The 57,671-nt window shown below is 37.3% G+C and carries 57 protein-coding genes (1 of these 57 running past the window's edge); 29 read left to right on the top strand and 28 right to left on the bottom strand.

The window, feature by feature from the left end:
- The 5 genes from ACR2MV_RS07680 to ACR2MV_RS07660 form a co-directional block, all read right to left on the bottom strand.
- On the bottom strand, positions 1-627 hold the 5' portion of the coding sequence (locus ACR2MV_RS07680) for an adenylate/guanylate cyclase domain-containing protein (RefSeq protein ID WP_434021324.1). The gene continues 1,254 nt to the left of window position 1, outside the view; only the first 627 of its 1,881 coding nucleotides appear in the window; it begins with the start codon at positions 625-627; its stop codon lies off the left edge, out of view.
- 19 nt (positions 628-646) lie between these two features.
- Complete coding sequence (locus ACR2MV_RS07675) at positions 647-1,096, bottom strand: hypothetical protein (protein WP_434021323.1); 450 nt, start codon at positions 1,094-1,096, stop codon at positions 647-649.
- Between the two features lie 123 nt (positions 1,097-1,219).
- A complete protein-coding gene (locus tag ACR2MV_RS07670; RefSeq protein ID WP_434021322.1) occupies positions 1,220-2,017 on the bottom strand; it encodes a hypothetical protein in 798 nt (265 codons plus the stop codon).
- 3 nt (positions 2,018-2,020) lie between these two features.
- Entirely contained in the window at positions 2,021-3,049 is a 1,029-nt protein-coding gene (locus ACR2MV_RS07665; RefSeq protein ID WP_434021321.1) for a Rieske 2Fe-2S domain-containing protein, read from the bottom strand.
- Entirely contained in the window at positions 3,046-3,663 is a 618-nt protein-coding gene (locus ACR2MV_RS07660) for a hypothetical protein (RefSeq protein ID WP_434021320.1), read from the bottom strand. Before ACR2MV_RS07660 ends, ACR2MV_RS07665 begins: the two co-directional genes overlap by 4 nt.
- 137 nt (positions 3,664-3,800) lie before the next feature.
- Here ACR2MV_RS07660 and ACR2MV_RS07655 point away from each other — a divergent pair, with 137 nt between their 5' ends.
- The 5 genes from ACR2MV_RS07655 (at position 3,801) to ACR2MV_RS07635 (ending at position 8,862) form a co-directional block, all read left to right on the top strand.
- Positions 3,801-4,088, top strand: coding sequence for a hypothetical protein (locus tag ACR2MV_RS07655; protein WP_434021319.1), 288 nt, complete (start codon positions 3,801-3,803; stop codon positions 4,086-4,088).
- A 24-nt stretch (positions 4,089-4,112) separates the two neighbouring features.
- Entirely contained in the window at positions 4,113-4,484 is a 372-nt protein-coding gene (locus tag ACR2MV_RS07650) for a transmembrane 220 family protein (RefSeq protein ID WP_434021318.1), read from the top strand.
- A gap of 115 nt (positions 4,485-4,599) precedes the next feature.
- Positions 4,600-5,241 carry a DUF4468 domain-containing protein gene (locus tag ACR2MV_RS07645; RefSeq protein ID WP_434021317.1) on the top strand — a complete coding sequence of 214 codons (642 nt, stop codon included), beginning with the start codon at positions 4,600-4,602 and terminating at the stop codon, positions 5,239-5,241.
- 92 nt (positions 5,242-5,333) lie between these two features.
- Positions 5,334-7,823 (top strand): mechanosensitive ion channel domain-containing protein, encoded by a 2,490-nt coding sequence (locus ACR2MV_RS07640; protein WP_434021316.1) that lies wholly within the window; start codon positions 5,334-5,336, stop codon positions 7,821-7,823.
- Between the two features lie 172 nt (positions 7,824-7,995).
- Positions 7,996-8,862: a sugar phosphate isomerase/epimerase family protein gene (locus tag ACR2MV_RS07635; RefSeq protein ID WP_434021315.1), complete on the top strand. Its 867-nt coding sequence runs from the start codon at positions 7,996-7,998 to the stop codon at positions 8,860-8,862.
- 44 nt (positions 8,863-8,906) lie between these two features.
- Here ACR2MV_RS07635 and ACR2MV_RS07630 read toward each other — a convergent pair whose 3' ends face one another.
- Positions 8,907-10,082, bottom strand: a complete 1,176-nt coding sequence (locus ACR2MV_RS07630) for a helix-turn-helix domain-containing protein (RefSeq protein WP_434021314.1) — start codon at positions 10,080-10,082, stop codon at positions 8,907-8,909.
- Positions 10,083-10,279: 197 nt separating this feature from the next.
- Here ACR2MV_RS07630 and ACR2MV_RS07625 point away from each other — a divergent pair, with 197 nt between their 5' ends.
- From ACR2MV_RS07625 to ACR2MV_RS07610, 4 genes are all read left to right on the top strand, one after another.
- On the top strand, positions 10,280-10,771 hold the full coding sequence (locus ACR2MV_RS07625; protein ID WP_434021313.1) for a hypothetical protein: 492 nt from the start codon (positions 10,280-10,282) through the stop codon (positions 10,769-10,771).
- A 9-nt stretch (positions 10,772-10,780) separates the two neighbouring features.
- Positions 10,781-11,728 carry a DUF6268 family outer membrane beta-barrel protein gene (locus tag ACR2MV_RS07620; RefSeq protein ID WP_434021312.1) on the top strand — a complete coding sequence of 316 codons (948 nt, stop codon included), beginning with the start codon at positions 10,781-10,783 and terminating at the stop codon, positions 11,726-11,728.
- Positions 11,729-11,793: 65 nt separating this feature from the next.
- A complete protein-coding gene (locus ACR2MV_RS07615; RefSeq protein ID WP_434021311.1) occupies positions 11,794-12,315 on the top strand; it encodes a collagen-like protein in 522 nt (173 codons plus the stop codon).
- Positions 12,316-12,521: 206 nt separating this feature from the next.
- Complete coding sequence (locus ACR2MV_RS07610) at positions 12,522-14,105, top strand: M81 family metallopeptidase (protein ID WP_434021310.1); 1,584 nt, start codon at positions 12,522-12,524, stop codon at positions 14,103-14,105.
- Positions 14,106-14,500: 395 nt separating this feature from the next.
- On the opposite strand, the gene ACR2MV_RS07605 is transcribed toward ACR2MV_RS07610, so the two are convergent.
- Positions 14,501-14,626 carry a hypothetical protein gene (locus ACR2MV_RS07605; protein ID WP_434021309.1) on the bottom strand — a complete coding sequence of 42 codons (126 nt, stop codon included), beginning with the start codon at positions 14,624-14,626 and terminating at the stop codon, positions 14,501-14,503.
- A gap of 259 nt (positions 14,627-14,885) precedes the next feature.
- Here ACR2MV_RS07605 and ACR2MV_RS07600 point away from each other — a divergent pair, with 259 nt between their 5' ends.
- Entirely contained in the window at positions 14,886-15,980 is a 1,095-nt protein-coding gene (locus tag ACR2MV_RS07600; protein ID WP_434021308.1) for a T9SS type A sorting domain-containing protein, read from the top strand.
- A gap of 3 nt (positions 15,981-15,983) precedes the next feature.
- Here ACR2MV_RS07600 and ACR2MV_RS07595 read toward each other — a convergent pair whose 3' ends face one another.
- The 4 genes from ACR2MV_RS07595 to ACR2MV_RS07580 all read right to left on the bottom strand — a co-directional run bounded on the left by ACR2MV_RS07595 (position 15,984) and on the right by ACR2MV_RS07580 (position 18,578).
- Positions 15,984-16,433: a universal stress protein gene (locus tag ACR2MV_RS07595; protein ID WP_434021307.1), complete on the bottom strand. Its 450-nt coding sequence runs from the start codon at positions 16,431-16,433 to the stop codon at positions 15,984-15,986.
- 118 nt (positions 16,434-16,551) lie between these two features.
- Positions 16,552-17,304 carry an SDR family NAD(P)-dependent oxidoreductase gene (locus tag ACR2MV_RS07590; protein ID WP_434021306.1) on the bottom strand — a complete coding sequence of 251 codons (753 nt, stop codon included), beginning with the start codon at positions 17,302-17,304 and terminating at the stop codon, positions 16,552-16,554.
- 262 nt (positions 17,305-17,566) lie between these two features.
- Positions 17,567-17,917 (bottom strand): hypothetical protein, encoded by a 351-nt coding sequence (locus ACR2MV_RS07585; RefSeq protein WP_434021305.1) that lies wholly within the window; start codon positions 17,915-17,917, stop codon positions 17,567-17,569.
- A 439-nt stretch (positions 17,918-18,356) separates the two neighbouring features.
- Positions 18,357-18,578, bottom strand: coding sequence for a hypothetical protein (locus ACR2MV_RS07580; RefSeq protein ID WP_434021304.1), 222 nt, complete (start codon positions 18,576-18,578; stop codon positions 18,357-18,359).
- 961 nt (positions 18,579-19,539) lie between these two features.
- Here ACR2MV_RS07580 and ACR2MV_RS07575 point away from each other — a divergent pair.
- Positions 19,540-20,076: a hypothetical protein gene (locus ACR2MV_RS07575; protein ID WP_434021303.1), complete on the top strand. Its 537-nt coding sequence runs from the start codon at positions 19,540-19,542 to the stop codon at positions 20,074-20,076.
- Between the two features lie 203 nt (positions 20,077-20,279).
- Positions 20,280-20,852, top strand: a complete 573-nt coding sequence (locus tag ACR2MV_RS07570; RefSeq protein WP_434021302.1) for a fasciclin domain-containing protein — start codon at positions 20,280-20,282, stop codon at positions 20,850-20,852.
- Positions 20,853-21,281: 429 nt separating this feature from the next.
- Here the strand turns inward: ACR2MV_RS07570 and ACR2MV_RS07565 are convergent, their stop codons facing one another.
- Complete coding sequence (locus ACR2MV_RS07565; RefSeq protein ID WP_434021301.1) at positions 21,282-23,018, bottom strand: ABC transporter ATP-binding protein; 1,737 nt, start codon at positions 23,016-23,018, stop codon at positions 21,282-21,284.
- Positions 23,019-23,156: 138 nt separating this feature from the next.
- On the opposite strand from ACR2MV_RS07565, the gene ACR2MV_RS07560 reads away from it, so the two are divergent.
- From ACR2MV_RS07560 to ACR2MV_RS07540, 5 genes are all read left to right on the top strand, one after another.
- Entirely contained in the window at positions 23,157-23,630 is a 474-nt protein-coding gene (locus ACR2MV_RS07560; protein WP_434021300.1) for a hypothetical protein, read from the top strand.
- A 187-nt stretch (positions 23,631-23,817) separates the two neighbouring features.
- The gene (locus ACR2MV_RS07555) at positions 23,818-24,294 is read left to right on the top strand and encodes a hypothetical protein (protein WP_434021299.1); all 477 of its coding nucleotides are present in this window, start codon (positions 23,818-23,820) and stop codon (positions 24,292-24,294) included.
- A 275-nt stretch (positions 24,295-24,569) separates the two neighbouring features.
- The gene (locus ACR2MV_RS07550) at positions 24,570-24,920 is read left to right on the top strand and encodes a T9SS type A sorting domain-containing protein (RefSeq protein ID WP_434021298.1); all 351 of its coding nucleotides are present in this window, start codon (positions 24,570-24,572) and stop codon (positions 24,918-24,920) included.
- A gap of 168 nt (positions 24,921-25,088) precedes the next feature.
- Entirely contained in the window at positions 25,089-26,228 is a 1,140-nt protein-coding gene (locus tag ACR2MV_RS07545; protein WP_434021297.1) for a sulfotransferase family protein, read from the top strand.
- Complete coding sequence (locus ACR2MV_RS07540; protein ID WP_434021296.1) at positions 26,221-26,865, top strand: START domain-containing protein; 645 nt, start codon at positions 26,221-26,223, stop codon at positions 26,863-26,865. Before ACR2MV_RS07545 ends, ACR2MV_RS07540 begins: the two co-directional genes overlap by 8 nt.
- Positions 26,866-26,869: 4 nt before the next feature.
- On the opposite strand, the gene ACR2MV_RS07535 is transcribed toward ACR2MV_RS07540, so the two are convergent.
- The 8 genes from ACR2MV_RS07535 to ACR2MV_RS07500 all read right to left on the bottom strand — a co-directional run bounded on the left by ACR2MV_RS07535 (position 26,870) and on the right by ACR2MV_RS07500 (position 36,341).
- On the bottom strand, positions 26,870-27,619 hold the full coding sequence (locus ACR2MV_RS07535) for an outer membrane lipoprotein-sorting protein (RefSeq protein WP_434021295.1): 750 nt from the start codon (positions 27,617-27,619) through the stop codon (positions 26,870-26,872).
- Positions 27,620-29,863, bottom strand: a complete 2,244-nt coding sequence (locus ACR2MV_RS07530; RefSeq protein WP_434021294.1) for an efflux RND transporter permease subunit — start codon at positions 29,861-29,863, stop codon at positions 27,620-27,622.
- A 58-nt stretch (positions 29,864-29,921) separates the two neighbouring features.
- A complete protein-coding gene (locus ACR2MV_RS07525; RefSeq protein WP_434021293.1) occupies positions 29,922-30,482 on the bottom strand; it encodes a sugar O-acetyltransferase in 561 nt (186 codons plus the stop codon).
- A 79-nt stretch (positions 30,483-30,561) separates the two neighbouring features.
- The gene (locus ACR2MV_RS07520; RefSeq protein ID WP_434021292.1) at positions 30,562-30,966 is read right to left on the bottom strand and encodes a hypothetical protein; all 405 of its coding nucleotides are present in this window, start codon (positions 30,964-30,966) and stop codon (positions 30,562-30,564) included.
- 9 nt (positions 30,967-30,975) lie between these two features.
- A complete protein-coding gene (gene egtD / locus ACR2MV_RS07515; RefSeq protein ID WP_434021291.1) occupies positions 30,976-31,923 on the bottom strand; it encodes an L-histidine N(alpha)-methyltransferase in 948 nt (315 codons plus the stop codon).
- A complete protein-coding gene (gene egtB / locus ACR2MV_RS07510; RefSeq protein WP_434021290.1) occupies positions 31,923-33,095 on the bottom strand; it encodes an ergothioneine biosynthesis protein EgtB in 1,173 nt (390 codons plus the stop codon). Before egtB ends, egtD begins: the two co-directional genes overlap by 1 nt.
- A gap of 140 nt (positions 33,096-33,235) precedes the next feature.
- Positions 33,236-34,510, bottom strand: coding sequence for an NAD(P)/FAD-dependent oxidoreductase (locus tag ACR2MV_RS07505; RefSeq protein WP_434021289.1), 1,275 nt, complete (start codon positions 34,508-34,510; stop codon positions 33,236-33,238).
- 16 nt (positions 34,511-34,526) lie between these two features.
- A complete protein-coding gene (locus ACR2MV_RS07500) occupies positions 34,527-36,341 on the bottom strand; it encodes a M61 family metallopeptidase (protein ID WP_434021288.1) in 1,815 nt (604 codons plus the stop codon).
- A 107-nt stretch (positions 36,342-36,448) separates the two neighbouring features.
- Between ACR2MV_RS07500 and ACR2MV_RS07495 the strand changes: the two genes are divergently transcribed.
- Positions 36,449-37,279, top strand: coding sequence for a CvfB family protein (locus ACR2MV_RS07495; RefSeq protein WP_434021287.1), 831 nt, complete (start codon positions 36,449-36,451; stop codon positions 37,277-37,279).
- A gap of 9 nt (positions 37,280-37,288) precedes the next feature.
- Here the strand turns inward: ACR2MV_RS07495 and ACR2MV_RS07490 are convergent, their stop codons facing one another.
- The gene (locus ACR2MV_RS07490) at positions 37,289-38,281 is read right to left on the bottom strand and encodes an acyl-ACP desaturase (protein ID WP_434021286.1); all 993 of its coding nucleotides are present in this window, start codon (positions 38,279-38,281) and stop codon (positions 37,289-37,291) included.
- Between the two features lie 191 nt (positions 38,282-38,472).
- On the opposite strand from ACR2MV_RS07490, the gene ACR2MV_RS07485 reads away from it, so the two are divergent.
- The 5 genes from ACR2MV_RS07485 to ACR2MV_RS07465 are packed head-to-tail and all read left to right on the top strand — an operon-like array spanning position 38,473 to position 43,542.
- Positions 38,473-38,922, top strand: a complete 450-nt coding sequence (locus tag ACR2MV_RS07485; RefSeq protein WP_434021285.1) for an ion channel — start codon at positions 38,473-38,475, stop codon at positions 38,920-38,922.
- Positions 38,923-38,944: 22 nt separating this feature from the next.
- Positions 38,945-40,018, top strand: a complete 1,074-nt coding sequence (locus ACR2MV_RS07480) for an HlyD family secretion protein (RefSeq protein WP_434021284.1) — start codon at positions 38,945-38,947, stop codon at positions 40,016-40,018.
- Entirely contained in the window at positions 40,008-41,051 is a 1,044-nt protein-coding gene (locus tag ACR2MV_RS07475) for a hypothetical protein (RefSeq protein ID WP_434021283.1), read from the top strand. The genes ACR2MV_RS07480 and ACR2MV_RS07475 overlap by 11 nt, the downstream gene beginning before the upstream one ends.
- The gene (locus ACR2MV_RS07470) at positions 41,048-42,442 is read left to right on the top strand and encodes an efflux transporter outer membrane subunit (protein WP_434021282.1); all 1,395 of its coding nucleotides are present in this window, start codon (positions 41,048-41,050) and stop codon (positions 42,440-42,442) included. Before ACR2MV_RS07475 ends, ACR2MV_RS07470 begins: the two co-directional genes overlap by 4 nt.
- Before the next feature lie 17 nt (positions 42,443-42,459).
- Positions 42,460-43,542: an AI-2E family transporter gene (locus ACR2MV_RS07465; RefSeq protein ID WP_434021281.1), complete on the top strand. Its 1,083-nt coding sequence runs from the start codon at positions 42,460-42,462 to the stop codon at positions 43,540-43,542.
- A gap of 47 nt (positions 43,543-43,589) precedes the next feature.
- On the opposite strand, the gene ACR2MV_RS07460 is transcribed toward ACR2MV_RS07465, so the two are convergent.
- The 7 genes from ACR2MV_RS07460 to ACR2MV_RS07430 form a co-directional block, all read right to left on the bottom strand.
- On the bottom strand, positions 43,590-43,853 hold the full coding sequence (locus ACR2MV_RS07460) for a HypC/HybG/HupF family hydrogenase formation chaperone (protein WP_434021280.1): 264 nt from the start codon (positions 43,851-43,853) through the stop codon (positions 43,590-43,592).
- A 10-nt stretch (positions 43,854-43,863) separates the two neighbouring features.
- On the bottom strand, positions 43,864-44,712 hold the full coding sequence (gene hypB, locus ACR2MV_RS07455) for a hydrogenase nickel incorporation protein HypB (protein WP_434021279.1): 849 nt from the start codon (positions 44,710-44,712) through the stop codon (positions 43,864-43,866).
- Positions 44,713-44,781: 69 nt separating this feature from the next.
- Positions 44,782-45,267, bottom strand: coding sequence for a hypothetical protein (locus ACR2MV_RS07450; protein WP_434021278.1), 486 nt, complete (start codon positions 45,265-45,267; stop codon positions 44,782-44,784).
- The gene (locus tag ACR2MV_RS07445; RefSeq protein ID WP_434021277.1) at positions 45,248-46,702 is read right to left on the bottom strand and encodes a Ni/Fe hydrogenase subunit alpha; all 1,455 of its coding nucleotides are present in this window, start codon (positions 46,700-46,702) and stop codon (positions 45,248-45,250) included. The genes ACR2MV_RS07450 and ACR2MV_RS07445 overlap by 20 nt, the downstream gene beginning before the upstream one ends.
- Positions 46,703-46,712: 10 nt before the next feature.
- The gene (locus ACR2MV_RS07440) at positions 46,713-47,981 is read right to left on the bottom strand and encodes a 2Fe-2S iron-sulfur cluster-binding protein (protein WP_434021276.1); all 1,269 of its coding nucleotides are present in this window, start codon (positions 47,979-47,981) and stop codon (positions 46,713-46,715) included.
- Positions 47,974-49,797, bottom strand: a complete 1,824-nt coding sequence (locus ACR2MV_RS07435) for an NAD(P)H-dependent oxidoreductase subunit E (RefSeq protein WP_434021275.1) — start codon at positions 49,795-49,797, stop codon at positions 47,974-47,976. The genes ACR2MV_RS07440 and ACR2MV_RS07435 overlap by 8 nt, the downstream gene beginning before the upstream one ends.
- A 132-nt stretch (positions 49,798-49,929) precedes the next feature.
- Positions 49,930-50,271 (bottom strand): hydrogenase maturation nickel metallochaperone HypA, encoded by a 342-nt coding sequence (locus tag ACR2MV_RS07430; protein WP_434021274.1) that lies wholly within the window; start codon positions 50,269-50,271, stop codon positions 49,930-49,932.
- A gap of 148 nt (positions 50,272-50,419) precedes the next feature.
- Between ACR2MV_RS07430 and ACR2MV_RS07425 the strand changes: the two genes are divergently transcribed.
- From ACR2MV_RS07425 to hypD, 6 genes are all read left to right on the top strand, one after another.
- Positions 50,420-51,556 carry a hydrogenase small subunit gene (locus tag ACR2MV_RS07425; RefSeq protein ID WP_434021273.1) on the top strand — a complete coding sequence of 379 codons (1,137 nt, stop codon included), beginning with the start codon at positions 50,420-50,422 and terminating at the stop codon, positions 51,554-51,556.
- A gap of 6 nt (positions 51,557-51,562) precedes the next feature.
- Positions 51,563-53,296, top strand: coding sequence for a nickel-dependent hydrogenase large subunit (locus ACR2MV_RS07420; RefSeq protein WP_434021272.1), 1,734 nt, complete (start codon positions 51,563-51,565; stop codon positions 53,294-53,296).
- A gap of 16 nt (positions 53,297-53,312) precedes the next feature.
- Positions 53,313-54,032 carry a Ni/Fe-hydrogenase, b-type cytochrome subunit gene (gene cybH / locus ACR2MV_RS07415; protein WP_434021271.1) on the top strand — a complete coding sequence of 240 codons (720 nt, stop codon included), beginning with the start codon at positions 53,313-53,315 and terminating at the stop codon, positions 54,030-54,032.
- 112 nt (positions 54,033-54,144) lie between these two features.
- Positions 54,145-54,675 carry a hydrogenase maturation protease gene (locus ACR2MV_RS07410; protein WP_434021270.1) on the top strand — a complete coding sequence of 177 codons (531 nt, stop codon included), beginning with the start codon at positions 54,145-54,147 and terminating at the stop codon, positions 54,673-54,675.
- A 27-nt stretch (positions 54,676-54,702) separates the two neighbouring features.
- Positions 54,703-57,036 (top strand): carbamoyltransferase HypF, encoded by a 2,334-nt coding sequence (hypF, locus tag ACR2MV_RS07405; RefSeq protein ID WP_434021269.1) that lies wholly within the window; start codon positions 54,703-54,705, stop codon positions 57,034-57,036.
- On the top strand, positions 57,020-57,671 hold a 652-nt coding region (gene hypD / locus ACR2MV_RS07400), incomplete at its 3' end, for a hydrogenase formation protein HypD (RefSeq protein WP_434021268.1). The genes hypF and hypD, both read left to right, overlap by 17 nt.

Raw genomic sequence — 57,671 nt, 5'->3', positions numbered from 1 at the left:
AATTCCTTCTGTAAAGCCAAGTTTCTTGAAAACAGGTCCTGACTTTTGAAACATGATCAAAGCGGAGTCGGGTTTTGACACGTTCAGGTATTCATCACCCAGATTCTCATAGGCAATTGCTACATCTTCGTCATTACCAGCTTCTGAATGGATGGCAATGGCCTTTTTATAATAATAGACGGCATTTTGATGATCATTACTGATGGAATAGACATCAGCTATGGCGATATTGACATTACCTAAAGATACTTTGATGTTTTGAAGATTAGCAATTTCGGCAGCTTTAAAGTAATAACTCAAGGCTTCTTTCAGATCTCCTTTTTTCTTCAAGGCATTTCCTTTATGAAAATAGCCATGAAATAAATAGGTGCGAAGTTCCGAACTTTGGGAGTTTTTAATAAGCTCCTGACTGTAAAAAATGGCTTGGTCAACATCCGGATGTTCAAACGAGAGTATTTTTAAAATTTCCAAATCAGGAGTTCTCTCTTTTTGATAATAAAGATCCTCAAGGCTGTCAATTTTCTGGATACTTTGAGAGTATAGCTGCCCGAATAAAATAAGAAAAAAACCCAGGGATCGAAGAGCCTTATTTCTAATAATTAAATTCTTTTCACTATTTTTTCTCATCTTGGATTCCGATAATTATTTAATCTCCTCCTACCCTGATCTTGGGATCAATTGAATGCATTTTTCCTGTATTATTGATTTTAAAGGAAATCGTGTACGTGTAGTCTTTTCCGTTGGTTTTTTTTACGATAGAGCCTACTACTGTAGTTGTGCCATCTAAATCGGTTTTATTAAAAACATTGGTCCCTCTTTCATATTTAATTTTTTTTATATCTATAGCTGCACTTCCATCGGTTGATTCTCCCTTCCAAATAATTGTGTCTCCCACTTCGGCATATGTGGTGTATTCTTTTGTCGTCATACTTGGATCTTGATCAACAAATCTACAGGCTGTAGCAGGGTCTTCACCTTCATTCAGAGCTGCTACATCACAACGTAAGGTGACACCAATTTGATCTTGGGCATAAATAATTCCGGTGAAAAGAAAGGCGCAAAGTATACTTAAATAATAACGTTTCTGGTTTTTCATTTCTTAAAGGTTTAAAGATTAGTTCCTTGAAAATTAAGGCATACGGCTCTTAATTTTAAGGATTTTTGGACGAACGGACCTTATAATTGTCCTAAAGACATGTTTTATTTACCGAAAGACTTCCTACTTCGAGGTGTATATTTTTGAGCGATTATTTAGGATTTCAATCTGCGTGATATCTGTTTTTAAAAGATTCCAGTCTTCTGACTTCTCAATTGCTCCTTTTAACAAGGCAGGTTTTCCAATAAATGGCAACACCGACTGGTTTAATGGTTCACCTTCTAAATTGGTCAATAAATAATACGAAGTCTGCCCTTGTTGGTCAGTTGTGGCCAAAACGGGAGGGATTCCTCCTGAAATGCAACGTATAGCGCAGCTTCTGTGGATTTTTCCCAAGCCGGGTTTCATAACCCCGAAATAGCATTTCGGATCAATAATCTCTCCAGTAAGTATTGTATTTCCCTGACTTTTATTTTCTGGAAGGGTGGTGATTGAGCTATTTACCAAGCTTACTTTTTCATCATTCGTTATTTGAATTAATGTTTTTCCGTTGTAATAAATCAGGTTGCCTTCCAAGGAAAGAGTTTTTCCATGAAGGTTTCCTTCATCCTGCATCAGTTTTCGGATAAAAGGGTTCACACTTGATTTACCAAAACCTAAAAGTAAGATGTTTTTATAAGAATTTTCAGCTACCTGGACTCTGAGCATCGGGTAGGGATTTTCATGGTAAACCCCCCGAAGGGTGGAGACTTTGTTTAATTCAAAAGTGCTGTTAACAAAGGGTTTTTGAAAATAAGAAAATGCAAAAACACCGATAAGAACCACCAAAGAAACGACAATCATGAAAACAGTTATTGTTCTCTTTGTCTTTCTACCCATTTTGTTAGTATAACCAACATAAAATTCATCTTCAGGTTTCATATGTCAGCATTTACAAGGGGTTATTTCTGTACCTTCTTGGAAGGGAAGGGGATTCAAATAAACATTTTCTCCTTCCAGCTTCAATTGATAAGTAGCTAATTTTTCTTTAAAGGGAGGGGGTGATTGCCCGTTATGCGGCAGGTATTGATAGCCATGCCAGGGGCAGGTAATGCAGCCGTCAATAATCCTTCCTTCCCCAAGGGGCCCTCCTTGGTGTTTGCAGACATTATGAACAGCAGATAAAGTGTTATCATGCTTAAAAATGGCGATATGTTCTTTGTCAACACGACAGATTTTGGCTCTGTTTTCTGCTATATCATTTAGTTTACAAACATAGATCCAGTCTTCCATGCCAGCATTCAGGTCTTTATCTTTTCTTATTTCATTGAGACCAGAATAGATATGTAATCCTGAAATCGTCAGGAAGCCACCAATCATAAAACCCATAGTGAAGAGGGAAGTTTCTTGCTGAAAAGATCCAAGAAATACATGAAGTACAATGAGGCCATAGGCGAGATACACCATCATATGAAGTGTTTTCCAAACTGTTGAAGACAGGTTTTTGAGGAAAAAATCATGACTTGTTGATGCCATCAAAAACAATATGATTAAAGCAAGAAATCCAAGTACCTGAAATGGAAAATTAGTAACTGAATTATAATCCATGTTAGAAGTGAAAACAGAATATATTGGGTGCGTATCTCCAAGCGCATGAAACTGAAAGATGGAGAAACTTCCATGAATAAGTGCTAAAAGGAACATAATCACGCCTAAGTGTCTTCGGTTATAAAGCAATGGCATAAATCTTGAATTAATCCTGCATAAAGGTCCAATGCTCAGAATAATGTGCAGCAAAATCACAGATAATGAACCGAATGATCTTATGACCAGAGTTTCAATGCTGGTCTCCGAATTAAACATCAGGGTGATGAGTGCAAAAAGTATCAAGTACAGTATTACAACGATTAAAATGAACTTGTCATAATTCTTTTTATGCTGATTCCATTGAACCATTTGATAGGATGTGCTCATGGAAAAAGAACTTTGGTTACTGTTTTGTTTTTAATACCATCATAAATGATGATGCCTTTGATATCCGGTTCCGTTCGAAAACGATATGTCTTGTAACTGTTTAGTTGCCCTACTAATTTTAATTTGTTTCCTTCAGTATCACAAGAGTATACCAAAGAAGAAGCACTTTTTAGAGAATTCTTTAAACTTAAAGACAGTTGATCACCTTCTAATCGAATGCTTATGATGTCATTTTCAGCAACTACAGCACCTTCATGTACAGCACTTGATTCGGCAACTTTAGTTATCTGGATGTCTTTAAATTCAAGTAAATTAATGGAACCGTAAATGAACGGAGGAATAACCAGAATGATCAGAATCCAAATAATTATATGTATTTTTTTATGTGAAAAAGAGCCGTTTTGATATGTTCTAACATGAAAGATTCGATATATAAAAACGGGCCAGGTGGCAGCAAGTCCTGGCAATAAAAGAAGCCGAACCCTTTTTTTACTATCCTTTAATAGGATGTCGAATTTGGTGGCAGCAAAAAAAATAAAATAGAGTCCGAAAATCAGACCACATATAAAATAGATACTGAGTAGATATAGAAATATGTCGATAAAATAGATCATATGGAAAATATTCTCGATGAAGGATTTTATATCAAAAAAAAACAGCTTGACTTTTACATAAATATAGCGATAATATTTAGTTCGAGGTATTTATGTGGTCAATCTTGCTTAATTTTAAGGGATAAAATCCTAGTATTATGAAAAGATATTTCAATAAATTTCGATTTCTTTTAATCGCAGCTGTTTTGATTTTTGTGCTAACCGGATGTGCTCAATCTATTCCTGTGGAAAATTGCGTTGACACGGTGTCCTATGGCTTTTTTGGAGGCTTGTGGCATGGTTTTATAGCTCCATTTTCTTTTGTTGTAAGTTTGTTCATGGACAATGTTGCCTTATATGCTGTTAATAATAATGGCGGCTGGTATGATTTTGGTTTTGTGCTTGGGGCCGGTATCTTGTTTGGAGGTGGAGGTAAAGCCAGCTAAACCTGTTATTTTGATTTAAAATTTATGATGAAGAAAAAATATATCAATTGGGGCCTGTTTCTGGTTTTTGTACTATTCGCCTATTTGCAATTAAATGATCCCGATCCTGTTATATGGGTCTTGGTTTATGGAACTGTAGCCTTGTTTTTTGCGCTCTCTAATTTTATTAAAATTCCCAAAATTGTATTCTACCTGGTCATCTTGGCAATGATATTGTTCAGTTTGATGCATTTTGGTTTTTTTACTGATTGGTTAAAAAGCGATGACAAATCGGAATTGGTTGGAGAAATGGTGTATAAAAAACCTTATATCGAGGGAACCCGAGAATTTATGGGTTTGCTGATTGGGATAGTAGCCCTGGTTTATTTATCGAGGCAAAACTCAAAAGAATCATAATACCCAGCGAGGTGATTTTTCATAACTTGTTTAAAACTTTCTTAGGACGAACTTCCTATACGTCATTTAAAATCAGAAATTTAGAATTGATAATCAATTTTAAACACATTTAAAAATGATCAAATTAAAAAAGGTGCTCAGAATTTGCCTGCTGATGATCTTATTCTTTTCAGGTGCTCTTATGGCTCAGGAAAGCCAAATAGCAAAAAAATCGGTTTCAAAGACCTATGATTTGAATGGTTTGAAACCGTCGCTTATTTTTTCAAGAGCAGAAACATGGTTTACCAATGAAGTTAATGGTGAAAATAACGTGATAGAATCGGTTGATCCTGAAAGCAAGGAACTTCTTGTAAAAGGAGAAACAAAGGTCTTGTACAAGAATATTGGTAAAGAATTATATCCGAAGAGAAGTGGAATGGCTGAGGTCTTGGACGCTTATTTTGGGCATTTAATTGAAATTAAAGTTGGTGAAGACTCCTATACAATTACCTATGCAGTTACAGATATGAGAAAAGAAATGTATGGTAAAGAAGATGTGTTTTTTGATTGTATTAATTTTATAGAAGTCGATAAAGATGCCTTAAAAAACTATAATGACGATATGAATAAATTGCTAAAAGCGAATTTGGTATTCAAAAAACGTCGAGATATTTTTTTAGAAAACAGCCCTGCACAATTTGAGGAAGTGAATACTTTTCTGCTAAGTGAAGGAGAAACAAATATTTTTTCTCTTAATGAGACAGTGGTTGGTAATTAATTGAAATAAGTTTTGTTTAAATGAAATAAGCCTTAAAAAATGTTGCCTGTACTCATCTAAGTTGTTATTTTTAGCACTTTATCTATAATCTTATGCGATCTACATTTAGTTTTTCTTCACGTACCATATTGCTTTTTGTTTGTTGCTTCTTTCCACTGTTTATTCAGGCGCAAATCGTTGATGAGAATAAGAAAGATTCAACCGGAGCTTCCGTTCCAGAAGCCATTAAAGTTACCAATATAATTCAGGGGATAGAAGAGGCGAATGAGGAAATTAAAGCAACCGAAAGAAAGATCAGGTTGAGTAATTCCATCAAAAAAATTGATTCATTATATCCTCCTTTTGCAAAATTCATAGAAGACCAGGAAAGACGAAAAAGAAATTTCGTAAAGGCCAATCCCAACAGACAAAAAATAAATAATTTGATAAGAAAATGGGAAGGGTACTATGACCATTTAGGAAATTGGGAGTCGACTATTAATGAGTATGAAGAGCGAAACATAATCGTTCAGGAAATAGTCACTTTTAAGGAAAAGACCTGGGAATTAACCTATAAGAAAGCTGTTGCAGAAAAGCTTCCCTTGGAAGTCTTAACAAGTATTCGACTTGTAAGAAACGATTATAGAAAGATCAATCGACAAATCACCAATGAGAACAATGCTTTTTTGGTGTTGGAATCAAAAATAAATAACCATAAATTATTGGTTAACAAGGTTATAAGAGAATTGAATACATTGAAAAATTCTGAAGTTTATGATCTTTTTTATTTGAGACATGAGCCTTTATGGCAATCTTCTTTTAAAGATTCCGACAGAGATGATGGAGAAAAAGACGAAGTAGAATCCATAACTGAGAATATATTAGGCATCTCAAAATTTGTTAAAACCAGTGAACATAGTTTTTATTTGTACATTTTATTCGTAGGGCTTGTGGTGTTGTTAATGATCTTGTTGCGAAAAACTTTTCAAAAGTATCCATTCAATGAACAAGATGGTGACCTTCAAAATTCAAAGGACATCATATTGAACAATTCGGTTGTCAGCATGATTTTTATAGCACTGATCTTTGCCAAATTGTTTTTTACGAATACACCTATGTTATTTGGAAATATTGTCGTCTTATTGATTCTGATTCTTTCAATTCCTTTGGTGCAGCCATACATGTACAAGAGATTTAAAAAGATCGTTTATTTCATCGTCCTGTTCTTTATATTGGATACAGCGAAAACCTATATGTGGTTTTCTTCTGGTCAGTACAGAATCTATTTGTTATTGGAAGCTTTTCTGGTAGTTGGTGTTCTTGTAGCTTTTACAAGACCCTATCTTAAAACCAGAAAAATGAAAATTGGGAATTTTGGATTGTTTTTAATTCGTTTGACTCCTCTGGTCTATGCTTTGTTGTTCGTGTCAATTATTTCGAATATTCTTGGTTATACGAATTTGACGGATCTTACTTTAAAGGTAAGTACCCAAAGTGGCGTTATGACACTTGTATTTTATGGTATTCTTATGATAGCGGGAGGTATTTCAACCGGTCTGATACATTGGCATTTTAACACAAAGGGGATAGATGATGAAGAAAAAAAGTTTGCGCTTGAATTAAAATTACTTCGAATCATCAGAGTAATAGCGTTTATTGCCTGGTTTTTGTTCTTCCTGGGAATGATCGACTTGCTTACCCCACTAAATCAGTTTTTTACGGATATTCTTTCTGAACCCTATAAGTTTGGGAGTATCACCTTTACCATGGGAGATATTCTGAGGTTCATTGTTATTCTGACAGTGGCTTTTCTGTCTACAAGTATTATTTCTTTCCTGTTCGATAGCGGAGAAGTTTCTTTTAAGGTGATTAAGCTGCCTAAAGGAGTTCCTGCAGCGATTTCCTTGGTGTTAAGATATTTTATTATTGGCTTTGGAATTGTATTGGCATTATCGTCCTTGGGTATAGATTTGAGTAAATTTAACCTGATGGCTGGAGCTCTTGGTTTAGGTATTGGTTTTGGTTTGCAAACGGTTATTTCGAATTTTGTTTCAGGTTTGATTCTTGTGTTTGAGCGTCCCATACATGTTGGAGATACAGTAGAGGTAAACAATCTATTGGGAACGGTCAACAGAATTGGTGTTCGTTCATCAAGCATTATTACTTTCGATGGTGCAGAGGTTGTTGTGCCTAATAACAATCTGATTGCCAATGATCTGATTAACTGGACTCTTTCAGATAGTATAAAGCGTGTTGAAATATTAATTGGAACTACCTATGGCTCTGACCCCAATCAAATTTTAGAGATTCTCATGAAAGCGGCCATGAGTAGTAAATATACTTTAAAGAATCCTGCTCCTCAGGCATTGTTTAGTCAGTTTGGAGAGAGTTCCTTAGATTTTAAACTGCGTTTTTGGGTACATTATGAGGTGGGTTTGCAAGCAAAAAGTGATGTTTCAATCGAGGTGTATAATCAATTTGCAAAACAGGGGATTGAAATCCCATTTCCACAGCGCGATTTACATATCAAAGATTTGCCCGCCACGAATGGAGATCAGAAAATATTGCCAAAGTCAGCACCCGACTCGGAATCGCTAAAATAGTTTTTTTTCGATTGATTTTTATTTTATTTATTCTTTTAAGTTGTTGATTGTCTTGAGGATAATTGGTAAATTTGATGCTGCCCGGTAAAGAGGGTGCACATTGAAAATATACAATTGATATCCTCTTTTTTTTTGGCAAATTATAGAGTATTAAATATTTAAAGATTAAATTATGGGATTAAAAAAGAAAGCCTGGAAAGGCCTGTTGTTATTAGGGGTTTTGGCCTTGATTATTCAAGGATTTTCAAAGATTGAATTTGAACCTAAAGATGATTTTATAGGATTGCAATTGTGGTCGGTGAAAGATGATATGAAAAATGATCCCAAGGCAACGGTGGCCAAAGTAGGTGCTATGGGATATAAATTCGTCGAAGCGGCAGGCTATGCTGATGGAAAGTTTTATGGAATGTCCCCTGTTGAATTCAAAAAGTTGTGTGAAGATAGCGGTTTGCAATTTTTAGGATCGCATACAGGACAAAATCTACCATCGAAGGAGCGATGGGATGAAACCATGGCATGGTGGGATAAAGCCATAGATGCACATGCAGCAGCAGGTGTTACATGGATTGTTCAGCCTTGGATGGGCGGCGAAGGGTATGCCAGTCTGGATGGCTTAAAAAAGTATATGGAATATTTTAACGCAGTGGGTGCAAAATGTAAGGCCAAAGGAATTTATTTTGGCTATCATAACCATGATAAAGAGTTTACAACAGAATTTGATGGCAAACCAGTATTTGATCATATGATTGAATTAAGTGATCCTGATAAAATGATGTTTCAACTGGACCTGTATTGGATTAATCATGGAGGCAAGGATCCTTTGAAATATTTTGAAAAGTATCCAGGTCGTTTCATGTTATGGCATATTAAGGATGAAACAGAACTTGGAGAAAGCGGTACAATGGATTTTAATACGATTTTTAAACATAAGAAAGAGTCTGGGCTTAAATATGGTATCGTGGAGGTTGAAAAATACAACTTTACACCTCTAGAAAGTGTTCAAAAAAGTTTGGAATATATGAGGACGACCAATTATTAAGTATTTCTCAAATAAGATAAAGCCCGGTCTAAACCGGGCTTTTTTTATGATTGGCTTTTAATGAATTCTGCAGGGGTTAAATTGGTAAACTTTTTAAACGACTTATAAAAGGTAGATTTGGAATTAAAACCCGATTCCAATCCAATGGAAACGATGGTGTAATTTGAGTATTCTGGTTCTACAATTAATTGTTTGGCCTGATGAACGCGAAATTGGTTGATATAATCAGAAAAATTGGAGGAACCATAATTATTGATTAGAAAAGAAAGGTATCCTGCACTGATTCCTAAAGAGCTTGCTAAACTTTCAAGACTCAGACTCGGATCAAGAAACAATTTTTTTTCTTGAACCAACGAGTCAATTTTAGTAAATAATTCGAGTTGCTTTCTGGACTGTATTTTATCTATTTCCCTTTCTTTCTCATTCAGCAGGGACTCAAAATTTGTAGTCTCAAGGCCTTTCTTAATATTGGCCCTCAGTTCAATTCTATCCTCCATAATTCGGAATCTGAATAAGCCTTTAAAGCCAATCCAGTAGATCAAAATCGTTGTGCTCAATCGCAAAGGGTAGTAAACTACAGGGGAGTTGTTCAAAGGGTCATTCAGGTTGATAATGATGGCAATGACCCAAATAAAAATAATCATCCCAGCCAAGTTAAAGAAGTGTTTGATCCATGTCAGATCATCATATAGAAGGACAAACTTAAATGCTTCTTTACCTCTGTTGAAAATAAGGAGGGACTGAATAAAAACAATGAGAGTGTATAAAAATCCGATTACTTCCTCCACATTCCCATATTTCATGATCAGTATTCTCAGTTGATCTTCACTATATTCATTTAGCTGTCCGTAGCCTATAAGTACTAATCTGGCTACGATAAATCCACTGAAAAAAACGAGGGTACTGGTCAGGAATGGTTTTAATTTTTTTGACAGCTTCAAATAATATATCAAGAAGATATAAAACATAGGCATACACATAAAATACCATGGAATTCTTAAGAATTTTATATAGACAATATCACTGATAAACCCCATGTCAATGAGCCAGGCCTGAAGATTGTTAAGCGTAATAAACAATACCTGTAAATTCAGATATAGAATGGGTTTTTCGGTTTTTCTTTTTAAAAAGAATAATACGGTACAAAAGATTAATCCATAAATAACGCCGGTCAGAAATAAAATATTAAAAAGATCAATAAGGGATAATTGACTTTGCATTGATTGGATAATTCGTCGTTCTAAGATATTAAAAAAAAATAAGACCTTCATTTTGAGGTGAATAATCTCTAAGGTATGCTCGATACGGATGACCTAAAAGATTTTTTATAGTCCTAATTTTAAAGATTTTGATGATTTGGGATGCTTAGGTTGGTTTTAGAAAATAGATTTGAATGTAGAATGTAAAACCTATCAGCATGAAAGCAATTCTTTTTATTTCAATGGTTATTTTTGGCACATACCAATTGTTCTCTCAAGAGGAACAGAAAGACAAAAAAGTTTTTATTATGTGGGTAAAACTGAACAATGGAGAAACTATTAAAGGTTATCTTTCGCAGCGTAAAGATTCATCAATAACGGTTCTTTACTTAGAAGGTACAAAAAGGGAGGATTTTAAGATTGCAGAAATAGAACGCTTGAAATTTAGAAGAAAAGGAAGAGTGGGACGTGGAATTGGATACGGTGCAGCCGGAGGACTTCTTGTGGGAGCTGTTGCAGGATTAACCACCGGTGAAGACTCATTTTTTGGTGGTAGAGAAGGAGCTGCTGCAGCTTATGGCTTGGGATTGATTCCAATTGGGGCGATAACAGGGGGACTAATAGGTTCTATTAAAAAAACATATACTATTTCTGGCAACCAGAAGAATTATGAAATTGTAAAGAATGAATTGTTTGAATATGAAAAATAAACTGAATACATGCGAAAAATTATCATGAAATACCTTGGTTTGACATTGATACTGATGTTTACCTCTTTTATATCGAAAGGACAGGAAACATTGGATCTGATCACTGTATCGGGACGCTATGGCTTCCCGCAGGCCTATGATTCCATTTATCAAAGTAAAGCAACGGAGTATGGCGCTATGGCATCCTTAGTGGCTCCTATAGAAATGAACGAACGCTCTATCTGGTATAACAGTGTTAATTATTTTTATTGGCATGTAGGTAACGACGAAGAAACGCCTCCGGAAATTATGAATCCCATAGATATTCATGGTTTTATTTTGAGAACGGGTTTGTATCAGAAGTTTTCGGAAGGAAGAGGACTTCAGGTATTCTTAGCACCCAGATTCATGTCTGACTTTAAAAATGTAGATATAGATCATTTTCAAATGGGAGCATTGGTATTGTACGAAAAGAAATATAAGGAAGGTCTTAAGTTAGGATATGGAGCCATGTACAACCAAGAACTTTTCGGCCCTTATTTGGTGCCTTTGATCAATGTGGATTGGAAAATTTCTGAAAAATGGTCAATGAATGGTCTTTACCCGGTGTATGGGAAGGTAAAGTATCAGGCAAATGAGCGATTGTCTGCAGGCTGGAGTCATTTTGGTTTAATTACAACTTACAGGCTCGGTGATGAAGCGTATCAAGGAGATTATATTGAAAGAAAGAGTATCGATGAATCTATTTTTGTCAGGTACAAACTTGTTGGCGATATTTATGTAGAGGGTAGAATCGGGTATGCTCTGGGACGGAGTTATGCGCAATATGAGGAGGATCAAAAAGTTGATTTTAGTATTCCGCTGGTCGGATTTGGTGATAATCGAGTACAGAAGAATATTTCTTTTCGGGATGGTGCCATTGCCAGTTTAAGATTTGTTTATAGCATCTCGCTTAAAGACAGGGAACAGTCAAATTAAGAAGCATATTTAAATCTAAAAAAAAATGGTCCGATAATTGTTTAGTTAATGTAAAACCTACTATTATGAAAAAAATTTACGCATTACTGTTATTTTCTATTGTTTTAATGTCCTGTGAAGGGACAGTTGGACCTCCCGGTCCAGTAGGCCCTCCCGGAGCTCCAGGTGAAGATGGTGCGGATGGATTTATCGGTCAGGTGATAGAAGTTGAGGCTGATTTGAACGCAGACATGAACTTTGAATATTTTGTGGAAATCCCAAGCGATATTGAGGTTTTTGAAAGTGATATCATAGTAGTATACCGATTGATGGAAGTGTTTGAAGATTTGGATGTTTGGGAGCCGCTTCCTCAGACAATATTTAGAGATAATGGCATTTTATTGTACACATTTGACTATACTTTATTTGATGTGCGATTATTTCTGGATGGAACGGTGGATTTTGGAAAACTGGATCCGAATGATACTGACGGGTTAATTTTTAGAATAGCCATCTTGCCTGCTGATTTTGCCAAAGGCATCAATTTAAAGAATATGGATGATGTTTTAAAAGCTGTCAACGTTGATAGTGTAAGGCGTATCAACTGATAAGAAGTAGCTTCTTTTGGATAAAATGTATAGACAAACCTATCTGGTAATTAGATAGGTTTTTTTTATGTAGAAAGAATCTTTCGAATTGTTTGGAGTCATGAATAAAATAGTACTTTTATGATGGAAGTGTTGAAAGGATTTTATTCATTTCAAATCTTTCTTTTTTCAAAAGTTAATTCATATTTATTCAATAAGCACTCGCAATGAAAACCCTAAAAAGCCTTAGTATATTTATTTTGTTGATTTCTTTGATTTCCTGCAAGCCTTCTTCAAACAAAGATGCGTCAAACGCAAAAGGCGAAACTGATCTGCCTCGTGTTGCAATTGCTGGAATTGCCATAGAATCCAGCACATTTTCGCCTGCCCTAACTCAGGAAGAAGCCTTTCATGCAAAAACTGGTACTGCAGTATTTGATTATTACCCATTTCTGTCAACTGATTCAGTTAACAGAGGCAGAGCAGTTTGGTTTCCTACGATTAAAGGACATGCCTTGCCGGGAGGAACCGTTACCAAGGAGGCTTATGAGTCCTTATTAGGTAAAACACTGGAAATGTTGAAAAAGAATTTACCTTACGATGGGTTGTTTCTTGATATTCACGGGGCCATGAGTGTCGTGGGGATGGATGATGCAGAAGGAGATTTTATTTCGAGAATACGTGAGGTTGTGGGTTACCAAACTCTTATTTCAACATCGATGGATCTGCATGGGAATGTCTCTGAAACACTAGCTAAAAACAGTGATCTGATTACCTGTTATCGAATGGCACCACATGAAGATGCTATTCAATCTAAAAAGAGAGCCCTGGAGAATCTCTTAGATCGTCTTGAAAGCGGCTTGGGCAAACCAAAATTTAAGGCCTGGATTCCAGTCCCAATATTGTTGCCCGGTGAAAAAACAAGCACAAGAATTGAACCAGGAAAAAGTCTGTATGCTCAGGTAGATCCTATTACGAAACGAGATGGAGTTATTGACGCGGCAATCTGGATTGGCTATGCCTGGGCTGATGAGCCCAGAAATCATGCTGTAGTGATGGTTACCGGAGATAATCAAGAGGCAGTATCAAAGGGAGCAGAAGAATTGGCTGAAAGATTTTGGGAAGTCAGAAATGATTTTGTTTTTGTGGCACCGACCGCAACTTTAGAGGAAAGCTTAAAACTGGCGTTTTCCAGTAAAAAGAAGCCTTACATAATCAGCGATATGGGAGATAACCCAACGGCTGGAGGAGCAGGAGATGTTACCTGGACCTTGGAAAAATTATTAAACAGGTCTGAATTCAAATCTGACAATGGCAAGTCTTTGATATATGCTTCGATTCCAGGGCCGGAATTCGTTGAGAAAGCCATGGAGGTTGGGCTAGGAGGAGAGGTGGATGCTTTTGCAGGAGCCGCGGTTGATAATAGATTTGCACCACCTATCAGATTGAAAGGAACGATTACCGCCATAGAAAAAGGAGATAAAAATGCTGAGGTTGAGGTGGTCGTAAAAGTAGGTTCGGCATCCGTTATTGTAACGAAAAAGAGAAAGCCTTATCATAGAGAAAGTGATTTTACAGATTTAGGTCTGGATCCTAGAAATTCAGATATTCTTGTTGTAAAAATAGGGTATCTGGTACCTGAATTGTACAATATGAGGGGTGATTGGAACATGGCCCTGACTCCGGGAGGTGTCGATCAGGATTTGGAAAGATTAGGTTATCAAAGAATTAAAAGACCCATGTTTCCGCTGGATGAGAATATGGAGCATCCTGATCTGAGCGCACGATTTATGGCTGAGTCAGGTAAATAAAAAAAGAACCAGTTGCCTGTTGACAACTGGTACTCGGGGGAAATAACTAGCTTCTCGTTTTCTAACGTAGTTATGTGTTGAATTTACCCAAAGAAAGGCAAGTTATTTTTAACATGCCTCGACTGAGAAAATTCTTTGGATCTTTACAACCTGGATTCAAATTTTTGAACTGGTTTGGTGCTGGATGAATTTCTTCGAATCCGGCTTTCAATTTTCTGTAAGAAACGTTTAATTTCTTCTCTGTTGGGTGAATGTATTTGTATCATAGCAATCGTATTTATGCCTTAGTGTAAATAATTGTAAAAAGTAAACATGTTTACTTTCAACTTTTCACTATTTTTTTAAATACAATTCAATTATTTTATAATCAGCGATTTAGATTACAAAATAAACACTTAGAATTCTTCTGTGTTGTCAATGCCTTCAATTTTTAATTTTGAAAGATTGGTTTCTAACTCAAGGAGAAATATTTTTAGCTCTAAAGAGTGGATGAGCAAATCCTTGTACTGTACCTTTTTCATAAATAGCAAAATTCTTTTTATATCCAATGGATAAGTTTCTATAGCAATTAGAAATTATATAACGATTCATTTAAGGGATTAGTATTATAAAAAGTCTGGAATTGCATAAGTTTATTATTGTGTTGAGATGCATATTATTTTTTGAATTTGTTCAGGCTTAGGAGTCTGCGCCTGTCATTTAAGAATGAAAAGAAAATAAAATACCCTAGAAATGAGTATCTTAGGGATTCATATAATGGAGTGATTTATTCTTTAGATAATGAAATCTTATTTTATTCGAGTCGTTTGCTGTCTTTTTCCCTGCATCTTGATGGGTCAGAATTTTGTGGAAATAAGTGAGTTGGATCAAGAGGTGTCTGAAACCTCAGGATTGATCTATTTTGATGAGCATTTGATCACACATAATGATTCGGGTGGTTTAAACAGTCTCTACGTGTTAGACGAGAAAACAGGAGAGGTAGTGAGAACAGTTGTTGTAGAGAATGCAAACAATAGGGATTGGGAGGATCTGGCCCAGGATTCAGATTATATTTATATCGGGGATTTTGGCAATCAAAATGGAGACAGATCAGATTTAAAAGTCTATAAAATTTCGAAAAAATCCTTTTTGGCGTCGGATCAGGTCGAAGCCGAAATTATTGAATTTAACTATAGTGACCAGGAGGGTTTGGTTCGGGATCCTCAAAATACAAATTATGATGCGGAGGCGCTTATAGCGCTCAATGATGCGCTTTATATTTTTACTAAAAACTGGATTGATACAAAAACCAATGTTTATAAATTATCCAAGGAACCAGGAAAGTATTCTTTGGAAAGAATTGATCAGATTGATGTTGAAGGTCTGATTACGGGAGCTACCATAAATAAAAGTCAGCATAAAGTGGTTTTATCAGGTTACGAAACTATTAATGCTTTTGCAGTTGAACTTAGAGGCTTTTCCCAAGGAAAGTTTTCCAATGGAGTTGTTGACAAGTATACATTAAATCTTCCTTTTAACCAGTCGTATCAGATAGAGTCGATTGCTTTTATGGAGGATTTTAATTATTATCTGAGCTCGGAAAAAAACAGACTCGGTGAAGCAACCTTGTATTTGCTGACTTCTACAACGCTTGGACTAAGCACTATCGAAGCCTCAACATACAGGGTATTTCCCAACCCTGCATCGACCATGATTCAAATACAGCACGATGAGCCTTTAATAGCAATTCAGATATATAATCTTTTGGGACAGGTTATGTATGAAGATTATAGCCGAAGCAATCAAATTGAATTAGATCAATTTGAAAGAGGTGTGTATGTTATGAAGGTTGTTTCCGAAAGAGGATCTCAGTCCATCAAATTTCTAAAAGAATAATTTCTAATTGAGTTTGTACTCTTTGATCGGTACGATCAATACAGGAATATTAGTCTTTTTTAAAACTCCCTTGGAGATGCTTCCAAAGAAGAGCTGGTAAAAGATGCTATGGTCATGATGGCCGGTAATTATGAGATCTATTTCCAGCTTATCTGCCTTCTCAAGTATCATTTCTATGGTCGCACCGCTTATTAACAGACCTTCGCACTGTTGGCCCTTTAATCTTATTTTCGCTGCATAGTCATTGAGCAAACGATGTTCTTTTCTCAGTTCTTCGGCCCTGGATTCTCGTATGTATTGCGGACCCACGCCAAACCCTACAAATTCGGGCTCAGGAGAAGCTACATGTAAAAGCCATATTTTAGCTTTAAAAGCCATTGAAAATTCAAGCGCTTTATTCATTAAAACCTTTTCACTGTCGTTAAAATCGATGGGAACCAGAATATTTTTCATGAGCTTGGTATTTAAATTTGTTCCTGACTATGTTTTCATAGTGAGTCTTTTAATATAAATAAGACCAAGTTATTTTTAAATGATTTGAATCAACAATCCCAATGACCTGCATCACAATCTAGTTTCTATGAATTGTGGTGGCATCGCTCTGAGCAGCTGGAAAAATTGTCATATCTGCAATTTGAACATGGGCAGGTACATTCACACAATAATAAATGCTATCGGCAATATCATCTGCCAGTAAAGGTGAGTAATTTTCATATACTTTATCCGCCTTCACCTTATCTCCTTTAAAGCGAACTGTTGAAAATTCGGTATCCACAGCCCCTGGTGCAATGTTACAAACTCGGATTCCATGAGGGACCAGTTCCAGTCGCATACCTTTGCTAATGGCCTCAACGCCAGATTTACTGGCACAATAGACCATGCCTTTAGCATAGGTCTGTTTCCCTGCAATGGAGCTAATATTAATAATCTGTCCTTTATTTCTTTTTATCATGCCCGGGATAACAAATTTGGATACATAGAGCAGTCCTTTTACATTGAAGTCAATCATTCGTTCCCAATCATCAATTTTGCCATGCTCAAAAAGGTCCAGGCCATGAGCACCTCCGGCATTGTTAACAAGAATATCAATATTTTCCCAGGGACTTCCCAGACCTTGGATGTTTCTTTTAACCGCATCCTGGTCCCCGACATCAAAACAGAGAGTAGTAACAGCAACAAATTCACTTAATTCTTTTTTGAGTTGTTCCAAACGATCCTTTCTCCTGCCACATAGTATTAAACGTATCTTGTTTTGGGCAAACCTAATTGCCGTTGCTTTACCTATGCCTGAAGTGGCGCCTGTTATCAATGCTATTTTAGTCATGTTTTTTGTTTGAAACGTTATTGAATCAGTCCGTCTTGAATACGTGAAATTAAGATTATTATTTTAAGTGAGAAAGGGTCGTATGGCTTTCTTGGAAATTGAAACTTCCTTTATAAAAAGAAGCCAGTATCAGATGATACTGGCTTTATGACTTTGGTTAAGTCACTTCTCAAAATATTGGGGGAATATCAAATATACTTTAGTAATGTTATCTTATTATCAACTAATTATTAAGTCTTTTTTAAATCGTATTTGATGCGCTTCAGATGGTAAATTCCTTGATACGTCTTGTCTCACTTGTTGATTCAATGATGGATTCTTGGCCTGTTCTTAAATAACCGATTTTGGAATGTTCATTGTAATAAAAGAACACCGGGCTTTCATTTCTTAACAAATCAAGGAAATTGTTATAATCTAAAATAGAGTACCTCAGATTCACTTTGTCAATATGTTTTGAGTTAGGAGGGATAAAGTATCCCTCATGATAAAAATAAGCGGTCATAACAGGTGTGGGTTGTGTGTCGTTATAACAGTTAATCATTGCTTTGCACTGAAGATTACTTTCTGATCCTCCTGTATATAAGGTTGCTGAATAGGTGTTGATGCGTCCCATGAATACTGATTTTGTAATTTATTCTAAAGTAAGAAGAACTACTTTGTAGTAAATTGATATGAATCAATTTTATGGTTGATCCAGATCATTAAAAGTATGTAGCTATTGATTGAAACCCTTGATGATTTGCAGAATAGCGAGTGAACTCTTGAATCCTTTATTTGGATAACATACCAATTCGCATTCGTTATTCTTTTTTAATAATCATCATTTTCCTTTTCTTAAACTAATAATTAGTCTTATTTTTGCTGTAGAAACCGTGTATTCGTGATGTTTATACATAGGTTTAGCAGAGCCAGCATACCCGGAAGCTGGTTTTTTTATTGCTGTTAATTAGCGTTTATTTTAGGCAAAAAAAAACCGGCAAATTAATGCCGGTCACTAACCTAATCTGAAACCTAATTATAATTATGAAAAAATTATATTGTTATCTGATGTTCTAGGCGAATTCTACCAGTACATCATCAAGTTTTTGTTGATTCCTAAAAATGATCTTTTGGAATTCTAGTTTGTTAATTACTCCTTTTTTAAAGTTAGAAATTGCATTTTCTACTTCGTTTTTTATTTTTTTGGCCTCTACTTTACAAAGGAAGCCTTCGTTGATATCTGTAAATTTTAATATCCCTATAGCAAGTACTGCTTGTAAAACTGAATTTTTCATTTTGTTCTTGGTTTATAATTATAGTACGAATGTACAAGTAGTTTAAGTAGTTGATTACGACATTGAATGTCTGAAAACCAAGAATATAGTTAAATTAATGTTAACATTGTTTTAATCTTACATGGATTTCCTTTAAGTATTGATAATTGTGTATTTGAAAATTCTTTGAAATATATGAACTGTGTATGGTATATATATATATGGTGTAGGAGAAAAAGGAGTTTTGGTAATTAGACCGTACTAAATCAGAAATACCTTATGGTGGTTTAAGAATCAATGAGTCGGTTGATGCAAAACTCTTAGGAAGAATTGTGAGTCAATTGGATGTGCGATCTATGGAAAGTTTCGATGGAAGTAATGAATTATTCCAAACCCGGTTCAAATCAAATAAAGGTTCCTTAAAGATGAATTAGGATAATATAGGGACTATTGTCAGAACAAAAGAGGTGTACAGAGATGTTGCTATTCCAATTCAATTAAAAAAGGTGACGTATCGCAGATACAAAAATTGAAATATTGTTCAGAGTAAATATTATGGAACCTATAATAAGGAATAGTACATTAAAAAAACAGTTTAAGATTACAATGGATGATGGTGAATAGAAAAAAAAGGATAAAAATAAATGGAGAATCACGATAACCTCTATTTGAACGATCATAAAAAATGTCATAAGTATCATAAAGACTTCAGAAAGTATCAAATTAAGATGGGTGGATGTTAATAATGGAGCTTCTGGTGAAAGAATAATTAGTGTTTAGATTAGAAAATGATCCTTTTTAGGATGGCGAACCTTGATGAAAATCGAGGTTCGCTATTTTTGTTTATGTAATTTTCTGTTAATTACCCTTAAACTTAAACAAAAAAGTTTTGTTCAAGAATTTTAACAAAAAATTAGACAAAAAGTTTGGAAAGAACCTCAAAGTCGCCGTATATTTGATGTATAATTAAAATATATATCTCATGAAAACAAATAAAAACTTTTTAAAAATAACTCTAGGAGTATTTTTAATGACAACAGTAATTGCGTTTGCAAACAACAATGATCCAATTAAAAAAAGTAAAAAAAGTGCCACCGTTGAAATGGCAATTTTAGAAAGTCCAATCGAATTGAACAAGGAATACATCACTTTGGTGCATGAAAATTCATCTCAAAAAGAAGCCGAATTCTTATCAGGAATTATTTCAGAATGGGACGTAAGAACTTCTCCAAAATTTGATGCCAGAAAGAATGAATTTACAACTGTATTCAAATCAAATAAAGGAATGGCTGAAGTAACTTATGACAGTGAAGGCCGCGTGGTTAATGTAGAGAAGAGATTAAAGAATGTAATTTTACCTACTCAAATTTCACAATTAATGGCAAAAAGATATGAGGATTGGGTAATCGTAGGAAACCAATATAACGTATCATATAACTATGGTTCAGATGTAGAAAAAACATATGTATTAACAATCCAGTACGGAACGGAAAAGAAAAGAATAAGAGTTAAAGGTTAATCGGAAATAATATGACTATCACCCTATTTTGAAAACTCTCAAATCAATATTTGAGAGTTTTTTTTTGCTTAAATATTGGCAATTTTAGCGGAAATAAGATTCATTAAATTTCGTTTAACTATTTTAACAAAAGTTTAGACAAAAAATACCTGATTTTAGACATTATGTTCGTATTTTTGAGTAAACAATAAAACATAACCCCCATGAAAACATCAAAAGTAATTATCAGTTTAAGTTTAGCCTTAATATTAATGACGGCTCCATTTCTGTTTGCGAACAATAATGATCCAATCAAGAAGAATAAAAATGAAGTAGAAACAACCCCAGGGGACACACCAACCATTGTTGGTGTCGCTGCATCAAATGAGAACTTTTCAACCTTAGTCGCTGCTGTGAAGGCTGCAGATTTAGTTGAAACGTTAAATTCGGAGGGACCCTTTACTGTCTTTGCCCCTACAAACGATGCCTTTGCAAAACTTCCAGAGGGAACTGTAGAAACATTATTAATGTCAGAGAACAAAGGTACTCTTAGTGCCGTCTTGACCTATCATGTAGTTGCCGGTAAATTAATGGCGGCAGATGTTGTAAAAGCGATCAATGATAACGATGGGAAATTCGAGGTAACTACGGTGAACGGGGAGACCTTAACAGCACACATAATGGATGGAAAAGTAATGTTAAAGGATTCGAAAGATAATTCGGCTACAATCATTTTGACTGATGTAGCTGCAAGTAATGGCGTCATACATGCGATCGATCAGGTAGTGATGCCTTAAAAGAAACGAATAAGCTATGAGATGTTTGATATTTTAATGAAAAGGAAAAAGTGCAAACGTAAATTTTGAGTTAATTTATTCGTTAAAAAAAAGCTTCGGGAGACCGAGGCTTTTTTATTTTCTATAGATTTGAATTTATGCTTTGAACCTATCAAAGCGTAGTTTCTAAATTTCTTTTTCTACCGAATTTTTTGTTTTTAGTTTTCTCCACTCGGTTTTCAATTTCATTGAGAAATTTTTTTACCATTGCATGGGTTGTAATGTGTTTGCGCATCATGTTGTTTCAGATTTGTGGGGTACAGTTTTAAATTGGTTGAAAAGTACGAACAGATTCTGAAGAAAAATTAAAGAAATCATTGATATTCAAAGTTTAACAATTAATTAATAGAAGAATCTCTTATCATCGTTTTTCCAATGATTGATTTGCTACTATATTCTACTTTGATAAGTGTATAAATCATAGTACCTACCTTTTTTATCCAGCAATTCCTGATGTTTGCCACTTTCAATAATTTGTCCCTCTTCAATTACGAGTATTCTGTCAGCCTGTTGAATGGTACTCAATCTATGGGCAATCACAAATGTGGTTCTTTCATTCATTAAGGTTTGTAAACTTTTTTGAATAAATGTTTCACTTTCTGTATCCAGATTTGACGTTGCTTCATCCAGGATAATAACTTTTGGATTAGCGAGCAAAGCTCTTGCAATGGAAATTCGCTGCCTTTGCCCTCCGGAAAGCTTCACTCCTCGCTCTCCAATGACTGTCTCCAGTCCATCTTCAAACCTGTCGGTAAATTCATTGACATACGCTCCTTTAACGGCTTCGATTAATTCAGCTTCTGTAGCATCTGGTCTGGGAAATAAAATGTTCTCTCTAATAGTTCCTTCATAAAGAAAGTCATCTTGTAATACAACACCTAAATGCGATCTGAAGCTACTGAGATTTACATCGGCTAAATTGATTCCATCCAGTGAAACCACTCCTTTATCCGGATTTAAAAAGGTTGCAGCCAGTCCGGCGATGGTAGATTTTCCTGAGCCGGAAGAACCAACCAACGCAGTTACACTGCCGGCAGGGGCTTCAAAAGAAATATTATGAAGTACTTCCTTACCCTTATCATAGCTAAATGATACCTGGTCAAATAAGATATCTCCTTTCACATCCTCAATTTTTAGAGTTCTGAGTTTCGGATCGTCTTCTTCATCCATATTCATCAGTTCCTGTGTCCTGTCTAAACCAGCCATGGCCTCAGTCAATTGACTACCGATATTACTCATTTGTACGATAGGTGCAATCATAAATCCTAAGAAAAGAGTGAAGGATACAAATTCACCATAGGTCATTTCACCATTCATGATAAAATAACCGCCAATGCCCATAATTCCTGCCGAAGCTAAACCAAGAAGAAGTGCTGATGCACTGGTCATCATCGCAGTAGCTGTTAGACTTTTCTTCACATTTAGGAATAATTTTTCTACTCCGTCTTCGAATGTTTTTAATTCTTGACTTTCGGCGTTAAACCCTTTAATAACTCTAATTCCATTAAGTGTTTCTGTCAATCTTCCGGTCACTTCGGCATTGATTTTACCCCTGGCTCTAAAAATCGGTCTGATGTATCCAAAAGCTTTTAAAGCAATAATAGCGAAAATAGCTACAGGCAGAAGAACAAAAAGAGTCATGGTAGCATTGATCTTAAGTAAGATCACTAATGAAATGACAGAAGTCAATGAGCCCCCAATAAGTTGGACCAGTCCAGTTCCTACCAGATTTCTAACACCTTCCACATCCGTCATAACTCTGGAAACCAAAGCGCCGGATTTATTGTTGTCGAAGAAGCGTATGGGTAGGGTAAGTATTTTTTTCTGAACCTTTGCTCTTAGTAAAGATATTAAATGTTGTGCCTCTACAGACAGCAGCCTCGTCAGTGAAAATGAGCTTATGGCCTGGATAATAATCGAAATAACTACAACTACAAGAAGGAGTTTTAAAGCTCCCATATCCTGAGAGGGAATAATCTCATCGATTAAATTTTTGGTGGCATAAGGAAGGACCAGTCCTGCTAAACTTTTTAGAATGATAAGCACAAGACCAATAAATACAATTTTTTTACGAGGCCAGATAAATTCTTTAAAGGCCCAGGCGAAGGAAACGTTTTTTTTACTCATAGTTAACTGAACTGTCTAATATCAAGCCAAAATCATATTTTGTGACAAGAAGTCAGTCTGTTCAATTTAGATCCCTAAGCATACAATTAATAAGCTTTATTTACGTTTAAAGATGTAGAATTAAATCAAAATATTGCTATGAAATCACAAGTTTTAAAAATCAAAGCCTTTGCTTTAGTCCTTATTTTAGGACTTTCTTTGAGTGCATTTGGCTTAATGGAAAAGGAAAAAAGAACTTTTCTAGAAACCCACAAAGGGAGTATTTGGAAGTATGGAGAGCCTTCTGAAGGCTTAACGATCTATGCCCAAATTAACAAAACAGAAGCAGACCCTTTTAAAATTTGGGTCTACAATGTCATTGACGATTGCTATATGTATGAGAAAATGTCTGAATCTGGGACTGCCGAGGTTTTAGAGAACAAAAAAAATAAAGTACAGGTAAAAATCAAAGAGAATGCTGATGAACATGGAATTTTTACAATGACAATTAATGGCAATGCAATGAATGTTCAGTTGGATTCTTATGAAGAAGGAAAACTGGTGAAGGAGGAGAATTTTGTTTTGAACAGAAGTACTGACAAAGTAGAGGATCTTGTAGTTTGCAGAAACTAGAAAAAAGACCAAGGATATAACAACAAAAAAGAGAGCTGAAAGGTTCTCTTTTTTTGATTAACAAATCCGGAATCGCCTAAAAAGATTCTGTCTGTCTTTGTTATTGTCGAATTTCCGTTTGTAAGATGTGCAATTTTCACACCTTATTTTCGTTATATGGAATCCTAAATAAATCAAATTAAAAATCATGAAATCATATTTAACAAAATTTAAAATCGTTGCATTGGTCGCTTTTATTTCATTCTCTTTTATAGGATGTAGTGACGATGGAGATGATGACGAGAAATCATTTTTAGAAACCCATGGAGGTACCGTTTGGAAATTGGGGGAGCCTGAAGATATATTAAATATTTATGCTCAGATTAATAGTTCTGCCTCAAATCCATTTGAGTTTTGGCTTTACAATGGCTTGCTGGAGTGCTATTTGTATGAAAGTATAACGGATGATGGATCGCCGGAGGTAATTGAAGATAGAGAGAATAAGGTTGAAATCAGAATCGGTGGTGATAGTGGAGAATATGGTATTTTAACTTTAACGGTTTCCGGAAATATTTTGAGGGTAGAACTTGATAGCTATGAAGATGGGGAGCTGGTAGAAAGCGAAGCATTTGTTCTTGAAAGAACGGATGAGAGTACTGATGACTTTGAAATTTGTGCCTCATAAAGGGTGCTGTTAATTCATAAAAAAAAGAGCCTCAGGCTCTTTTTTTTATGACAAATTTTAAAACAGGTTATAAAAGGACTTATAAAAGCTTAACAAAATTTAAAGAAAAAAGAAAAATTTTCTTTTTAAATTCATGGATTGAAACGAGTTCAGGTAGCTTATGAACATTATTGTTTTGTGTTAATACTTCATTGGTTGATAAATTCTCTTGTTGTATTTTGAATAGCATAAACAATATTAGTAATTTTGTACCTGACAATAGAAACGGTTTATTTATGATGAAAAAATACGCTTTCCTTTTATTTTTTCTTTTTTGTGCAGGATTGGGCTCTTTAGCAGCTCAGGTGAGTCCTGTGGAAAATGTTGAAAGCGAATCAGCTGTCATCGATAATTTTGTGCTTAATAATGCCGTGAAAATGTATCCGAATCCGGTTCGGAATTTTTTGACCATACATTCAGAGTTTCCCGTCACCAGGGTTCAGATTTATAGTTTGTTAGGGGATCTTGTAAAGGATGAACGCGGAGACGTTGACAGGATTAATATGAGTTCGCTCAATTCCGGAATCTATATGATCAAGATTTATTCCAATCAACATTTTGTGACTAAGAAGCTGATTAAAAAATAACAGATTTCTGTTGATATTTCTTTCCTTTATATTACACATCAAATTTAGAATTACAGGTGCTCAATTGATGATTTATACTTATTTTTAACGGTAGGTGTCATCAAACAGCTATGGTGTCAGCACAGATGATAACTCGAAAGCATTAAGAATATTACTTAAATAAACCCTATGATGAAAAATGAAAAGAAAGGATTTCTATTGCCCCCAGCTGTAGGATATTCTTTTCAGGTGATCGTCTATTTGTTTGCGAATCATTTGGTGTCGTTCAGGTTTCTCTTGAGAACCATAATTACGCTGCTAATAAATGTGATTAACTGGCCTTTCAGGGTCTATGAAAAGCTGTTTATTAACAAAAAGTATAAAAGCGGGGAATTAGAAAAAGCACCAATTTTTATCATTGGTCACTGGAGAAGTGGAACAACGCATCTGCACAATATATTGTGTCAGGACAAACAAATGGCCTATGTATCTACCTTTCAAAGTGTTTTTCCGGATACCTTATTTAATAAACTGGGACGATTTATTTTTGAAGGCTTTGCCCGTATTCTGATTCCCGGAACTCGCAAGGGAGACAATGTTCAGCTCGGGACAGGCTTGCCGCAGGAAGAGGAATTTGCCTTAGGGGATAAAACGCCCATTAGTTTTTATTATTTCTGGATGTTTCCAAGATCCATACATACTTTTTTTCAGCGATGTGTTCGTTTTGCAGGTGTAAAAGAAACTGCAGTTGATGCGTGGAAGAGTGATTATAGACTCATGATAAATAAAGCATTAAAGGATAGTGGAGGGCAGCGTTTTCTGTCAAAAAACCCGCCAAATACAGGTCGTATAGAGAAAATACTTGAGATGTTTCCAAATGCAAAATTTATTCATATTCACAGGAATCCGGTTGAGGTGTTTTTGTCAACCCAAAATTTTTTCAATAAAATGCTGCCTCATTTACAATTGCAGACGATTGATGCCGAGCTGCTGACCAAAGCAATATTTGATCTATACAAAGATATTATGCATGATTATCTTGAGCAAAGCCCAAAAGTTCCGAAAGGGCAACTTGTAGAAATCTCCTTTGAGGCTCTGGAAAAAAATCCTCAGCTCAGCATAAAAACAATTTATGAGGAACTAAATGTATCAGGATATGAGAAAAGTATCGCATTTATGGAGTCCTATCTTGACAGTAAAAAAAGTTATCAAAAAAACACGCATCAGATGACCAGAGAATTACTTGCGAAGATACAATCAGAATGGGGGTTTGCGATGAAGCATTGGTCGTATGATATTCCAGCTAATATTGAATTTATTGATGAATAACTTACAAAAATATACGCTTTGTTTTTGTTTGCTCTTGACGGCTTCCTTTTACAGTCAGGAGCAATGGGAGCTGGTCAAAGAAGACCAGGGGATTCAGGTGTATACCAGATTGAATGAGGTAATGTCTTTTAAAGAATTCAAAGCTTCCATGGTGGTAACAGCGAACATGAATGATTTTCTATCGGTATTGTACGACGTGGAGGGGCTGGTGTCCTGGGGTCATAATATCGAGGAGGTAAGATTGTTGGACAGGCCCAGTGATTCGATTCAAATCTATTATGCAATAGCGAAAGCACCCTGGCCCTATAAAAATCGAGATGGTATTTATAAAAATGTATTTAGCTGGGATAAATTGCATGAAATATTAGTTGTTGATATCACCATGTTGGACAAGGAGATGGATCCGGAAAAAAAGTATGTTCGCATGGCTGGTTATGGCAACTGGACAGCCACAAAGATGTCAGGGACCGAATTGCAGATTGAATTTCAAATGCAGGTCGATCCGGGAGGTTCCATCAAGGCCTGGATGGCAAATATGTTTGTAACAGATTCTCCATATTATACCATGGAAGGAATGAGGAAAGCATTGTCAAAGAAAAAGTATCAGGGAAAATCCTATGAGCTTTTATCTAATTAATAGACTATTCAACAGGTTTTAGATTTTCAACAGTAAATACCTCATCATCAATACCCTGATCGAATTTGATTTCTGTCAGAATGATTCCGGTAGAGTGTTCTTTTTTAAGGTTGGTCATTAGTACTTCTTCAGCATACCAGTAGTTACCTTGCTTTTTATAGGAGTAGGTGGCATTCTTAAAATAATCCTTATTCTTATCGAAATATTCCATTTTCACTGGGTAAAGATGGGTTTTATCAAGAAAAACAATAATTTTGGAATAACGGGATTTGGTCGATTTAGGCATTAATTCCAATTGATGCATTTTGTCATCCGGAGAAGATAAGATCCTTGGAGTAAAGCGTTCGCCATAAGAGCTTCCACTCATGTCTTCATAGGAAAAATCGGTACCGGTAAAAGCCTGACTTTTGCTTAGAAGAGTTACTTTCACTGCCTTTTTGAAAGCTGGCATATAGAGCCAGATAATGTCATCTGGCAATGAAAGTGTTGCAATTCCTATTTGTTTTTCTGGCGCCGTGTATCGGTATAATTTATGATATTGTCCTTTCTGCATCATGACAGCCTCTCGCACTTTTTCTTTACCAGTCTTATCTTTTAAAACCATTTTCACATTGGCTTCTTTGTCTTTAGGGGCAGACATGAGTTGATCCATACCAGCCAACAGTGAAGCAGCGCTTTGAGCATGCAGATGATCAGCGTAACATAAAAGCACAAAGAAAAGAAAAGCCGCCTGAAGTTTATTTATTTGATTCATTTACTGTGTTTTTTTGTGAAGGATAATGATGATTGCCGGAAGCAAGGTCATGGCTCCTAAGCTTGAACTGAACATACTGATGGCAATTAATATGCCAAAATACTGGAGGGGAACCATGTCGGAAAAAACCAATACAAGAAAGCCAGCAGACACCGAAACTACATTAATGATAATGGCATTTCCACTAATCAATAATGATTTTGTAATTGCCTGCTTCAGATCTTGACTCTTTTCATAGATTTCATTGAAATGCGAAATAATATGTATGGAATAATCGATTCCAATTCCCAAAGCAACACTGGCTACCAGTACCGTGGCTATGTTTAATGAGATGCCTGTGATTCCCATAAGCCCAAATAAGATGATAATGGCAGCAAGAATAGGCAGGGATGCCAGCAGACCGTTTTTTAAGGAACGCAACATTAAACCAACAATAATAATGACAAAAATTATCGCAATAGAAATACTGCCTAACTGGCTATTAATTAAGCTCCGGTCCATAGTGATATCAACAAATGGCATCCCGGTAATTTGAATTTCACAGCCTTCTCTTGAATTCTGGTCAATAAATTCGTCCATGTATTTTGCGAACGCAATCTTAGCGTCGTTATCGGGTGATTTGAATTTTGAAATGATAATTCCTTCTTGCAAATCTTCACTGACAAAGCGCTGCATTACTTCGTTTCCATCAAGTAAAAACCACATTTGCTCAACCATGGCCAGGTCTTCCGGAACGGTCCTCTCTCCCATAATGGCAAGGTTAATTTCTGAAATTAATTTAGCGACGGACATTGATGTGTAAATGTCAGGGCTTTGTTCCATGTAATTACTGGTTTCCATCATGGTTTTTAAAACCTCCGGATCCTGCATATTTCCCTTGAAATGAACAAATACAGGTTTAGTGCCTCCAAATTTTTCAACCATGATTCGTTCAGCCTCCCGAGTAGGGTTCCCTTTCTTGAAATACTCCTGAATGTCTACACTTCGCTGAATGGACAAAATACCAGTAAGGCTGATAAGGATGGCAACGAGCCATAAGCTTAATATCAGTTTGGTTTTTGTAAATAAGAGCTTACTTAATGGGATCAATAACTTGTTTTCAATTAAAGAATGATTCGATTTTGTTGTTGAACTTTCTGATGCACGAATGGGTAAGACAGCTAGTAAGGAAGGGGCAAAAAACAGGGCCATCAAACAGGCCACAAATGTTCCCAGGGCCGTGAACAATCCGAAATCGACGATCATGTCTAAATAGGCACCAAAAACAAAGGAAACAAATCCAATCACTGTGGTTACAGCTGCCAGAATTACCGGAATCATAATATAGGCCAATGCCGTAGAAATACTGTTCTGTGTACTAAATTTTCTCTCTTGATTCACCCGGTTTACCACATGTATTGTATAAGCACTACCAATGGCCAGGAGGATGATGGGAATATTGTTGGAGATCATGGACATGGAATAGCCCAGTAAGGACATCATCCCAAGGGACCAAACAATTGCGATAACTGCCGAAAGAAGCGGTAGGACAACTCCCTGCAATGACCTGAAACTGATAAAAAGTATGATGGCTATCAACAGAAAAGCTATGGGAAGCAATAGGGTTAAATCACTGCGCATCAATTCAGCGATATAGGTAATCAGCATCGGAGATCCTATGTAATACAGTTTTTCGGGAAGTTCTAAAGCTGTTGTTTTCTGAATGACTTCGCTGGCAACTGCATTCACATTGGCATCGTCTTCCAGTGTAAAAACCACAAGACAGGAGGTTTCATCTTCTGATACGATGGAACCTTTATACATGGCATTGTTCGCAATATTTTGTCTTAATGCATCAAAGGCTTCGTCTGAATTGGGTAATTCGTACTCATCTACCAATCGACCAATTTCAATACCGGCATCACCACCTTTGATGTTTATGATATTACTAAGACTGGAGACTGAGGAAATACCCTCAATTTTCGAAATGGTATCGGTTAAGGCCCTAATGTGTTCTATCACAGAAGTCTGATAAATATTGTCGGTTTCCAGAATAACAATTCCCATTCTGTTTCCGCCAAAATTCTGACCTATTTTTTTTAGTAATACAGCATGTTTGTCATCATCTGGTAAAGAGCTTAATACATCTGCATCAATAGTGAGTTTGCCAACCTGAATTCCAAAAAAAGCAGTGAGAAAAACAACGGTCAAAATGATGAGCCATCTTAATTTGATAATGGTTTTGGAAATTTGATCGACCTTCACAAGCTTAAGGATTCAATAGATGTGCTAATTTAATAATTTTTAAACTCAAAAATGCGTCTTAGGAGTTGTCAATTTCTTTGATGATTTTTGCTGGATTCCCGGCAACAACCACATTTGATGGCACATCTTTATGCACCACGGCGCCTGCGGCAATTACAGCTCCGTTGCCAACAGAGACTCCAGGGTAAATAATGGCGCCTCCACCAATCCAGACATCATCTCCAATACTTATGGGTTTGGCATATTCCAGCCAGGACTTTCTGGTCTTGGCGTCTAAGGGATGGGTCGCGGTATAGATCTGTACATTTGGCCCTACCAGCACGTGGTCACCAAATTCAACTTTCATTACATCCAGAATGATACAATTGAAATTGAAAAATACATTCTTGCCCGTATGAATATTATAGCCATAGTCGCAATAGAAAGGAGGTTCAATCCAAAGTCCTTTTCCGGCATTTTCTAGTAATTCATAGAGTAATTTTCTGCGCTCCTTTTTATTCTCGTCAGAAAGCTGGTTTATTTTTTGAAATAGTATCCTGGCACGATGCCTTTCTTCAACCAAAACAGTATCGTTTGGATTGTATAATTCTCCGGAAAGCATTTTGGATTTTTCTGTCACGCTGAATATGTATTTGGTTATTTGCGAATCAAATATAATAAATTAAGTTGTCTACCAAATGCTACTGAAAAGGGAATCTTTAGGTAACGATCCCTGGCTTGTCATCAACAATTGATATCAAGTCCTTCAACGTTGAATGTTGCTTGTAAGCTAAAAAAGCTATAAAAAGAGCTACCACAGCGATGGTCAGATATCCGTTAAAAGAAAGATTGAAAGCCCCAGACAACAAAATATATAAACTCCCTGCCACCCATGCTGCATCCAGTGAAACGATACTGTTTACCAGTATCTTTTTAAAGCGTTTGCTAAGGGCTGTAAAAAGCACAAAACCAGCGAAGAACAGTAAATTAATTCCGATAATCGTAAATATCAATGGCTGAGTAATATGAAAAAAATCACTGAGCTCTATATTAAAAATGAGCATGCATGCACCACAAAAAAAAGAGAAACAACTATTGATCAAAAGGTATTTTTTAAGTGCCATAATTATAGATTAAAATCGGTGAAGTATATAATCAGCAAAATAATTTTGGCTATCAGTCAGTTTGGCTCTAATCTCAAAATCCGTCTTGTCCAAAATTTTATCCAGGATCTCATCATTGTATTTTCTCGAGATTTCGGTTTGTAATTTTTCTCCTTTTTCAAACGAAAAGGTTTTTCCAATTTCATTGATAGGGATTTCCTGATCAATGAGACTTACCAGATAACTTTTTGCAATGCCTTCCTCAATAGTATATTCTGGGGCATGATGAAAAGTCGATAAATCAAAATCACCTCCCAGTTCATTGTTAATTCTGGACAACAGATTTAGATTGAACGCTTTTGTAATGCCATGTGGATCATTGTAGGCAGGTTTCACCAACGCTTCAGATTTAATCAGATCAACTCCTAAAATAAGTTTATCACCTGTCTTTAGGTGTGCCCCGATCTGATAAATAAATGATGCTGATTGTTCATCAGAAAGATTGCCAATATTTGATCCCAGAAACAGGATTACTTTTGGGTGGTTATTCTCTTTCAGTGTTTTTAGGACACCGAAATAATCACCTTGTTGCTTTCTTACTTTCAATGAGGGAAATTCATTCTTTAAATCTGCTCCTAAAGAATCGAGAGCCGATTGTGAAATGTCGATGGGAACATAATTAAAATCATAACTCCCGTACAACAAGGCTCTTAATAATTCTTTTGTTTTTGTACCATCTCCTGCGCCTAATTCAATCAGGTCAAACATAGTATTTGTGTTCACTTCCATGGCTTGAATAATTGCCCGATGTTGTTTTTGAAATATTTCGAATTCTGCTCTTGTGGGGTAATATTCGGGCATGTTCATGATTTCCACGAATAAGGCATCACCCGTTTTGTCGTAAAAGTATTTTGAAGGAATACTTTTAGGAACTTGACTTAAGCCAAGTTCTACGTCCTTTTTAAATTGATCATTCATTATTTTACGAGTCTTATTCCGGTAAACTGCCATTGAGCATTTGAGTGGAAAAAATTTCTATATGATTTGCGACTATGGCCTTTGCTGGTGGCAACTGAAGCCCCTCTTAGTACCATTTGATTTGACATAAATTTGCCATTGTATTCCCCAACAGCTCCAGGAGCTATTTGGAATCCAGGATAGGGGAGGTAGGCAGAATTGGTCCATTCCCATCTGCTGCCCCAAGAAATTTCATCAGCCGCAGCTTCCCATTCAAATTCAGTAGCCAGCCTCATGCCTTTCCATGAGGCAAAAGCCATGGATTCATAAAGTGAAATATGAGTTACAAAGTCTTCGGGATCAATAGGTTTAAAACCTTTCGTTGTGAAGTTCATCCATCCCTGTGCCGTTTTTCTCCAATAAAGAGGTGCCTTGATATCCTGACTGTTAACCCAGGCCCAACCCTCATCAAGCCAGTGATGAAAGTTCGCATATCCACCATCTTCAATAAACTCTATGAACTCAGCATTTTTTACAAGATTTTTCGAGATTTCGAAGGACTCCAGGTAGACCTTGTGCCTGTTGAGTTCATTGTCAAAGCAAAAACCAGTGCCTTTATGACCTATTTCATAGATACCTTCCTTGATTTTTTTCCATTCTGCAGGACTTCCTTTGGATTCTGAAGTAGCCGAAAAATCCTTATGTTGGAAGTTAAAAGGATTCAGAAAAAGAGCATATTTTAAATCGCTTTGCAATAACTCCTGGTGCTGCTCTTCGTGCTGCAGGCCTAAAATGACCAGCGCTATTAGTTTTTCATCGGTATGATTCTCAAGGAGCTTGCACATATGTTGATCGACATAGTCTCGGTAATTAAAAACTTCCGACACATAGGGTCTGCTCAGCATTCCTCTGTTGTTTCTTGCCACTCTTTCGCCCAGGGTGTTGTAATAGCTGTTGAAGAGATAGGCAAACTGCTCATTGAATACAGCAAAAGTCGGTAGGAACTTTTGTAAAATCATGGTCTCAAAAAACCATGTAGTATGCGCCAAATGCCATTTCACAGGACTGGTAAACTCTGCCCCTTGTAAGTTGAAATCTTCAGATTCCAGATCTTGGCAGAGGTTCAGAGTGTGTTGACGCGTACGGGAATAATAGTCTAAAATAGAGGTCATATTGGGGGACTGATAAAGCATGTTCAAAATAAGGAATTAATCCTATTTGACAAAGTTCGAAAAAAATAAAGCACTTCTCTTGTCAGAAAAGGCCATAATATTTAACAATCAGCTCAAGTCCTTTAAAATGAAACTACAGCGATTGTACTTGAAGGAATCTGTCAGGTTTTCTGCCTCGAAAACTTTCTTATTATGACACGTGTTCCTTTGTCATAATTCACATAACTCCAGGCCCAATTCATAAAGACAACCATTCTGTTTCTAAAATCTACCAATAGCATGAGGTGTACAAACATCCAGATAAACCAACCTATGATTCCGCTGACCTTAAAATGAGGTAGGTCCACAACGGCATGATTTCTGCCTATGGTCGCCATTGTTCCTTTATCATTGTAGTTGAATTTCAACATTTTTTGCCCTTTCGACACTCTATTGAAATTTTTTGCCAGCTGCTTTCCTTGCTGTTCCGCAACAGATGCTAACATTGCATTACCGTTGGGGTATCTTGTTGATTTAATAAAAGCGACATCTCCTATGGCATAAACTTCATCAAGATCATCGATTCTATTATAAGAGTTCACGCAAATTCTATTACCTTGTATGATGTGTTCTTTGGAAATTCCTTCCGGAAAATGACCTTTGATGCCGGCTGCCCATATTAAGGTTCTTGATTCAAAATTCTTATCTTCAGTAATGGCTACGGCTCCGTTATAACTTTTCACACGAGTGTCTAGCCATACATAAATACCTCTTTTTTTAAGATATTTCTCTGCTTTTTCAGAAGCTTCTTCGCTCATACTGGCCAATACTCTCTTATCGGCTTCTATGATATTGATCTGCATGCGTCTGATGTCGAGATCCGGGTAGTCATTGGGCAATACGTGTTCCTTTAATTCGGCCAAGGATCCGGCAACTTCAATCCCGGTAGGTCCGGCACCAACGATGACAAAATTCATTAAACGCTCCCGTTCCTCTAGATCTGAAGTGTTTAGAGCTTCTTCAAAATTCTGAATGATAAGGCTTCTGAGATTTAAAGCTTCAATAACATCCTTCATAGGCATGGCGAACTTTTCAATGTCTTTCATACCGAAAAAATTTGAACTGGCACCGGTTGCAATAATTAATTTGTCATATGTAATCTCTCCGATGGATGTATTCACTTTTTTATTCTCAGCGTCGATGGAGGTTGTTTTTGCCAATCTAAAAAAGAAATTCTTTTTTCCCTTAAATATTTTTCTAATAGGGTAGACAACAGAATCAGGTTCAAGCCCGCTGCTCGCCACCTGGTATAATAAGGGTTGAAAGGTGTGGTAATTTCTTTGATCGATTAAAACAACCTGATAATTATTTCCATTTATCTTCTTACAAAATTTAAGTCCTGCAAAGCCACATCCTATAACAACAATTCTGGGTAGATCAATTTGAGGGATGTTCATACGTCTTTGTTTTAAGCTATTGTATTTTTGAATTGAGCCAGTCATTTTGTTTCAGCATGGCTTTTTTTGAAGGTTCCGACAGCAACAGGGTTTTATAACTGTTGTTCTTTTCCAAGATCATTTCGGTTTTATATTGAATGCCATATCGATTGTAAATCACCTTTAATTGGTCGCCAATTTCATAGTTTAAGAAAAAGTCGTTCGGACTTAGTTTGTTATTGGTAAGTTTCCCATCGATAGACACGATTTCATCTTTTTTAGAGAGGCCTGCCTTATAGGCCGATGAACCGATCAAGGGATTTGAGCTAATCAGCCATTTGTTTTTTATTTGTTGAATACTGGCGCCAAAGCCTGGTTTTTCTTCATGTTTCATGGCAAATTCTATGCCTACTGATTCCAGAAGAGAGGCATAATCAGGCATGTTACTTTGATAAATATAATCGTTAAAAAAGCGATTGCTAAAAGATACAGATACGTAGGTTGATAAGGCCAGTTGAAGGTCTTTGACAGCATAGGGAATTTCATTTTTGCCAAAATCCTGCCAAACAAGCTTCATAAAACCATCGAGTGATTTGTTTTCATCCAGGTTTCTAAGCTGTAAATCAAGTGCGAGACCCAATACACTGCCATAGGAATAATAGGAGATAAAAGTGTTTTCCCAATTAACCTGGTCAACCGCAGTTGCTGCATCTACAAATGGAGCTTGATAGCTCATTTCAATGGGGTTGAAAAAAGCACGTGCCGGCGAATTCCAAACATAATTCAAGGTTTTGGACAAGCTTTTGGCATAGTCTTCTTTTGAAATAATACCGCTTCTGCAAAGTACCAGATTGGTGTAGTAACTTGTAAAGCCTTCAGCAAACCATAATTCACCAGACATATTTGCTTCTGTAAAGTCAAATGGTTCGAGTGATGCGGGCCTAATTCTTTCTACATTCCAGCTATGAAAGAATTCATGTGCCACCGTTCCAATATTTTCTTTGTCACCACCTTCCTTTAATGATTTTAAATCGGTCAGAATGGTTGAGTTTCTATGCTCCATGCCGTCTCCGTCAATATTTTTAAGATAACATGCTAAAAATGTATAGCTGCCAAAATCGAACTCAGGAAGTTCTCCAAAAACAAGCACTTCTTCTTCTACAATACGTTGCACGTTTTCAAAATAATGTTCAAAACCCTCATAATCCGTCGCCTGGTGTAAAACAAAATTGATTTGATACTCTTTTCCTTTTGAAGTCATGTTAAAACTTTTGACCTTATGATTGCTTATTTCAACGGGACTGTCCATAAAATAAGCCAGGTCAGGCGCAAAATAGTCGTTACCTGAAAGATGTTTCAACTGAGTAGCTATTTTCCAGTCAAGGTCTGTTCTTGGCTGAAATTTAATATGGATCGGAGTATTTTCAAATTGTTGAGAAAAAATAAAAGTGGCTGGAATATTCAAATGGGCATGAGATTCGTCTATTTGAGAATAGGTGCCATCTCCGTGATTCGCAAATAAAACATAGCTTAATTGTACGTGACCATTATGACCTGTAATGTTCCATTGATAGGGGTTAGGTCTTAGAACTTCCAATTCATTACCCTTTTCATCATACGCTTTAAAGGCATAAACGTTTTTTGCAAATTCATGAATGGCATAACGCCCCGGAGATGTTCTGCTCATTCTTACTTTTAAAGTGTCTGTTTGAATGCTGTCAAAAACCACATCGATCTCGGCTTCATGATGTCCAGCATTTTTAAAAGATATCTCGTATTGAATTTTGGACTGAGAATGAAGAGTTCCTATCGCAAACAGGCATAGCAATGTCAAGTAGTGAAATAATTTCATTGATTTTGGCGGCAAAAATTGGCAGGTAAATATATTCAATATTATTGCAAATTCATAGAAGTCGTGGCATTAAAAGGGTATAGAAAAAAGAGATACCTTTGCAGCATATGAAAAACGGAAAAATCAATACGTTAAAGGTCGTTTCAATTGACGACAAAGGCTATCAGTTACAGAATGAGAAAGGACAGGAAATATTTCTTCCTTTAGAAGAACTCCAAACTAAAGCAGAAGAAGGAGCAGAGGTAGAGGTTTTTATTTATAAGGATCGAGCAAGAATGATCACGGGAAAATTGCCTTCAGTACAGGTAGATGAATTTGCATTTTTAACTGTGAAATACTTAACCGAAGCAGGTGCCTATGTAGATTGGGGTTTGGATAAAGATTTGTTTGTACCTAAGGAGGAGCAAATGGAGGACTTACAGGAGGATAAAACCTATTTGATTTTTGTATTTGAAGATGAGGATACAGGTGTGATAAGAGGTTCTCAGCGCGTTGAGGATTTTGTTTTTTTAGATGAAATAGATGTGGCCAGAGGAGATGAGGTTCGTTTGCAGTTGTATCGTGAAAGTGACCTTGGAATTAATGCTGTGATAAATAATATGTACCAGGGATTAATTTTCAGGTCTGACATTCACAAAGAGGTCCATGTTGGTGAGGAGCTAACTGGTTATGTGAAGAAAGTGAGAGATGATGGAAAGATTGATGTAATGCTTGAACCATTGGGTTATAAAAAAAGTGTTGATTCAAATACCGACCTCTTGCTAAAAGCCATCACAGAAGGTGCCGGGTTTTTAGCCTTGACGGATAAAAGCAATCCCGAAGAAATCAAGAGAATTTTAGGATTAAGCAAAAAGGCCTTTAAGCGTGCAGCAGGTCATCTCTATAAAAGTAAATTGATAGAAATTCGTCAGGACGGGCTTTATATTGTCAAAAAATAAACGAGTGATTTACACCAAAGGGTTCATCCACTTGAATTGATGTTTTGTGTCTGGAACAACGATTCTTTCGGCAATGCGCTCCATACGTTCTGGTAATTTCATCAAATAAGCTCTGGCCTTTTCAGCTTCAGCAGTCAATCCTGAAATTTTATCAATTTCCCAAGCCTTATTCAGCTTCCTCATAATGTCTACATAGTCAAAACTTGTGTAAACTCCGGCTCTTTGAGCAACTTCTGAAAACCTGTCAAACAAACTACCTTTGGCTTCAAAAGATTCTCTCAAATGCATCGCTGGCATTGTGATTTTTAATTTCATCATATCAAAGTAGGCCAGCATCATTTCGCTTGGATCTACCTTGAATATTTGACGAACAAATTCAGTATAAGCCTTGTGGTGCCTCATTTCATCACCAGCAATTATCTTACACATCTTACCCAGATTTTTCATACCTGCTTTTCTGGCTATTTTGGCTACGTTATTATGCGAGACATAGGTAGCTAATTCCTGAAAACTGGTATAAACAAAATTCTTATAAGGATCTCTGGAGGTGCCAATATCAAATCCGTCTGCTATCAAATGCTGGGTAGTTACCTCAACTTCTCTCATATTGACTCTTCCGGAAAGATAAATGTATTTGTTGAGAACATCACCGTGTCGGTTTTCTTCAGCAGTCCACATTCTGATCCATTTTGCCCAGCCATTATCTCCCTCTTCTTCATGCTGTGATATGCCATCAAGGTCCATCAACCAGGATTCATAGGTAGGTAATGCTTCTTCAGTTATCATATCCCCAACCAGAGAAATCCAGAAATCATTGTCAAGATCTTTAGAGAGTTCCCTAATTTCTTCAACCTCATGCATAAAATTAGCAGACTGAGGATTTGGAAGAAAATCTGAAGGCTGCCAGATTTTTTCCGGTGGAATCAAATAATCGGTCAGAAAGCCATCAACATTTTTTTCCAGTGTTTTCATTACTTCCTTACGTATATTATTAATAGACATCCTAAATTGGGTTTAATATGAGATGCGAAGGTAATTAGTTTTTATCAAAATCGCCTATTAATTGTGAAATCTGCATAAATATTTGATACTCATCGCATAAAATGAAAAATTCTCATTCAATTCTCAATAGCTAAGTTGGAAATCATATTGAAAAATCCTATTTTAGACGACCAAACCTGAACTTCTCATATATGTTTCTGACCATTTTAGTTGGCCTTGTTGTAATTGGAATAACTGTTGTAATTCAAGGCTATGGAACCATTTATTGGGTACGTAGGTTTGATCATAAAAGAGATTTACAACCCAAGACTTATCTCAGAAAAAACGGATTAAAACTGTTAATCACAACATCCATATTTTTAATTTTCATTCATTTATTTCAAGCAGCTATCTGGGCACTTGTTTACATGTTACTTCCTGGCGTAACAGAGTTTGAAACCTTTGAGAAATCGATGTATTTTTCCTTGGTAACCTTCACAACTTTGGGCTATGGTGAAATAACCATATCTTCAGCCAACAGAATACTGGCGGGCCTGGAAGCGATCAATGGAATAACACTGATAGGCTGGTCTACCGCATTTATGTTTGCGATATTTCAGGAATTAATGAAAGAGGGAAAAAAAGAAATGAAAGGGAAGTGATTGGATAACTATTTGCGATGCTATGGAAAAACAAACGAAATCTATAAAAAAAGTAAGTTTTATTGTCTTAATAATTACTGCTTTATTTTTTGTGTGGTATGTGAGCGCCGATCGGCATACACCATATACAGATCAAGCGAGAATTCGTGGTTTAATAACTCCTGTAAGCCCCAGGGTGTCTGGGTTTGTTACTGAAGTACATGTTCAATTACATTCACGGGTCAAGGCGGGTGATGTCTTATTTCAGTTAGACAGAAGACCTTTTGAAATTGCAGTTGAAATTGCAGAGGCCGGAATAGATAATACCACACAATCGGTTGCTGCAAGTACAGCTTCTGTAAAATCTTCAGCTGGTAAATTAGGTGTGGCCAAGGCCCAGCTCGACAGAGCTCAAAGAAATTGGGATAGAGTGCAGCGAGTAATGAAAGAAAATGAAGGAGCTCTTTCGGAGTCAGATAAGGATCAGGCGGAAACAGCTTTGCTACAGGCAACGGAACAGGTCGCTTCGGCTGAAGCCAGTCTGGAAAGAGCCAAACAATCTTTGGGAGTGTCAGGACCTGATAATCCGAAAATCAGGAGAGCAATACAGAATTTAGAACATGCTCAGTTGGATTTGGAGTTCTCAACAATAGTAGCTCCTACAGATGGTGTTATAGAGAGTTTTGAAGTAGATCTGGGTTACTATGCTTCAGCTGGTCAACCTATAACAACCTTAATTTCTAGTTCCGATGTTTGGATTCAGGCAAATTTAAAAGAGAATAATTTATCGAAAATGAAAATTGACAATGAAGTCGAGTTTGTTTTGGATATTGCTCCGGGAAAAATTTTTAAGGGTAAAGTAAGAAGTCTCGGATTTGGTGTGGCGACAGATCAAACCAATAAAGGTGGCTTGCCTTCCATTTCAGAAAAAAAAGGATGGCTTCAGGACCCTCAAAGATTTCCGGTTATCATCAGTTCTGATGATGCAGAGGTAAAAGATCTATATCGTTTGGGAGGACAGGTGGATGTGGTCGTTTATACAGGGGATAACTCCCTGTTAAATGCTATTGCAGGTTTTAGGTTATGGTTAATATCTAAATTATCCTATGTTAGGTAAATTGAGAATTAGAGCCCTTTTTTCCATTAATTGGAAGCCAATGATACCCATGTTGAGGTATGTTCTTGGCTCCTGTTTTATTCTTGGGGTAACCTCACTATTGAATTATGACCTGGCCTATTTGACTTCTGTTTTAGCCTTAGGTTATATGGCCCCAGGTGCGAAACCTTTGAGTTTTAAGGAAGGTGCAGGTTTCTTGGTTTTTTTAACGCTAATGACAGGGTTGACCGTGATCTTCACGGAGATGTTTTTGGAATATGCCATGGTTTTTATGCCCTTACTTTTATTAACCTTGCTTTGGCTTTACTATACAGACAGGATGCCAATGATGTTAAAATTATTCGCCTTGGTAAGTTTGGTGCTTATTCCTTTTGTTTCGATTGATGGTGGGGCCATTGGTAGTTATGTGGCTTCAAAATTAGTTTTTAATGCCTTCATGGCCATTGTGCTTTCTCAATTGGTTTTTTTGATATTTCCTTTATCAGAAGCAGATGTGCCATTTGAAAAGAAAAAGCAAAAAGCAGCAAAACAGTCCGAACGTGAGCGGTATAAATATGCAGTTAATATCATCCTGATTTTATTACCTGTTTTTATTGTATTCTATATGTTCAAATTGTCCTCGAGTTCTCTTGTGATAATTTTTATCGCTATTTTATCGGTGAGTCCGGCATTAGCAAAACCAAAAGTAGGACTGGTAATGATCGTTGCCAATATTTTGGGTGGTCTATTTGGTGTATTGGCATATCAGTTGCTGATTGTCGTTCCCAATTTTGTTTTTATGATTTTGGTTTCATTATGTATCGGGTTGTTCTTTGGAAGTCACCTTTTTTCAGACAGTAAATATGCATCGATCGCGGGAAGTGGATTCTCAACTTTTCTATTGATTCTTGGCTCAGTAACTGCCTCCGATGCAGAAGCAGGCAGTAAAGTTTGGACCCGAGTTGTTCAGATATCAGCGGCCGTAATATATGTGGTTATTGCTTTTGGAATTTTAAACCGGATTTTAAATGAGAAAATGGCAAAAGTATCATGAAGAAGATAATAACATATGGTTTGTTACTTTTCTTGGTAAGCTTTCTGGCTTTAAACCTTGGAAGTTGCAAAGTTGGGGAAGATTATGAAAGGCAAATGATGCCTGGTCCGGAAACATACAGGCAGGAATTTCCAAAAGACAGTAGTATTTCCAATTTACCCTGGTGGCAATTGTTTAATGATACAATTCTTGTCGATCTGATCCATACGGCACTGGTGAACAATAAAAGTATACAGGTGGCGATTTCACGAATTGAAGAATCTCGATTGCAGATAGAAATAGCCAAGGCCGATTATTATCCGGCGATTGGATATAATGCCTACGGTTCAAGTCTTGCCAATTCAGAAGTTTCGGGCTTGTCAAATCAAGCAGGTGGAGGAATTAATGTGTCGTATACAGTTGATCTCTGGCAAAAGATAAAAACCATGAATAAGATTGCCTTACAGAATTATTTCGCGACGGAAGAGGCATATAAATCTCTTAATATAAGTATAATAGCCTCTATGGCAAGTGCCTATGTCTCTTTGAGGGATATTGATAATAGAATTCTCATTGCTGAAAAGACGGCTGTTAATTTTCAGGAGAATCTTGATGTGATGCAGGCCAGGTTTAATGCAGGTTTTATCAGTGAAGTTGATCTTTCTCAATCGAAAATTCAATTAAGCGAAGCCTTAACAGCACTTGAGATTTTTGGTCGATCAAGGGGGCAAATCGAAAATGCCATTAGTGTTTTAATGGGGACTGCCCCAACAAGTATACCTCGTGGTTTGCCTTTGTATGAGCAGATTACCATACCAGAAATCCCTGTTGGTCTGCCCTCTGAATTGATAGACAGAAGGCCCGATATCAGACAGGCTGAAAGAAGGTTGCATGCCCAGACTTTAAGGATTGGCGTTGCTGAGGCACTGAAGTACCCTTCCTTGACCTTAAGTTTAGATATGGGAGCGCAACTGGTAAATCCATCATTTTTGTTCGCAGATTTGGGAGCCCAGCTTTTAGGTCCTATCTTTAATGCTGGTAGATTGCAAAGAAATGTAGAAATCGAAGAGCAAAGAACAAAACAACTATTGCTTGATTATGAGAATTCTTATTTATTCGCATTACAGGAGGTAGAAGATGCGATGATTGCAGTTGAAACTTACAGAAGAGAGTACGACCTTAGAAATCAACAGATGGAGATGTCCACCAAGGCCTCGCAACTTTCATGGGTACGCTATGACGGAGGATTGACAAGCTATTTAGAAGTCCTTAACCTTCAGACGTCTCAATTTAACGCAGAATTAAAGGCTTCTGAAGCTTTTAAGAATGAAATAACCTCGATTATAAATTTATATCAGGCTCTGGGAGGAGGCTGGTATGTTGATATAGAGGATGTAAAAGAATTGAATTAATATAAAACCTTGACATAATGAAAAATACAGAAACGAAAGCCCCCATTGATGTTTTCATCAAAATTGTACTCTTGTCACTTTTACTGGTATGGAGTTTTTTTATCATACGACCTTTTGTGACCCTTATGGTCTGGGCGATTATCGTAGCAGTTGCCCTTTATCCATTTTATCAAAAGTTGCTGAAGCTGACGAAAGGAAAAAAGAAGGGGATCGTTACATCTCTTTTTATACTGGTACTTGTGGCATTAATTATTGTGCCCACAATCAGTTTGACAGGATCTGTAATTGATTCCGGCCAGGAGGTTTATCAAAGTTTTGATGAAGGGTCTTTAAAGGTACCACCGCCTGCAGATGGAATCAAAGAATGGCCGCTTGTTGGTGAAAAGTTACATGCAGCCTGGTCGAATGCATCCACTGATCTGGAAAATTTTATTGTGAAATACAAAGATGAGATTCAAAACTCGTTAGGCTGGTTTTTCAGTAGTTTTGCAGGATTAATGGGGTCAGTTTTTTTAGGCCTTTTTGCGTTGATAATTGCAGGAGCATTTATGTCATCTGCTGATGCCGGCTATCAATCCGGTGTTGATTTTGCCAACAGGCTTGTTGCGGGTAAAGGAAAAGAATTTATGGACATGTGTGTGAGTACCATCAGAAGTGTTGTAAAAGGGATTTTATTAGTGGCTATTATTCAGGCGGTTCTGGCATACCTGGGCTTTCTGGTTATTGGCTTACCGGCGGCAAGTCTTTTTGCCTTGCTGGTATTGATTTTTGCGATTATTCAACTTCCTCCATTAATTGCGATGATTCCCGCGATTGCCATTGTATTTTCTTATGCCGAATCAACGCCTGCTATTATATTTTCAATATACGCGGTCATCGTTTCAATGTCGGATAGTTTTTTAAAGCCGATACTTCTTGGGAAAGGACTACAAACTCCAATGCTAGTTATATTGATCGGTGCCTTAGGAGGAATGATGTTGCAAGGAATTTTAGGCTTGTTTATCGGTCCGGTTGTCTTGGCCTTAGGATTTCAATTGTATACGACCTGGGTGGGACAAGGAGCTGAAAAAGTAAAGGAAGAAAAAGTTGTTGAAGAATGAATTAGATACATCTATAAAAATAAAAGCTCCCTTTTGAGGAGCTTTTTTTATGCGATATTATCAGGTTCTTCCAGGTCGTGTAATTCGTCCAGTTGTTTCAATAATTCGAATGTTTTTTTGGCTTCAGTTTCATCAACAATACTTATTGCGGCCCCCACATGCACCATCACGTATTGACCTACAGTGGCTTCCGGCACCATGGTAAGACTGACTTCTTTGATGATTCCATCAAAAGAAACTCTGCCGACTCTGAATATTTCATCAAGTTCGGCCGTTATCTCAATTAGTTGTCCTGGTATAGATAAGCACATCTTTTCTTTCTTATAGTTGGGTTTTTTCTTTGATGGCAGCTTGTTCATTTTTGAGCCATTGGTACCAGAGCTCCATACCTTCTCCTTTCGTCGCTGATACTTCAAAAAATTCCAGTGAAGGATTGACCTGCAAAGCGTAGGTTTTTAATTTGTTGATGTCAAAATCAAGATAGGGCAGCAGGTCTGTTTTATTGATAATGCAAACATCAGAACTTAAAAACATGTCGGGATATTTTAAAGGCTTGTCTTCACCTTCTGTGGTGCTGATGATAACGACTCTTTTATTTTCTCCCAAATCGAACATGGAAGGACAAACCAGATTTCCAACGTTTTCTATCATTAAAATCGAACCTTCCAAAGGAGCCAATTGCTTAACGGCATTGTGCACCATATCGCTTTCCAGATGGCATCCCTTGCCTGTATTTATTTGAATCACCGGTACATCAAGTGCGTCAATTCGATTCGCATCCTGCAAGGTTTGCTGATCACCTTCTATCACGGCAAAATCAAGTTGGTCTTTGAGGTCTGTCAACGATTTTTCAAGAATACTTGTTTTTCCTGAACCAGGCGAACTTACCAGGTTTAACACGAATAAATCTTTGGCTTCAAAGTACCCCCTGTTTCTTGAAGCCATAAGGTCATTCTGCTGCAGAATATCCTGCTCAACTTCGATAACAGTTTTTTTTAGGTGCTCCTGTTGATGTTCATGCTGATGGCCATGATCATGTGAATGCGCGTGTGAGTGCTCATGATGATGATGGTCATCATGGGAATGATGGTGATGTTCATGAAGAACAGATCCAGGTTTTTGAATGGACACATGCCCCTCTGGGCTGCCACAACCGCAGGTTCCGCACATAGAAATTAAGTTTTGAATTTATCCAAATATAACGGTTTCAAATGTTTAAGCATATGATTTTCATCATGTTTACTTTTCCATTTCAACCTGGGTGTCAGTTGCTAAAATCATATCAAATTGGTTTTTAAAAAAATGACGGGCCCTGTCTAAATTGCTCAGGCCGGTTTGGCTCGGTTCAGTAGATAAGTTCCATTTTTCACCTTCAATCCCTAAGACAAACGTGTTTGGTTGTGTCTGGTACAATTCGTTTTCCAGCCAAAGGACGGTTTCAGGTTCCAGCATATGTGAAGTGAGTCCGATTCCCATATTTGGATAACAAGGCTTGAAAAAGAATCCATTTTCAGTTTTTTCTTTGGTTGCATCCACAAAAATTATCGTTGAATAAAAGGAAATAATTTCAGCATCTTCTATCTGTAACTGATACCTATATAGCAAGTCTAATTCAGGAAAGATTTTTTCAATATAGTCCAGCATGAACCATCCCAAACCGTCATCGCTTCGACCCGAATTGCCAATTCCGATAATTAATATATTTTTAGTTTTTTCTTTTGACATCAGTTAAATTTCCAAGATGATCGAATAAAGAGATCTCCAATGGCATCTGTCCCATGGCATGAGTGGCACAGCTTAGACAAGGGTCATAAGCTCTGATAGCAACTTCAACTTGATTCAACATAGCTTCACTCACCTTTTGTTTTCCACTGATAACTTCATTGGCAACCCATCCTACCGCCTGATTCATGGCTTCGTTATTATGTGTTGTGGAAACAATCAGGTTGCAGCGTGTAATTCGGTCTTTTTCATCGACCTGATAGTGATGAATCAAAGTTCCTCTTGGTGCTTCAATAATACCGATTCCTTCATTTCTGCGGGTTCCTCTTCTTACAAGGTCATTGCTTAATATAGCGTCATCTTCAAGAAGGTCTTTCATCAGTTCTGCACAATGAAGAAGCTCAATGAGTCTCGCCCAATGTGAATACATGGATGCATTGTTGGTTTTTCCCAAGGTAGCATTCAAAAAGGCCAATCTTTCAAATGCGGCCAGGGGAGTTGAAATTCCCTCACAAACATTCATTCTTGCCAGCGGACCCACCCTGTTCCATCCTTTATCGCGCCCAAGATGCTTTAAATACGGAAACTTAAGATAGGACCATTTTTCAACACCTTCATAAAAATAATCTTGATAGGCATCCGATTCAATATCATTCAAGGTGATGGTGCCTGATGAATCAATCGCCCTTAAATGTCCGTCATATAATTCAAGATCTCCGGTTTTTTTATCAACCAACCCTAAATGACCGGATGGAAAAGATGCAAACTGATTGAACCATTCTTGATTTTTGGAATGATAAATTTTAATGAACTCAATTATTTCTTTTGACCATTCAATCATGGCATCAATAGAAGGTATTTCTTTTCCATTTAGAAAATAATCTCGTTCCTGAGCACTTATTTTTTTATGTACACCTCCTGGGGTTGCTGAAATTCCATGAATTCTTTTTCCGGCGATCATTTTGATGATTTCCTGCCCGAATTTTCGCATCAGGATGCCTTTTTTTGCCAGCTCCGGGTATTCCATTGCCACCCCAACCACATTACGTCTGCTGGGACTTGTGTCAGGTGCAAATAAAAGATCAGGTGATGCCAGATAAAAAAAATGCAGGGCATGAGACTGAAAAATCTGACCGTAATGGAGAAGTTTTCTAATTTTTTGAGCTGCAACGGATAAATCTTTCGGCTCAAGTCCCACAATCTGATCGATGGCCTTTGCCGCTGCCAGATGATGACTCACCGGGCAAATACCACAAAGTCTTTGCACCATTACAGGGGCTTCCCAATAAGGGTGTCCCTGGATAAACTTTTCGAACCCTCTAAATTCAACGATATGAAAAAAGGAATCTTTTACGTTATTGTTTTCATCAAGGTGAATAGTAACCTTTCCGTGTCCTTCTACTCGCGTAACAGGATCTATGACTATTTTTTGACTCATTTTTGCTGATTTAATCGTATTTAAATTCTTCGTGCATCACAGGGTATTCTTTACCCAAAACGATACTTTTTACAACTTTCCAGATATGATTTGCATTGGGAGGACATCCGGGAATGAAATAATCGATTTTTACAACTTCATTACAGGGATAGACATTATTTAAAATTTTTGGAATGTCTTCATGATTCGGAATCGTATTGGCTCCAATTTCGCTGGTAATTCCATGAATATAGGCTTCTTCCAAACAGTCTTTTAAAGAGAAAAAATTTCTCATTGCCGGGATTCCGCCCATGATGGCACATTCGCCAAAGGCGATCAGGATGTCACATTTCTTTCTAAATTCCTTGAGGACCTCAATATTTTCCGAATTTGAAACGCCCCCTTCAATCAAACCAACATGGCAACGTTTGCTGAATTTTTTTATATCGGTGAGCGGAGATTTGTTAAATTCAACGATCTCCAGTAGATCTATAAGTTCTGTATCAATGTCGAGAAGTGACATATGACAGCCGAAACAACCTGCCAGAGAGGTGGTAGCTACTATAAATTTTTCATCTTCATATTTTAGAGCACAGATATCCGGTGAATTGGTTTGTTTAGTCTTCCCAAGAATATCATATTTCCTTTCTCCAAAAGGCTGCTTATAGATCATTCCTTTTACAAGGATGGCGCCAACCGGGCAAATATTCATAGCATGCAGGGCCTCTGCTTCGCTAAGTTTTTCTTCCTGCTCATAATCAATGTGAACCCTTGTTTTTACACCTCGGTTCACAAATGAAAAAATATCCATGCCATCCGTGGTCTGAATTTCTTCAACGCAACGACGACAAAGGATGCATCGGTTGGTCTCCATTATCATTCTCTTCGGATTGAAATCAACATATTTATTGCTGAATACATGCGGGAAACGCGAAAATGTCAAGCCCATATCATAGGCCAGATTTTGCAAGTCACAATTACCGCTTTTCTCACAGGATGGGCAAAAATGGTTGCCTTCAGCGAATAGCATTTCAATAATAGCTTTACGAGTATCAATCAGTTCAGGAGTATTGATCACGACCTCCATGCCTTCTTTTACTTTTGTGGTACAACTTGTTGTAAATTTTCCGTTGACCATTACCGTGCAGATCCTGCAAGTGCCAAGAGAAGGTTCAATTTCTCTAAAATGACAAAGGGTTGGAATATAGATTCCGTTTTCTTTAGCAGCATCGACAAGTTTTTTATTTTCCAATACCTGGTATTCTTTACCATCGATATGGATCTTAACCTTGTTATCCATGGATTTGTTCAATTTCGTTAATAATCGTATTATACTCTTGTGTTACTTTATCCGGATCAAATGATGAGTTAAAGTCACTTTTGGCTAAGAGACATTTATTAAATTCCTGAGGAAATTTAAGGATGCCGGTAAGTAGACAATTCGTGGAGGTTTTTCCTAAACCACAGCGACTCGATTGCTTAATAATACTGCTCCATTTCTCCAGATCTTCCAGATCAGATTTTTCGGCGTGACAGAGCATTATTTTTTTGAGTTTTTTGGTGAGTAGAAAATTACCCGTTCGGCATGGGGCACAGATGCCACAGGATTCCGAAACGAAAAAATCAGTGATGTTCTTGAATATGGGCATCAGGTCCCTTTCTTTATTGAATACCATAAATGATCCACCACTTCTAAGACCTATAGCGCTCATTTTTCGCGAATATTCAATAGGGTCCTCCCATTTAAACTGAACGTGCTCAGCCAATAGGTTTTCTCCGGAAATCTCTCTGTCAAAATCGGCTTCTGACAGACATTCTCCAGCATACCCATTAAATAGGATCATATAAGGGTTTTCAGCTTGTATAAGCTTTAGAAATTCATTGAGTTTCATTCCCCATTCAATCTCATAAATACCGGGTTTATTGCAATCTCCCGAAACGCTTAATAATTTGGTTCCCTTGGTCGCTTCAGTCCCAATTTTTAAGTACTGATCGAGCGGCATATTTAAAATTCTTGGGATGGCACATAGGGTTTCAACATTATTAATGATGGTGGGTTTGCCGAACAGGCCTTTCTCAACAGGGAAATATTCTTTGGTAGAAGGTTCGCCACGGTTTCCTTCGATAGAACTGATCAATGCAGTTTCTTCCCCACAAACATAGGCTCCTGCCCCCATATGCACGATCAAATCAAAATCAAAACCATTGATGCCTGCAATATCTTTACCGAGGAATCCATGATCTTTGAATTTCTGAATTTCACTCTCTATTTTATCCTTTAGGTAGAAATATTCAGCACGTAGATAGATATAGCCGAAAGAGGCACCTACTGCGTAGGCGGCTAAGGCCATTCCTTCGATCATTAATCCCGGATGTTTGTTCATCAGGACCCTGTCTTTAAAAGTTCCAGGCTCCCCTTCATCAGCGTTGCAAATGATGTATTTCTGATCTGAGGCATGTTTAGAACAGAATTCCCATTTCATGCCCGTTGGGAAAAAAGCACCTCCTCTTCCCGATAATTTCGACTTTTTAATTAGGTCAATCAGCTGGTCAGGACTTCTGTTTTTTAATTTTTTTAAAGCGGATCCTGGATTATATGCTTTAAAAAAAATGGTTTTGTCTTTTGGCGGAGTGTACTGAATGTTATTTTTTGGTATTCTAGTCAGGCTTTCAGGATGTATACCTTTTTTTAGCTGAGCGATTATGTTTTTTACTTTTAAAGGTGTCAGGTTTGTAAAGGCATGGAAATTTATTAAAGCCGAGGTTTCCTGATCACTCAGGCCTATGCAGGAAGTTTCGAATAATCCGAATAGCTTGTCATTGGTGGTTTCACCAAATGAAATACCCAATTCCTTTTCAAAGGCTCTTTTAACGGCATGGTACTGCCCTTGTTTAGAAATGATTCCATTGTTAAGATAGATAGTATATTTACCGGCATGTGTGCGGTGATAAAAATGATAAAACGAAATAATGCCTTCCAATTCAGTTTTGGAAATAGTAAATTCATGGGCAATTTTGGTCATATCATCTGGAGCGATGTACCGTCTTTTTTTTTGAATATCCCACAGAATATTCATCAAAGAGGATTTTGGCGGAGGGTTTTTTTGAGCTGCCATAATCTGTAGAAAGTAATAGGAAAAAATAGGGAAAAAAGGAATCAAAATCTATGACAAAAGTCATTGTTTTTGATAAAAATATCATGGGGTTTTACGAAAAGAAATACATGGTAAAGAGATTTTAAATAGGAATCAGATAACTTCCAGCGCTTTAATTCTAAGCTCTTTGCCTTGGAGAATTCCCTTGAGGTAATTTTGGCAGTCAGGACAGGGGTCGTAAACATGATCCAGTGGGAAAATACAATCGCATTCCATGCATTGCGCTTTGCCCTGAATATGGTCAATTTTCTTTGTAGCATTTTCTAATACGGTGTCCTTGACCACTCCACTCCAAACAAAATCCAACGCGTCTAGTTCAATACCAGCTAAATTGCCAATTTCCAGCTCAATAAGGTCGACGCTTTTTGCGCCGGCTTTTTTAGTTTCCGTTTCAGCAATTTTTAGAATACCCATCACAATTGACAATTCATGCATAATCTAATAATTGATAAAATTAACATATAAAGGTAGAAGAAATTAATTCAAAAAACATGATAATAGTCATGTAATCAGCCGTTTAAATATTTTAAATTTAACATCATTTTTTTCTTTTTACCAACACATTACATTTAAAATTACTGATATGGCTTCAAAAGACGGGCATAGAGAGACCTACTATGAGAGTGCAATTAGAAAGGGTTATAATCGAAGAGATTTTATGAAATTTGCCGCTTTCATTTCGGCCTATATGGGATTGGAAAACTCCATGATTGGTCAGGTTGCGAACTCATTGCAAACCAAACACAGGCTTCCTATTATCTGGGAACACTATCAAGAATGCACCTGTTGCAGTGAATCATTTATTCGATCTGATCACCCTATGGTGGCAGATATTATTCTTGACACTGTTTCTTTGGATTATTCTGAAACTCTGATGGCTGCATCCGGACATCAGGCTGAAGCTGCCAAGCATGACACTATGGAAAAATATCACGGAGAGTATATTTTATGTGTGGAAGGGTCTGTTCCAATGGGTGCTAATGGAGTCTATTGCACCATTGCCGGGAAAACTGCCCTTGACCATTTAAAAGAGGCCGCTGAAGGAGCAAAAGCGATCATTGCCTGGGGAAGCTGTGCTACCAATGGTTGTGTTCAGGGTGCAAAGCCCAATCCAACGGGTGCCACTCCAATACATAAGATTATTAAAAACAAACCTATCATTCAGATGCCGGGTTGTCCGCCAATTGGAGAGGCCATGGCAGCCTTGATTGTTCATTATGTGACTTTTGAAAGATTGCCTGAACTTGATCGATCGGGAAGACCAAAAGCTTTTTATGGTAAAAGAGTACATGACACCTGTTACAGAAGGCCATATTTCGATGCAGGACTTTTTGCAGAATCTTTTGATGACGTCAATGCCAAAGAAGGGTATTGTCTATATAAGTTGGGTTGTAGAGGACCTTCTACCTATAATGCATGTGCGAGTATGAAATGGAATAACGGGATTAGTTTCCCTATTGAATCCGGACATGGGTGCATCGGGTGTAGTGAGGCGAATTTCTGGGATAACGGACCTTTTTATAAACGTATGACCAATGTTCCCGGTTTCGGCATAGAAAGTTCTGCCGATAAAGTAGGGAAAATTGCTACAGGGGTTGTCGCTGCCGGTTTAACTGCGCATTCAATTGTTGCAAATGTGTCAAAGTATAAGGAGTTGAAAGGGCGTTATAGCAGGGGCAAGATCAACGAAGAAAATTTAGATAAAAACGAAGAAAAATAGACCAAGATGGCAAATAGAATAGTTGTAGATCCAATCACCAGAATCGAAGGGCATTTAAGAATTGAAGCCGAGATCAAAGATGGAAAAATAGTAGATGCTTTTAGCTCCAGTACGATGGTTCGAGGTCTTGAAAACATCGTTAAAGGAAGGGACCCAAGAGATGTCTGGGCCTTTGTTCAAAGAACCTGTGGTGTATGCACCACGGTGCATGCCATTAGTTCAGTTCGTGCGGTTGAAGATGCCCTGGGCATAGCCATTCCGCCCAATGCTGAAATGGTTAGAAATATCATGGAAGGTGCTTTGTATATGCATGATCATGCCGTACATTTTTACCACCTTCATGCCCTTGACTGGGTGGATGTAGTAAATGCCCTCAGCGCCGATCCGGCAGAGACGTCTAAAATTGCTCAGAGTATTTCAAACTGGCCAAAAAGTTCTCCCGGTTACTTTAGTGATGTGCAAAAAAGAATTCAAAAATTTGTGGATAGTGGTCAATTAGGCATTTTTGCAAATGGCTATTGGGGACATGCTCAGATGAAATTACCGGCAGCCGTGAACTTGCTTGGAGTAGCCCATTATCTGGAGGCCTTGGAATGGCAAAAGGAAATTGTGAAAGTTCATACCATACTTGGCGGTAAGAACCCTCACCCAAATTATCTGGTAGGAGGAATGGCCTGCGCCATCAATGAAAATAGCACCGGAGGTTTAAATGCGGAAAGACTGGCGCATGTGGGTAAATTGTTAAAACAAGGAAAAGATTTCATCGATCAGGTCTATATTCCTGATTTGCTTGCGATTGCTTCATTCTACAAAGATTGGGGAGCCATCGGATCCGGTGTTGGGAATTACCTGTCTTATGGAGACTTCCCAATGAATGGCTATGCCGATCCTACAAACTTTAAATTCCCTCAGGGAGTTATTCTTGACAGAGACCTATCTAAGGTGCACGATGTGGATCATCGCAATGGTGATATTGAAGAATTTGTCAATAACTCATGGTATGATAATTACAAAGAAGGAGCTGAAACTGGAAGACATCCATGGGAAGGTGAGACCAATATCAATTATTCAGGTCCGCAACCACCGTATGAACATCTTGATGTAGAAAATAAATATAGTTTTATAAAAACACCACGCTGGAAAGGCAAAGCCATGGAAGTGGGCCCATTGTCTCGACTATTGGTCGGGTACGGACGCGGCAACAAAGAGATACAAGATGTGGTGAATGGTGCCCTGAGTCATTTAGATGTTCCGGTTGAGGCATTGTTTTCTACACTGGGAAGAACCGCTGCAAGAGGTATAGAGTCACAATTGGTAGCGAACTGGACCCTGGAATTTTACGATCAATTGTTATTAAATATAAAAAACGGCGATTCAAGGATGGCAAATACAGAGCTCTGGGATCCCGCAAAATGGCCTAAAGAGGCGAAAGGGGTTGGTTTTACAGAGGCTCCAAGAGGAGCTTTGGCCCATTGGATTAAAATTAAAGATGGTAAGACAGAGAACTATCAGCAGGTAGTGCCAACAACCTGGAATGCTTCTCCAAGAGATCCTTCCGGTCAGCGTTCGGCCTATGAGTCAGCCTTATTGGATACCCCGGTGGCAGATCCTGAACTTCCTTTAGAAATAATTAGAACGGTGCATTCATTTGATCCTTGTCTGGCGTGTGCAGTGCATTTGTATGATGAACATGGTAATCACATTTCGCGTGTGACGAATGTTGGAAGTTGTGATGTTTAATTTATGATCTAAAGTAATGGAAACAATAACGAGTAAAACATATGATTTTAAAAGAGTATTGGTTTGGGAATTGCCCGTACGAATATTCCATTGGTTGAATGCTCTTTGCATTACAGTTCTGGCAATCACCGGCTTTATTATAGCAGATCCTCCCGCCCTGATGTCAACAGCTGAAGCAGTTGATTCCTATTGGTTTGGAACAGTAAGAACCATTCATTTTATTACTGCTTATGTGTTTTTACTCAATGCCATAGTGCGAGTTTACTGGGCTTTTAACGGAAATTATTACTCAAATTGGAGGGCTTTTTTACCTCTAAATAAGCAGAAGTGGGATAATATTAAGCATGTGTTGAAAGTGGATGTATTGTTACAGAATGAAGAAACAGAAGTGCTTAAAAATATTAGTGTAGGGCATAATTATGTGGCTTCTCTGTCTTATATCGTCCTTTTCTTGTTGGCCTTGGTTCAAATATTCACAGGTTTTGGATTGTATGCCCCTACATCAGGCTGGTGGTTGCCAAAGTTGTTTGAATGGGTGCCGGTGGTTTTAGGAGATGAAATGACCACCAGATTTATTCATCATATTGCCACCTGGTTATTTATAATTTTCACCTTGATTCATGTCTATCTGGTATTCTATCATGACTGGTTGGAAGGAAGAGGAGAATCGTCAGCGATGATCAGTGGATATAAATTTGTGAGGAAAGAAAGATTGAAAGATGGTGAGCATATTTGAGAATAATAGTTCTTCCTGCGCATCAGATTTATTAGTGTTAGTTTAATTTTAGGCTTGCCGTAAAGTTTTATAAAAAAAGGTATGGCAGGCCTAAATAGTGTAAGATTAGAAAATGAAAAAAGAACAGAACACGCCTGTCGCTATTAGCAGCGATGCTTATTTTTTTGAGAAAGACAAATCTGAAAGTATTTTGATTCTTGGAATCGGGAACTACCTGATGGGTGATGAAGGAGTAGGCGTACAATTGATTCAGTATATGAATGGATTAGAGTTGCCATCAAATATTGATATTCTCGATGGAGGAACGGGAGGCTTCTTACTACTGAGCTGCATTGAAGCTTATGGTCGCATTATTTTTGTTGATGCCACCATGGATGGGAAAGAAGAGGGGGCAATTTCAGTCATCAATCCGAAATTTGCTTCAGATTTTCCAACAGCCTTGAGCGTGCATGATGTGGGCTTAAAGGATATGATTGAAGCCGTATATCTTTTGGAGAAGCGTCCTGAAATTCAATTGATTACAGTTGCAATACGTGAAATGAAACCAATGACACTAGAACTCTCCGATAAAGTGGCAGAGGCAATACCAAAGGTTTCAGCCCTCATTCTTGAGATGACTTCACAGATAAGGGCTGAAGACTAATACCAAGTGAGACACCAATAAAGACAGATGTTAGTTACTTGTAAAATAGCGATATCAGGAAGGGTTCAAGGAGTTGGATTCCGTCCGTTTGTTAGCAATTTGGCTAATCGAATGGACTTGTCTGGATATGTGTCAAATAATAAAGACGGCGTAATTATAATGGTATCTGGTAAAGCAGATACCATTTGTCATTTTTATAAAGACCTTATAGAACACCCTCCGCCTTTGGCTAGAATAAGGAGCCATCGTTGTCAGGATGAAATGTATGTTGCCTATGAATCTTTTACGATTGTTCCCAGCCCTTCCGGATCTAAACTAAATTTGGCGCTGACCCCTGATTTTGGCATTTGTCCTGAATGCAGGCAGGAATTGATGAATCCTGACAACAGAAGATATCAATATGCCTTTACTACTTGTGTGAACTGCGGCCCCAGATGGGCGATTACCAATACCTTTCCCTTTGAAAGAGATCATACCACCTTGAACAGTTTTAAGATGTGTTCAAAATGTGAAGGAGAATATGGAGACCCTTCGAACCGGCGATTTCATTCACAGACCAATAGCTGTCCGGAATGTGGGATTCAATTGACGCTAAGTGATAGCAAGGGGCATCTTATTTCAGATCAGCAAGATTTTATTTTTAAAGACGTAAATGAACTCCTCAAAAAAGGGAACATCATAGGTATTAAAAATACAGGAGGATATTTGATCTGTTGTGATGCCACCAACAGGAAGGCGATTAAACGGTTAAGACGTTTAAAGCGAAGGCCTAAAAAGCCCTTTGCCATTTTATACCCGTCACTCGATATGCTTGAAAAAGAGCTCGACCTTGAGTCCTGTCAAAAAAATGAATTATGCGCTGTAGAAAGGCCTATTGTTATCGTTTCTGGAGAAAGTTATAAGGGGAAAATGGTATTAGAAGAAATAGCACCCGGATTAAAACAACTGGGCATTATGTTGCCTTATTCTGGTGTTTTAGAATTATTGTCAAATGAATTGGAAACACCTGTAATCGCAACTAGTGGCAATATGCATGGCAGTCCGATCATCAAAAACAGACAAGAAGCAACTGAGGCAATTGGAGAGATCGTTGATTTTTTTGTCCATCATAATTTGTCAATTTCGAACCCTCAGGATGATTCTGTGATTAAATTCAGTAAGCATCAGCAACGAATCGTCTTTAGAAGGTCCAGAGGTTATGCGCCAAATTATCTGGAGTATTCAAAGCGGTTCGATCAAAAAATACTGGCCCTGGGAGCCCATTTGAAAAGTACCATCGCTTTTGCACCCAATGACTATTTATACTTGAGTGAGTATTTGGGAAATCTGGATCACTATCAGGTTTATGAGAGGTTTAAATTAACAACATCCTATTTTCAATCTTTGTTTGATGTGGAACCTGATGTTATAATTGTGGACAAACATCCGGGTTATGTCAGCAGCCAGTTCGGTAAAGAATTCGCTGAGAAGATACATGTACCGATTTATAAAGTTCAGCATCATAAAGCTCATTTCGCAGCTGTTTTGGGAGAGCATGATTTATTTAATATGGAAGACGGTGTGCTGGGTGTGGTCTGGGATGGTACCGGTTTTGGTGATGATGGACACATTTGGGGTGGTGAGTTTTTTACCTATAAGGACAGAAGTATGGTGAGGTCAGGTCATTTTGAATACTTTCATTGGATGGCCGGAGATAAAATGGCAAAAGAGCCCAGAATATCATTATACGCATTAAATGAGGATAACCAGGCAGGTTTTTTAAAAGAGAAGTTTTCAAGAGAAGAACAACATGTATATCAATCATTAAAAAAAATAAATAGGCTTAAAACGTCATCAGTAGGCAGGATATTCGATGCCCTTGCTTCATTGTTGGGGGTGTGTGATGCAAACAGTTATGAAGGAGAAGCGGCTATTTTATTAGAGAACAGTATTGTCGGTAAAGAGTTGACAAAACGCAAGGCATACACAAGAGTAGGAAAGGATAAAATTTTGTCAACCAAAATTCTTTGGGAAGGGATTTGCAGGGACTTTGAAAGCGGAGCCAACAGGGAAGTAATAATTCTGAATTTCTTTTATACCCTTGCCTTAAGTGTGGTCGATATGGCGGACCTATTAAGTGTAAAGAATATTGCGCTAAGTGGAGGCGTTTTTCAAAACACGGTATTAATTGATATGGTACAGGAGCTATGCGGAAATGATTATAAGTTGTTTATGAATAAACATTTGTCGCCGAATGACGAGAACATCTCCTATGGGCAACTCATGTATTATACACATTGCAGAGAAAATAAAGGAACAATGAAATCTGATGGTCGTAATGTTTCATCAAAATCAAAGAAATTAAATGAAATACCTCAGTGAATATAGGAACATAGAGGCCACAAGACAAGTGCTTAACAACTTGTCAGAATCTGTGAGCAGGCCATGGAATATCATGGAGATATGTGGTGGACAGACACATGGACTGGTTAAAAATGGTATTCTGGAATTACTTCCGAAGGATATCAGAATGATACATGGGCCGGGTTGTCCCGTTTGTGTTACCCCTTTGCATTTAATTGATAAGGCCATTGAACTTTTAAAGCAAGGTGTTATTGTCTGTTCCTTTGGTGATATGATCAGAGTTCCGGGAAGCAAACAAAGCTTGTTGGAAGCCAAGGCGGCAGGAGGGGATTTAAGAATTTTATACTCCCCGCTGGAAGCAGTAAATATTGCCCGCGCCAACCCGAATAAAGAAGTTGTTTTTTTTGCTGTTGGCTTCGAAACTACTGCACCAGCCAACGCCTTATCGGTCCTTCATGCTCAAAAGGAAGGACTCCGGAATTATTCGATTCTTGTGTCTCATGTACTTGTGCCTCCTGCTATGGAAGCTATAATGGATGATGAATTTTGCAGTATCGATGCATTTTTAGGGGCTGGTCATGTTTGTGCGATTATGGGATACAAAGAATACCATGCGCTGGCTGAAAAGTATCAAATTCCAATCATCATCACAG

This window comes from Lutimonas sp. (assembly GCF_051011215.1).
In the GTDB taxonomy this organism is placed as follows: Bacteria; Bacteroidota; Bacteroidia; order Flavobacteriales; family Flavobacteriaceae; genus Lutimonas.
The sequence above is the reverse complement of the archived record's forward strand: the minus strand, read 5'-3'. Positions and strand labels throughout refer to the sequence as shown.

What these genes read in the sequence shown, in the direction of transcription:
- ACR2MV_RS07675 (WP_434021323.1), bottom strand. Translation starts at nt 1,096, where the DNA reads ATGAAAAACCAGAAACGTTATTATTTAAGTATACTTTGCGCCTTTCTT.
- ACR2MV_RS07670 (WP_434021322.1), bottom strand. Translation starts at nt 2,017, where the DNA reads ATGAAACCTGAAGATGAATTTTATGTTGGTTATACTAACAAAATGGGT.
- ACR2MV_RS07665 (WP_434021321.1), bottom strand. Translation starts at nt 3,049, where the DNA reads ATGAGCACATCCTATCAAATGGTTCAATGGAATCAGCATAAAAAGAAT.
- ACR2MV_RS07660 (WP_434021320.1), bottom strand. Translation starts at nt 3,663, where the DNA reads ATGATCTATTTTATCGACATATTTCTATATCTACTCAGTATCTATTTT.
- ACR2MV_RS07655 (WP_434021319.1), top strand. Translation starts at nt 3,801, where the DNA reads ATGAAAAGATATTTCAATAAATTTCGATTTCTTTTAATCGCAGCTGTT.
- ACR2MV_RS07650 (WP_434021318.1), top strand. Translation starts at nt 4,113, where the DNA reads ATGATGAAGAAAAAATATATCAATTGGGGCCTGTTTCTGGTTTTTGTA.
- ACR2MV_RS07645 (WP_434021317.1), top strand. Translation starts at nt 4,600, where the DNA reads ATGATCAAATTAAAAAAGGTGCTCAGAATTTGCCTGCTGATGATCTTA.
- ACR2MV_RS07640 (WP_434021316.1), top strand. Translation starts at nt 5,334, where the DNA reads ATGCGATCTACATTTAGTTTTTCTTCACGTACCATATTGCTTTTTGTT.
- ACR2MV_RS07635 (WP_434021315.1), top strand. Translation starts at nt 7,996, where the DNA reads ATGGGATTAAAAAAGAAAGCCTGGAAAGGCCTGTTGTTATTAGGGGTT.
- ACR2MV_RS07630 (WP_434021314.1), bottom strand. Translation starts at nt 10,082, where the DNA reads ATGCAAAGTCAATTATCCCTTATTGATCTTTTTAATATTTTATTTCTG.
- ACR2MV_RS07625 (WP_434021313.1), top strand. Translation starts at nt 10,280, where the DNA reads ATGAAAGCAATTCTTTTTATTTCAATGGTTATTTTTGGCACATACCAA.
- ACR2MV_RS07620 (WP_434021312.1), top strand. Translation starts at nt 10,781, where the DNA reads ATGCGAAAAATTATCATGAAATACCTTGGTTTGACATTGATACTGATG.
- ACR2MV_RS07615 (WP_434021311.1), top strand. Translation starts at nt 11,794, where the DNA reads ATGAAAAAAATTTACGCATTACTGTTATTTTCTATTGTTTTAATGTCC.
- ACR2MV_RS07610 (WP_434021310.1), top strand. Translation starts at nt 12,522, where the DNA reads ATGAAAACCCTAAAAAGCCTTAGTATATTTATTTTGTTGATTTCTTTG.
- ACR2MV_RS07605 (WP_434021309.1), bottom strand. Translation starts at nt 14,626, where the DNA reads ATGAAAAAGGTACAGTACAAGGATTTGCTCATCCACTCTTTAGAGCTA.
- ACR2MV_RS07600 (WP_434021308.1), top strand. Translation starts at nt 14,886, where the DNA reads ATGAAATCTTATTTTATTCGAGTCGTTTGCTGTCTTTTTCCCTGCATC.
- ACR2MV_RS07595 (WP_434021307.1), bottom strand. Translation starts at nt 16,433, where the DNA reads ATGAAAAATATTCTGGTTCCCATCGATTTTAACGACAGTGAAAAGGTT.
- ACR2MV_RS07590 (WP_434021306.1), bottom strand. Translation starts at nt 17,304, where the DNA reads ATGACTAAAATAGCATTGATAACAGGCGCCACTTCAGGCATAGGTAAA.
- ACR2MV_RS07585 (WP_434021305.1), bottom strand. Translation starts at nt 17,917, where the DNA reads ATGGGACGCATCAACACCTATTCAGCAACCTTATATACAGGAGGATCA.
- ACR2MV_RS07580 (WP_434021304.1), bottom strand. Translation starts at nt 18,578, where the DNA reads ATGAAAAATTCAGTTTTACAAGCAGTACTTGCTATAGGGATATTAAAA.
- ACR2MV_RS07575 (WP_434021303.1), top strand. Translation starts at nt 19,540, where the DNA reads ATGAAAACAAATAAAAACTTTTTAAAAATAACTCTAGGAGTATTTTTA.
- ACR2MV_RS07570 (WP_434021302.1), top strand. Translation starts at nt 20,280, where the DNA reads ATGAAAACATCAAAAGTAATTATCAGTTTAAGTTTAGCCTTAATATTA.
- ACR2MV_RS07565 (WP_434021301.1), bottom strand. Translation starts at nt 23,018, where the DNA reads ATGAGTAAAAAAAACGTTTCCTTCGCCTGGGCCTTTAAAGAATTTATC.
- ACR2MV_RS07560 (WP_434021300.1), top strand. Translation starts at nt 23,157, where the DNA reads ATGAAATCACAAGTTTTAAAAATCAAAGCCTTTGCTTTAGTCCTTATT.
- ACR2MV_RS07555 (WP_434021299.1), top strand. Translation starts at nt 23,818, where the DNA reads ATGAAATCATATTTAACAAAATTTAAAATCGTTGCATTGGTCGCTTTT.
- ACR2MV_RS07550 (WP_434021298.1), top strand. Translation starts at nt 24,570, where the DNA reads ATGATGAAAAAATACGCTTTCCTTTTATTTTTTCTTTTTTGTGCAGGA.
- ACR2MV_RS07545 (WP_434021297.1), top strand. Translation starts at nt 25,089, where the DNA reads ATGATGAAAAATGAAAAGAAAGGATTTCTATTGCCCCCAGCTGTAGGA.
- ACR2MV_RS07540 (WP_434021296.1), top strand. Translation starts at nt 26,221, where the DNA reads ATGAATAACTTACAAAAATATACGCTTTGTTTTTGTTTGCTCTTGACG.
- ACR2MV_RS07535 (WP_434021295.1), bottom strand. Translation starts at nt 27,619, where the DNA reads ATGAATCAAATAAATAAACTTCAGGCGGCTTTTCTTTTCTTTGTGCTT.
- ACR2MV_RS07520 (WP_434021292.1), bottom strand. Translation starts at nt 30,966, where the DNA reads ATGGCACTTAAAAAATACCTTTTGATCAATAGTTGTTTCTCTTTTTTT.
- egtD (WP_434021291.1), bottom strand. Translation starts at nt 31,923, where the DNA reads ATGAATGATCAATTTAAAAAGGACGTAGAACTTGGCTTAAGTCAAGTT.
- egtB (WP_434021290.1), bottom strand. Translation starts at nt 33,095, where the DNA reads ATGCTTTATCAGTCCCCCAATATGACCTCTATTTTAGACTATTATTCC.
- ACR2MV_RS07505 (WP_434021289.1), bottom strand. Translation starts at nt 34,510, where the DNA reads ATGAACATCCCTCAAATTGATCTACCCAGAATTGTTGTTATAGGATGT.
- ACR2MV_RS07500 (WP_434021288.1), bottom strand. Translation starts at nt 36,341, where the DNA reads ATGAAATTATTTCACTACTTGACATTGCTATGCCTGTTTGCGATAGGA.
- ACR2MV_RS07495 (WP_434021287.1), top strand. Translation starts at nt 36,449, where the DNA reads ATGAAAAACGGAAAAATCAATACGTTAAAGGTCGTTTCAATTGACGAC.
- ACR2MV_RS07490 (WP_434021286.1), bottom strand. Translation starts at nt 38,281, where the DNA reads ATGTCTATTAATAATATACGTAAGGAAGTAATGAAAACACTGGAAAAA.
- ACR2MV_RS07485 (WP_434021285.1), top strand. Translation starts at nt 38,473, where the DNA reads ATGTTTCTGACCATTTTAGTTGGCCTTGTTGTAATTGGAATAACTGTT.
- ACR2MV_RS07480 (WP_434021284.1), top strand. Translation starts at nt 38,945, where the DNA reads ATGGAAAAACAAACGAAATCTATAAAAAAAGTAAGTTTTATTGTCTTA.
- ACR2MV_RS07475 (WP_434021283.1), top strand. Translation starts at nt 40,008, where the DNA reads ATGTTAGGTAAATTGAGAATTAGAGCCCTTTTTTCCATTAATTGGAAG.
- ACR2MV_RS07470 (WP_434021282.1), top strand. Translation starts at nt 41,048, where the DNA reads ATGAAGAAGATAATAACATATGGTTTGTTACTTTTCTTGGTAAGCTTT.
- ACR2MV_RS07465 (WP_434021281.1), top strand. Translation starts at nt 42,460, where the DNA reads ATGAAAAATACAGAAACGAAAGCCCCCATTGATGTTTTCATCAAAATT.
- ACR2MV_RS07460 (WP_434021280.1), bottom strand. Translation starts at nt 43,853, where the DNA reads ATGTGCTTATCTATACCAGGACAACTAATTGAGATAACGGCCGAACTT.
- hypB (WP_434021279.1), bottom strand. Translation starts at nt 44,712, where the DNA reads ATGTGCGGAACCTGCGGTTGTGGCAGCCCAGAGGGGCATGTGTCCATT.
- ACR2MV_RS07450 (WP_434021278.1), bottom strand. Translation starts at nt 45,267, where the DNA reads ATGTCAAAAGAAAAAACTAAAAATATATTAATTATCGGAATTGGCAAT.
- ACR2MV_RS07445 (WP_434021277.1), bottom strand. Translation starts at nt 46,702, where the DNA reads ATGAGTCAAAAAATAGTCATAGATCCTGTTACGCGAGTAGAAGGACAC.
- ACR2MV_RS07440 (WP_434021276.1), bottom strand. Translation starts at nt 47,981, where the DNA reads ATGGATAACAAGGTTAAGATCCATATCGATGGTAAAGAATACCAGGTA.
- ACR2MV_RS07435 (WP_434021275.1), bottom strand. Translation starts at nt 49,797, where the DNA reads ATGGCAGCTCAAAAAAACCCTCCGCCAAAATCCTCTTTGATGAATATT.
- ACR2MV_RS07430 (WP_434021274.1), bottom strand. Translation starts at nt 50,271, where the DNA reads ATGCATGAATTGTCAATTGTGATGGGTATTCTAAAAATTGCTGAAACG.
- ACR2MV_RS07425 (WP_434021273.1), top strand. Translation starts at nt 50,420, where the DNA reads ATGGCTTCAAAAGACGGGCATAGAGAGACCTACTATGAGAGTGCAATT.
- ACR2MV_RS07420 (WP_434021272.1), top strand. Translation starts at nt 51,563, where the DNA reads ATGGCAAATAGAATAGTTGTAGATCCAATCACCAGAATCGAAGGGCAT.
- cybH (WP_434021271.1), top strand. Translation starts at nt 53,313, where the DNA reads ATGGAAACAATAACGAGTAAAACATATGATTTTAAAAGAGTATTGGTT.
- ACR2MV_RS07410 (WP_434021270.1), top strand. Translation starts at nt 54,145, where the DNA reads ATGAAAAAAGAACAGAACACGCCTGTCGCTATTAGCAGCGATGCTTAT.
- hypF (WP_434021269.1), top strand. Translation starts at nt 54,703, where the DNA reads ATGTTAGTTACTTGTAAAATAGCGATATCAGGAAGGGTTCAAGGAGTT.